The organism is Pseudomonas sp. NBRC 111124 (assembly GCF_001320245.1).
Taxonomy (GTDB): Bacteria; Pseudomonadota; Gammaproteobacteria; order Pseudomonadales; family Pseudomonadaceae; genus Aquipseudomonas.
On record NZ_BCBA01000033.1, the window covers coordinates 1 to 54850 of the forward strand.

The window sequence follows — 54850 nt, forward strand, 5'->3', positions numbered from 1 at the left end:
TTGCTGCTGGTGCAGCCGGGCCAGGTGTTCTCGCGCAAGGTGATGACCACCACCTCCGAGCTGATCACCCGTCGTCTGGGCAACGAAGGCTACACCTTCGCCAACGTCAACGGCGTACCACAGCCGAACGACCAGGATCACACCGTCGACATCATGTTCGTGGTCGACCCGGGCAAGCGTGCCTACGTCAACCGCATCAACTACCGCGGCAACACCAAGACCGAAGACGAAGTGCTGCGCCGCGAAATGCGCCAGATGGAAGGTGGCTGGGCTTCGACCTACCTGATCGACCAGTCCAAGACCCGCCTGGAGCGCCTGGGCTTCTTCAAGGAAGTCAACGTCGAGACCCCGGCGGTGCCCGGCACCGACGACCAGGTCGACGTCAACTACAGCGTCGAAGAGCAGGCTTCCGGCTCGATCACCGCCAGCGTCGGTTTTGCCCAGAGCGCCGGCCTGATTCTCGGCGGTTCGATCAGCCAGAGCAACTTCCTCGGTACCGGCAACAAGGTATCCATCGGCCTGACCCGTTCGGAATACCAGACCCGTTACAACTTCGGCTTTGTGGATCCCTACTTCACTGCCGACGGCGTGAGCCTGGGCTACAACGCCTTCTACCGCAGCACCGACTACAGCGACCTTGACGTCGACGTGGCCAGCTATGCGGTGGACAGCCTGGGTGCCGGTGTAAGCCTCGGCTACCCGATCAGCGAAACCTCGCGCCTGACCTACGGCCTGAGCGTTCAGCAGGACAAGATCAAGACCGGTAAGTACACCGTTGACGAGATCTTCGACTTCCTCAAACAGGAAGGCGACAGCTTTACCAACTTCAAGGCCTCGATCGGCTGGTCCGAATCGACCCTGAACAAAGGTGTGCTGGCGACCCGTGGTCACTCCCAGAGCCTGACGCTCGAGAGCACCATTCCGGGCAGCGACCTGTCGTTCTACAAGCTCGACTACCGCGGCCAGCTGTTCAAGCCGATTACCAACGACTACACCCTGCGCCTGCACACCGAACTGGGCTATGGTGATGGTTTCGGTAGCACGTCGGGTCTGCCGTTCTATGAGAACTATTACGCGGGTGGCTTCAACTCCGTGCGTGGTTTCAAAGACAGCAGCCTGGGCCCGCGCAGTACGCCAAGCAAGGGTACCAACCCAGGCACCATCGCCGACCCGGATCAGGATCCGCTGCCGTTCGGTGGCAACGTGCTGGTACAAGGTGGCGTCGAACTGCTGTTCCCACTGCCGTTCGTCAAGGACCAGCGCTCGCTGCGCACCTCGGTCTTCTGGGACGTGGGTAACGTGTTCGACACCAATTGCGGCAGCAAGCCGGATTGCGAGAAGGTCGGTTTCTCGGGCATGGCCAGTTCGGTCGGCCTGGGCGTCACCTGGATCACGGCCCTGGGCCCGTTGAGCTTCAGCCTGGCAATGCCGGTGAAGAAGCCGAGCGATGCCGATACCCAGGTGTTCCAATTCTCTCTGGGCCAGACCTTCTAAGGTCGGCCCCTGCTTAACGACAACGGTTTTTCCAGGAGTGCATCGTGCGTAAATTGGCTCAACTGGCCGTAGTGGCCGCGGCGCTGGTCGCCACCCCGGCTTTCGCCGAAATGAAGGTCGCCGTGCTGAACTATCAAATGGCCCTGCTCGAATCCGATGCCGCCAAGAAGTACGCGGTCGATGCCGAGAAGAAGTTCGGCCCGCAACTGACCAAGCTGAAAAGCCTGGAAAGCAGCGCCAAGGGCATCCAGGACCGTCTGATCAAGGGCGGCGACAAGATGCAGCAGCAGGAGCGTGAGCGTCTGGAACTCGAATTCAAGCAGAAAGCCCGCGACTTCCAGTTCCAGTCCAAGGAATTGAACGAAGCCAAGGCCGTTGCCGACCGCGACATGCTCAAGCAGCTGAAGCCGAAGCTGGATGGCGCTGTCGAGGAAGTGATCAAGAAGGGCGGTTTCGACCTGGTTCTCGAACGCGGCGCGGTCATCGATGTCAAGCCTCAATACGACATCACCCGCCAAGTCATCGAGCGCATGAACCAAGCGCGTTGATATGACCGTGACCATGACGCTCGGCCAGCTGGCCGAGGCCCTCGGGGCCACACTCAAAGGCCCTGAGGCGCTGCAGATTACCGGGCTGGCTACCTTGCAGGAAGCCGGGCCCGGTCAATTGAGCTTCCTTGCCAACCCGCAATACCGCAAATACCTGGACAACTGCCAGGCTGCCGCGGTGCTGCTCAAGGCTGCGGACGCCGAAGGCTTTGCCGGCAATGCCCTGATCGTGCCCGACCCGTACCTGGCTTATGCGCGCATTTCCCACCTGTTCGACCCTAAACCCAAGGCTGTAGCGGGTATACATCCCAGCGCCGTGGTGGCGGAGGATGCCCAGGTGGATGCCAGCGCCAGTGTCGGGCCGTTCGCGGTCATCGAAAGCGGTGCGCGCATCGGCGCCAACGTCAGTATCGGTGCACATTGCTTCATCGGTGCCCGTTGCGTGGTGGGTGAAGGGGGCTGGTTGGCACCGCGGGTCACGTTGTATCACGACGTCACCATCGGCAAGCGTGTGGTCATCCAGTCGGGCGCCGTGATCGGTGGCGAGGGCTTCGGCTTCGCCAACGAGAAAGGCATCTGGCGCAAGATCGCCCAGATCGGCGGCGTCACTGTCGGTGATGACGTGGAAATCGGCGTCAACACTGCCGTCGACCGTGGCGCGCTGTCCGACACCCGGATCGGCGACGGGGTCAAGCTCGACAACCAGATCCAGATCGCTCACAACGTGCAGATTGGTGATCACACGGCCATGGCCGCCTGCGTCGGGATCTCCGGCAGTGCCCGCATCGGCAAGCATTGCATGCTGGCGGGGGGCGTAGGGCTGGTGGGGCATATCGATATCTGCGATAACGTATTCGTCTCCGGGATGACCATGGTGACCCGCTCGATCACCGAACCCGGCTCCTATTCGTCCGGCACGGCCATGCAGCCCCTGGCAGACTGGCGCAAGAGCGCGGCGCGTATTCGCCAGCTCGATGACATGGCCAAGCGTCTCCAACAGCTGGAAAAACGTGTCGATACCGTGACCTCAGGTGGCCAGCCGGCATCAGAAGGCTGATACCATTTCCTGAGCAAGAGTGAACAGTCGCTAGCTGGCTCCTCTTTGGACTGCAAAAGGAGCGTGTGGTCAGCACCTGCGCTCCCTATTCTTATTACAGGCTTCCCCCCCGAAATGATGGACATCAACGAGATTCGCGAATACCTGCCTCACCGCTACCCGTTCCTGCTGGTAGATCGCGTGACGGATCTGGACTTCGAGGCCCAGAGCATTCGTGCCTACAAGAATGTCAGCATCAACGAGCCGTTCTTCAATGGCCACTTCCCGGCGCACCCGATCATGCCGGGCGTCCTGATCATCGAAGCCATGGCCCAGGCGGCCGGCATCCTCGGTTTCAAGATGCTCGATGCCAAGCCGGCTGATGGCACCCTGTATTACTTCGTTGGTTCCGACAAGCTGCGTTTCCGTCAACCGGTTCTGCCGGGCGACCAGCTGGTACTGGAAGCCAAGTTCCTCAGCCGCAAGAGCATGATCTGGAAGTTCGAGTGCCGTGCCCTGGTCGACGGCAAGCCGGTATGCTCGGCGCAGATCACCTGTGCGGAACGCTCCCTATGAGTTCGATTGATCCGCGGGCGATCATCGACCCTTCGGCCAAGCTGGCCGAAGGTGTCGAGGTTGGCCCGTGGTCGATCGTCGGTCCCGATGTCGAAATCGGCGAGGGCACCGTCATTGGCCCGCACGTTGTGCTCAAAGGGCCGACCCGGATTGGCAAGCACAACCGCATCTACCAGTTTTCCTCGATTGGCGAAGACACCCCTGACCTCAAGTACAAGGGTGAGCCGACGCGTCTGGTGATCGGTGATCACAACGTGATCCGCGAAGGTGTGACCATTCACCGTGGTACGGTCCAGGACCGTGCAGAAACGACATTGGGTGATCACAACCTGATCATGGCCTATGCCCACATCGGCCACGACAGCGTCATCGGCAACCACTGCATCCTGGTCAACAACACCGCGCTGGCCGGGCATGTGCACGTGGGGGACTGGGCGATCCTGTCCGGTTTCACCCTGGTGCATCAGTACTGCCACATCGGCGCCCATGCGTTCTCCGGCATGGGCACGGCGATCGGCAAGGACGTGCCAGCGTTCGTCACGGTGTTCGGCAGCCCTGCCGAAGCCCGCAGCATGAACTTCGAAGGCATGCGCCGGCGTGGTTTCAGCGACGAGGTCATCCATGCCCTGCGCCGTTCCTACAAGATCGTCTACCGACAGGGCCTGACGGTGGAAGAAGCGATCAAGGAACTGGAAGAGCTGGCCGCCAAGCACGAGCAGGTCGAGCTGTTCCGCCAGTCGATCGTGAACTCCGCCCGCGGCATTACCCGCTGATATGGCGCAGCTTTGCGTAGCCCTGGTCGCAGGTGAGGCCAGCGGCGATATTCTCGGTTCTGGTCTGATGCGAGCCCTCAAGGCGCGCCATCCCGATGTGCGGTTCATTGGTGTGGGCGGTCCGTTGATGGAAGCCGAAGGCCTGCAGTCGTACTTTCCCATGGAGCGTCTCGCCGTCATGGGGCTGGTCGAGGTGCTGGGGCGCCTGCGTGAGCTGCTCAAGCGGCGCAAGGCACTGATCCAGACCCTGATCGGTGAGAAGCCCGATGTATTCATTGGCATCGACGCACCCGATTTCACCCTCAATATCGAACTGAAGCTGCGTCAGGCCGGGATAAAGACCGTCCATTACGTTAGTCCTTCGGTTTGGGCGTGGCGGCAGAAGCGCGTACTGAAGATCCGCGAAGGCTGCGACCTGATGCTGACGCTGCTGCCGTTCGAAGCCCGATTCTACGAAGAGCAAGGCGTACCGGTGCGGTTCGTCGGCCACCCGCTGGCCGATACCATTCCGTTAACGGCAGACCGTCAGGCAGCGCGCAGCGAACTGGGCCTGGCTGATGGCCCGGTGGTCGCGTTGATGCCGGGCAGCCGTGGTGGTGAGGTTGGGCGCCTGGGGGTACTGTTCCTCGATGCGGCCCAGCGCCTGCGCGACCTGGTCCCAGACGTGCGTTTCGTGTTGCCATGCGCCAACGCGGCGCGCCGCACCCAGGTTGAACAGATGCTCGAAGGCCGTGACCTGCCGTTGACCTTGCTTGACGGTCAGTCGCACAGGGCGCTGGCCGCCTGTGATGCAGTGCTGATCGCGTCCGGCACCGCCACGCTGGAGGCGCTGCTGTACAAGCGCCCGATGGTCGTGGCCTATCGCCTGGCACCATTGACCTACTGGATTCTCAAGCGCCTGGTAAAAAGCCCCTACGTGTCGCTGCCCAACCTGCTGGCCCAACGCGAGCTGGTGCCTGAGCTGTTGCAGGATGCCGCGACCAGCGAGGCGCTGGCACAGACCTTGGCGCCGCTGGTCACCGACGGTGCACGGCAGACCGAACGCTTCGACGAGATTCACCGTACCCTGCGCCGCGACGCCTCCAACCAGGCGGCCGACGCAGTACTGGCCTTGCTCAAGGACCGCTGACATGCAGATTGGACTGGACTTCAACCTGGTCGAAGACCTGGTCGCTGGCGTCGACGAAGTTGGCCGCGGCCCGCTGTGCGGTGCAGTGGTCACGGCGGCGGTGATCCTCGATCCGGCTCGGCCGATTCTTGGCCTTAACGATTCGAAGAAACTCACCGAAGCCAGGCGCGAAGCGCTGTTCGACGAGATCTGCGAAAAAGCCTTGAGCTTCTGCATCGCCCGCGCCGAAGTCGAGGAAATCGACCGGCTGAACATCCTGCAGGCCACCATGCTGGCCATGCAGCGAGCGGTGGAAGGGTTGCACGTGACGCCGAAGCTGGCTTTGATCGACGGCAACCGTTGCCCGAAACTCGCAGTGCCGGCCGCTCCGGTGGTCAAGGGCGATAGCCAGGTGCCGGCGATTGCCGCGGCATCGATCCTGGCCAAGGTCACCCGCGATCGGGAGATGAGCGCGTTCGAGTTGATCTATCCGGGCTACGGCATCGGCGGGCACAAGGGCTACCCTACGCCTGTGCACCTCGAGGCCTTGGCGCGCCTCGGGCCTACGGCTATTCATCGGCGCTCGTTCGGCCCGGTGCGGGCTGCCTGGGAAGCCCGTGAAGGCATCACCGCCGCGTTGATCTGATGAACTGGGGCCGCTATGCGGCCCCAACTGTTTTAAGCAATTACGCTACAATCCCGCCCTTGTCGTTCAGCACTGCTACAGGACTTTCCATGTCGGTTCCCTTCGTTCACCTGCGCGTCCACTCCGAATTCTCGCTGGTAGACGGCCTGGTGCGGATCAAGCCGCTGGCCAAGGCGCTGGCGGGGATGAACATGCCAGCGGTGGCGATCACCGACCAGAGCAACATGTGCTCGCTGGTCAAGTTCTACAAGACCGCCATGGGTGCCGGCATCAAGCCGATCTGCGGTGCCGACCTGTGGTTGGCCGGTGACGACCCGGAAGCACCGCTGTCGCGCATTTGCTTCCTGGCCATGGACCCCAAGGGCTACCGTAACCTCACCGAGCTGATTTCGCGCGGCTGGACCGACGGCCAGCGCAACGGCTTGGTGATCCTTCAGCGTGAGTGGATCGCCCCCGCCAGCGAAGGGCTGATTGCCCTGTCCGCCGGCAAGGAAGGCGATATCGGCATGGCCCTGATGAGCGGCCGCCAGGATGAAGCCGAAGCATTGCTGCGCGACTGGATGGGCATGTTCCCCGATCGCTTCTACGTCGAAGTGCAGCGTACCAATCGCGCCGGCGACGAGCAGTACGTGCACGCCGCCGTGGCCCTGGCCGATCAGCTCGGCGCGCCGCTGGTCGCGACCAACGACGTACGTTTCATCAAGCAGTCCGACTTCGATGCCCACGAAACCCGCGTGTGCATCGGCGAGGGCTGGACCCTCGACGATCCGCGCCGCCCGCGTGGCTACAGCGACCAGCAGTACCTGAAATCGGCCGAGGAAATGGCCGAGCTGTTCAGCGACTTGCCCGATGCCATCGCCAACACCGTCGAGATCGCCAAGCGTTGCAACATTCAGGTGCAGCTGGGCAAGTACTTCCTGCCCGACTTCCCGACGCCCAACGGCATGGGCATCGACGACTACTTGCGCCATGTTTCCCATGAAGGCCTGGAGGAGCGCCTGGCGGTGCTCTGGCCAAAGGAAACCACGCCCAACTATGAAGAGAAGCGCCAGGTCTACCTGGACCGCCTGAAGTTCGAACTGGACATCATCATCCAGATGGGCTTCCCCGGTTACTTCCTGATCGTTATGGACTTCATCAAGTGGGCCAAGAACAATGACGTGCCGGTTGGCCCGGGCCGGGGGTCGGGTGCCGGCTCGCTGGTAGCCTACGTACTGAAGATCACCGACCTCGATCCGCTGGCCTACGACCTGCTGTTCGAGCGTTTCCTCAACCCTGAACGTGTTTCCATGCCCGACTTCGACGTCGACTTCTGCATGGACGGCCGTGACCGGGTGATCGATTACGTGGCCGAAGCCTATGGCCGCAACGCGGTGAGCCAGATCATCACCTTCGGCACCATGGCCGCCAAGGCGGTGGTGCGCGACGTGGCGCGGGTGCAGGGCAAGTCCTACGGCCTGGCCGACCGACTGTCGAAGATGATTCCGTTCGAAGTGGGCATGACCCTGGAGAAGGCCTACGAACAGGAAGAGATCCTGCGCGACTTCCTCAAGGGCGATGAAGACGCCCGCGAGATCTGGGACATGGCGCTCAAGCTCGAGGGTGTCACCCGGGGTACCGGCAAGCACGCCGGTGGTGTGGTAATTGCCCCGACCAAACTCACCGACTTCTCGCCGATCGCCTGTGACGAAGAGGGCGGCGGCCTGGTGACCCAGTTCGACAAGGATGACGTCGAGGCTGCCGGCCTGGTGAAGTTCGACTTCCTCGGCCTGCGTACCCTGACCATCATCAAGTGGGCGATGGAGATCATCAACCGCGAGCAGGCCAAGAAGAACCTGCCCGACCTCAATATCGACTTCATCCCGCTGGACGACCGCAAGACCTACGAGCTGCTGCAGAAAGCCGAAACCACAGCGGTGTTCCAGCTCGAATCCCGCGGCATGAAGGAGCTGATCAAGAAGCTCAAGCCCGACTGCCTGGAAGACCTCATCGCACTGGTGGCACTGTTCCGCCCGGGCCCGCTGCAGTCGGGCATGGTGGACGACTTCATCAACCGCAAGCACGGCCGCGCCGAGCTGGCTTACCCGCACTCCGACTATCAGTACGAAGGCCTCAAGCCGGTACTGGCGCCGACCTACGGCATCATCCTGTATCAGGAACAGGTGATGCAGATCGCCCAGGTGATGGCGGGTTACACCCTCGGTGGCGCCGACATGCTGCGTCGAGCCATGGGCAAGAAAAAGCCCGAGGAGATGGCCAAGCAGCGCGGCGGCTTCATCGAAGGCTGCGTCGCCAACAACATCGATGCGGATCTGGCCGGTAACATTTTCGACCTGGTAGAGAAGTTCGCCGGCTACGGCTTCAACAAATCCCACTCTGCCGCCTATGGCCTGGTGTCGTACCAGACTGCCTGGCTGAAGACCCACCACCCGGCGCCGTTCATGGCAGCGGTACTCTCGGCGGACATGCACAACACCGACAAGGTGGTGGTGCTGGTCGAGGAAGTGCGCAGCATGAAACTGCGCCTCGATGCGCCGGACGTGAACTTCTCCGACTTCAAGTTCACCGTCAACAACGACGGCCGCATCGTCTACGGCCTGGGTGCGATCAAGGGCGTTGGCGAAGGCCCGGTGGAGGCCATTGTCGAGGCTCGTGCCCAGGGTGGCCCATTCAAGGACCTGTTCGATTTCTGCGAGCGCATCGACCTCAAGCGCGTCAACAAGCGTACCCTCGATGCGTTGGTCCGTAGCGGTGCACTGGACCGCCTTGGCCCGCACTTCCATGACGAGATCAAGGCCTACCACGCCAACATCGACCTCAACCGTGCCACCTTGCTCTCGGCCCTGGGCGAAGCCATCAAGGCCGCCGAGCAGGCGGCGCATACTGCGGACAGTGGTCACGTCGACCTGTTCGGCAGCATGTTCGACGCGGCAGATGTAGACGTCTACGCCAACCACCGCAAGGTGCGTGAACTGACGCTCAAGGAGCGCCTGAAGGGCGAGAAGGACACCTTGGGCCTTTACCTTACCGGCCACCCGATCGACGAATACGAGACCGAGATCCGCCGTTTCGCCCGTCAGCGCATCATCGACCTCAAGCCATCGCGCGAAACCCAGACCATCGCGGGAATGATCATTGCCATGCGGGTGATGAAGAACAAGAAGGGTGACAAGATGGGCTTCGTCACCCTGGATGACCGCTCCGGGCGCATCGAGGCCTCGCTGTTTGCCGATGCCTACATCGCCGCCCAGTCCTTGCTGCAGAACGATGCCATGGTGGTGGTTGAAGGCGAGGTCAGCAACGACGACTTCTCCGGCGGCCTGCGCCTGCGAGTGAAGCAGGTGATGACCATGGAGGACGCGCGCACCAAGCTGGCCGAGAGCCTGCGCCTGAAGGTGGCACACGAGGCGCTCAAGGGCGACCGCCTGAAGTGGCTGGGCGAGTTGATCACCCGCCACCGCGGTGCCTGCCCGATCACGCTGGAGTACACCGGCAGCGATGCCAAGGCCATGCTGCAGTTCGGCGAGCAGTGGTCGATCGACCCGGCCGATGGCCTGATTCAGGCTCTGCGTGACCAGTTCGGGCGTGAGAACGTCTTCCTGCAATATCGTTGAATCGACGAAATTTAATCTCGACCTATATGCGCCTGATCCCTTAAGGTAGGGCGCCAATCGGATCAACCGGCCGGCCGCCTGGCCGTAGACCCAAGACGGATGACTATGAACCCGAATTTTCTCGATTTCGAACAGCCGATTGCCGACCTGCAAGCCAAGATCGAAGGCCTGCGCCTGGTAGGCAACGACAACTCGCTGAACATCAGCGATGAAATTGCCCGTCTGCAAGACAAGAGCAACACCCTGACCGAAAGCATTTTCGGCAACCTGACCAGCTGGCAGATCGCTCGCCTGGCGCGTCACCCACGTCGTCCATACACCCTGGACTACCTGCAGCACATCTTCACCGAATTCGAAGAACTGCACGGCGACCGCCACTTCTCCGATGACGCTGCCATCGTGGGGGGGACCGCGCGCCTGGACGGCAAGCCAGTGATGGTCATCGGCCACCAGAAGGGCCGCGAAGTGCGCGAGAAGGTGCGCCGCAACTTCGGCATGCCACGCCCTGAAGGCTACCGCAAGGCTTGCCGCCTGATGGAAATGGCCGAGCGCTTCAAGATGCCGATCCTGACCTTCATCGACACACCGGGTGCTTACCCCGGCATCGACGCCGAAGAGCGCAACCAGAGCGAGGCGATCGCCTGGAACCTGCGCGTCATGGCGCGCCTGAAGACCCCCATCATCGCCACCGTGATCGGTGAGGGTGGTTCCGGCGGTGCACTGGCCATCGGCGTGTGCGACCAGCTGAACATGCTGCAGTACTCCACCTACTCGGTGATCTCGCCGGAAGGTTGCGCCTCGATTCTGTGGAAGACGGCCGACAAGGCTGCCGACGCTGCTGAAGCCATGGGCATCACCGCCGAGCGCCTGAAAAGCCTGAACATCGTCGACAAGGTCATCCAGGAGCCGCTGGGCGGCGCCCACCGTGACCCGGCCAAGATGTCCGAAAGCATCCGCGCCGACCTGGTGCAGCAGCTGGACATGCTCGGCAAGCTCGACAACGACGCGCTGCTGGCCCGCCGTTACGACCGCCTGATGAGCTACGGCCTCTGATAGAACGCCGGGGCCGCAGTGCGGCCCCGGCAATCTCAAGCCAAGTGAGGCCTGGATGATCAACCTCACCCCTTGGCTCAATGCCCCCACCTGGTACCTCGCCTTCTCCGGCGGCCTCGACTCTACCGTCCTCCTGCACCTGCTGGCCAACCACGCCCGCAATCACCAGGCACCTCCGCTGCGCGCTCTGCATGTCCATCACGGCCTGCAACCTGCCGCCGACGCCTGGCCCGCCCACTGCCAAACCATCTGCGACAAGCTCGGCATCGACCTTCAGGTCATTCACGTTCAGGTCACCCCTGGCGCGAGCCTCGAACAGGCCGCCCGCGACGCGCGTTATGCCGCTTTGGCGAAAGTGCTCGGCCCCGGCGACATCCTGTTCACCGCCCAGCACCGCGACGACCAGGCTGAAACCTTGCTCTTGCGCCTGCTGCGAGGTGCCGGCCTGCGTGGTCTGACGGCGATGCCCGGGCAGCGCCCGCTGGGGCCGGGCAGTCTGGTCCGGCCGTTGCTGGGCACCTCGCGCAAGCAGTTGCACGACTACGCCCGGGCGAATGAGCTGGTGTGGATCGAAGACCCGACGAACGTTGAGACTGCCTTCGACCGCAATTACCTGCGTGCAGAGGTGTTTCCGCCTTTGCAGCAGCGTTGGCCGCAGGCCAGCCAGAACATTGCCCGCTGTGCGGAGCACTTGGGGGAGGCGCTGGGCCTGCTCGACGAACTGGCGCAGGGTGACCTGGCCGAGGCCGGGGAGGGCGCTGCGCCAGGCTGGGCGGCCTTGCCGTCGCTCGATCTGGCGGTGCTCATCCGCTTGTCGCCGGCACGGCAACGCAATGCTCTGCAGTATTGGCTTCGCCAGCGAACCCGCTTGCCCGATACCCGTCATTGGGCCGGCTGGGCTGACCTGCGCGACGCTGCGGCAGGTGCACAGCCGGTCTGGCGGCTAGCCGACGGTCGGTTGCTGCGCAGCCATGGCCGTATCTGGTGGTTGAGTGGTGACTGGCTGCAACAACCCACAGGCGAATACGCCTGGGCCGACCCTGGGGCGACCCTGGCATTGCCGGGCAATGGCAGCGTGCGTCTTGATGCCGCGCCGCTGGGCGAGCTGCGCATCGCCTATCGCCAAGGCGGCGAGGTGCTGGACATCCCCGGCCGTGGCCGACGCGACCTCAAGCGCCTGCTCAACGAGCTGCACGTCCCGCACTTCGTGCGTCCGCGCCTGCCGCTCCTGTATTGCGGCGAGCGCCTGCTGGCGGTGGCCAATCTGCCTGCGCTGGCGCAGGCCGATTGCCAGCTTCACTGGCAGCTGCCGACGAACGCGCAAGGTTTGAGCTGAAGGGTACATTCCGGTAGACTACCCTCCCTTCTTGATACAACTTCTGTGGCTTCCTCGGAAACACAGCAGTTGCCGATTACCAAGCAGTTTTTTGCTGGGCTGATTCTGAAAATGACGAGCGAGCTCCATGCCGGGGATACCCCTGGTCTGTACAGACGCGGCAGTTTTTCGAGATGCACTGTGATTGACGCAGGTGATCGGGGGCTTCGGCCTTCCTTCGCTTTCTCCGGCGGCGCTGGCCGCCTTAACGCAGACTTCTAGGGTTTTTCATGACGCGCTACATATTCGTCACGGGCGGTGTTGTTTCTTCATTGGGGAAAGGCATTGCCTCGGCATCCCTGGCGGCCATCCTGGAAGCGCGGGGCCTGAAGGTCACCATGCTCAAGCTGGATCCGTACATCAACGTCGATCCGGGCACCATGAGCCCGTTCCAGCATGGTGAAGTGTTCGTCACCCACGATGGCGCCGAGACCGACCTCGACCTGGGCCACTACGAGCGGTTCATCCGCACGACCATGACCCAGAACAACAACTTCACCACCGGCCGTATCTACGAGCACGTGCTGCGTAAAGAGCGCCGTGGTGACTACCTGGGCGCCACCATCCAGGTCATCCCGCACATCACCGACGAAATCAAGCGTCGCATCATCAAGGGCGCCGGCGATGCCGACGTGGCCCTGGTGGAAATCGGCGGTACCGTGGGTGATATCGAGTCGCAGCCGTTCCTCGAGGCGATCCGCCAGCTGCGCGTCGAAGTGGGCTCCAAGCGCGCCATGCTGATGCACCTGACCCTGGTCCCGTACATCGCCACCGCTGGCGAGACCAAGACCAAGCCGACCCAGCACTCGGTCAAGGAGCTGCGCTCCATCGGCCTGCAGCCGGACGTGCTGATCTGCCGTTCCGACCACCCGGTCGACGCCTCGTCGCGCCGCAAGATCGCGCTGTTCACCAACGTTGAAGAACGTGCGGTGATTTCGCTGGAAGACGTTGACACCATCTACAAGATCCCAGGTGTTCTGCACGCCCAGGGCCTGGACGACTTCGTCGTCGAGCGCTTCGGCCTGCAGTGCAACAGCGCCGACCTGTCCGAGTGGGACAAGGTGGTCGATGCCAAGCTCAACCCTGAGCAGGAAGTGACCATCGCCATGGTCGGCAAGTACATGGAGCTGCTGGATGCCTACAAGTCGCTGATCGAAGCGATGAGCCACGCCGGTATCACCAACCGCACCAAGGTCAACCTGCGTTACATCGATTCCGAAGACATCGAGAACCAGGGCACCGGCCTGCTCGAAGGCGCCGACGCAATCCTGGTCCCGGGCGGTTTCGGCCTGCGTGGCGTGGAAGGCAAGATCACCGCGGTGCAGTACGCCCGTGAGAACAAGGTCCCGTACCTGGGCATCTGCCTGGGCATGCAGGTGGCCGTGATCGAGTTCGCCCGTAACGTGATGGGCTGGAAAGACGCCAACTCCACCGAGTTCGACCGTAACAGCGGCCATCCGGTGGTCGGCCTGATCACCGAGTGGGCCGATGCCACCGGTGCCGTCGAAACCCGTACCGAAGCCTCCGACCTGGGCGGTACCATGCGCCTCGGCGCACAGGACTGCCAGCTGGCTGCCGGTTCCAAGGTGCACGACTGCTACGGCAAGGACATCATCACCGAGCGTCACCGTCACCGCTACGAGGTCAACAACAACCTGCTGCCTCAGCTGGTCGAGGGTGGCCTGGTGGTTTCCGGCCGCTCCGAAGACGGTGCGCTGGTCGAAGTGGTCGAGGCCAAGGACCACCCATGGTTCGTTGCCTGCCAGTTCCACCCGGAGTTCACCTCCACCCCGCGTGACGGTCACCCGCTGTTCAGCGGCTTCGTCAAGGCGGCGCTGGCCCAGAAGAACAAAGCCTGATTTTTTCAGGTCTTTGGTGAGTTTTCCGACGGTTAAAGCCGCGCGAGGCTCATTTCTCGGGTAAAGTACGCCCCGATCTACCCCTGACCGTTCGGTCAGGGGTCGCTTCTGCCAGGCCTGCCTGCTGCGTCCCCGCCTGGTACAAGGCAAGAATTCCCTAAAGTTGCGTTGTTTTCGTCAATTCTGGAGTGCTTACAACAATGGCAAAAATCGTCGACATCAAAGGTCGTGAAGTTCTCGATTCGCGTGGCAACCCCACCGTGGAAGCCGATGTACTGCTCGACAACGGCATCATCGGCAGCGCTTGCGCGCCGTCCGGTGCTTCCACCGGCTCGCGCGAAGCGCTGGAGCTGCGTGATGGCGACAAGAGCCGTTACCTGGGCAAAGGCGTGCTGAAGGCTGTCGCCAACATCAATGGCCCGATCCGTGACCTGCTGCTGGGCAAGGATCCTTCCGACCAGAAGGCTCTGGACCGCGCCATGATCGAACTGGACGGTACCGAGAACAAGGCCAAGCTGGGCGCCAACGCCATCCTCGCCGTGTCCCTGGCTGCCGCCAAGGCTGCTGCACAGGATCAGGACCTGCCACTGTACGCGCACATCGCCAACCTGAACGGCACCCCGGGCCAGTACTCGATGCCGGTTCCGATGATGAACATCATCAACGGTGGCGAGCACGCCGACAACAACGTCGACATCCAAGAGTTCATGGTTCAGCCGGTTGGCGCCAAGACCTTCTCCGATGGCCTGCGCATGGGTACCGAAATCTTCCACCACCTCAAAGCCGTGCTGAAGGCCCGTGGCCTGAACACTGCCGTAGGTGACGAAGGTGGTTTCGCCCCTAACCTGGCTTCCAACGAAGACGCGCTGGCAGCTATCGCCGAAGCGGTCGAGAAAGCCGGCTATAAGCTGGGCACCGACGTGACCCTGGCCCTGGACTGCGCGGCTTCCGAATTCTACGAAGACGGCAAGTACAACCTGTCCGGTGAAGGCAAGTCGTTCGACGCCGAAGGCTTCGCCGAGTACCTGAAAGGCCTGACCGAGCGCTTCCCGATCATCTCGATCGAAGACGGTCTGGACGAGTCCGACTGGGCTGGCTGGAAGATCCTGACCGACAAGATCGGTAAAAAGGTACAGCTGGTCGGTGACGACCTGTTCGTGACCAACACCAAGATCCTCAAGGAAGGCATCGAGAAGGGTATCGGTAACTCGATCCTGATCAAGTTCAACCAGATCGGCTCGCTGACCGAAACCCTGGAAGCCATCCAGATGGCCAAGGCTGCCGGCTACACCGCGGTGATCTCGCACCGTTCCGGTGAAACCGAAGACTCGACCATCGCCGACCTGGCCGTGGGTACTGCTGCTGGCCAGATCAAGACTGGCTCGCTGTGCCGCTCCGATCGCGTCTCGAAGTACAACCAGCTGCTGCGCATCGAAGAGCAACTGGGCGCCAAAGCGGTTTACCGCGGTCGTGCCGAGTTTCGCGGTTAAGCAAGAGATGGTAAAAAGACAGCTGCCGAGGCCGTAGGAAGTTTCGTACCGAAATTTCCGACGCTTCATGCGGGTTTCTGTCAACGAAGCCTGGCCTCGGCCAGGCTTCGTGCTATATGACGCCCGTGTGCGATCTTTAACCTGGATACCTTGATGCGCAGTCCCTATTGGTTGTTCCTTGTCCTGCTCCTGCTGCTCGGTGGCCTGCAATACCGCCTTTGGGTGGGTAACGGCAGCCTGGCGCAAGTGGCCGAGCTCAAGCAGCAGATCGACGATCAGCACGCCGAGAACGAACGGTTGCTGGAGCGTAACCGCGTGCTCGATGCCGAGGTGTTGGAGTTGAAGAAGGGTATGGAGACCGTCGAAGAACGGGCTCGTCATGAACTGGGAATGGTTAAAGAGGGCGAAACCCTCTTCCAGCTGCCGCAAAAATGATTGAACCACTACCGGCCTTCTGGGCCGTGATTCCTGCTGCGGGCGTCGGTGCCCGCATGGCTGCCGACCGCCCCAAGCAATACCTGGAGCTGGCCGGGCAGACCCTTCTCGAGCACAGCCTCGACTGTTTCCTTGGCCACCCCTCGCTCAAAGGTGTGGTGGTCAGCATTGCCGATGACGACCCTTACTGGCCTCGCCTGCGTTGCGCCAACGACCCGCGCATACAGTGTGCGCCGGGCGGTGACGAACGTGCCGACTCGGTGCTCAATGCCTTGCTGCTGTTGCATGCCCAAGGGGCGTCGGACAACGACTGGGTGCTGGTGCACGATGCGGCGCGGCCAAACCTGGCGCGCAGTGACCTGGACAAATTGCTGTTGGAGCTGGCCGATGATCCGGTAGGCGGGCTGCTGGCGGTGCCGGCGCGCGATACCCTCAAGCGCGCCGATGCCAATGGGCGGGTCGCTGCGACGGTGGACCGCAGCACCATCTGGCAGGCCTATACCCCGCAGATGTTCCGCCTGGGGACGCTGCATCGGGCTCTGGCCGAGAGCCTGGTTTCCGATGTAGCGGTGACTGATGAGGCGTCGGCCATTGAATGGTCGGGGCAGGCGCCACGGCTGATCGAAGGGCGCAGCGACAATATCAAGGTCACCCGGCCCGAAGACCTTGAATGGCTGCGCCAGCGCTGGGCCGGGCGGCGCTGATCGGCGTATTCCTACGCAGGCCTCTTCGCGGGGCAAGCCCGCTCCTACAGGAGATTGCGAAACCCTGTAGGAGCGGGCTGCCCCGCGAAAGAGCCGGCAAAGCCAGTACATCAGCCCTGCCGATACTCCGGCAACCCTGCCAACCCCTCCTTCAGATAATCCACCAGCCGGCGGACCTTCGGCGACAAGTGCCGCTGCTGCGGGTACAACGCCCATACCGCCGTATTAGGCGGCTGATGCCCCTCCAGCAGTGACACCAACGCCCCACTGTTCAGATGCTCGAGCACGTAATAATCCGGCAACTGGCACAACCCCATCCCCAGCAGCGCTGCATCCAGCACCGCCTGGCCACTGTTGCAGCGCCAGTTGCCCTGTACCCGTTGGCTGATCTCGCGGCCATCCTGCTGCAGTGCCCACAGGTCGGAGCTGCCAATCAGGCAATTGTGCCGGGCCAGTTCCGACAGACTGTGCGGCCGTCCATAACGCTCCAGGTAAGCCGGCGAGGCGCACAGGTACATGCGCCGCGGCGCAAGGCGCGTGGCCACCAGTCGGGAGTCGGCCAGGCGGCCCAGGCGTATCGCCAGGTCCATGCCTTCGTGCAGCAGGTCGAGGGTGCGGTTGCTCAGCTCAACCTCTACCCGCAATTGCGGATACAGCGTCATGAAGCGCGTCACCAGCGGCACGATGAAGCGCTCACCGTAGGCCACCGCGCAGGTCATGCGCAGCAGGCCTTTGGGTTCGCTGGCCAGGTCGCCCATGGCGCGCAGTGCCTCCTCGCGGCCGTCCTGCAGGCGCTGACAGTGCTGTAGGAAGGTCTGCCCGGCTTCACTCAGGGCCACCCGGCGGGTGCTGCGGTACAGCAACCGGGTCTGCAAGCGCTCTTCCAGGCGGGCGATCTGTCGGCTGATATGGGACGACGATACACCCAGGCGTTCGGCTGCAGCCGTGAACTGACCAGACTCGGCCACGGCGACGAATTCGTCGATGCCTTCCCAGCGGCTGCTCATGGATTATCCCTGTATGGCAATAATGTTTTGGCTTTGATCGGATTATTCCTTAAAAGCGCCTGCATTACACTGCTGGACTGAACCGAACCTCTGTCTGGAGACCCTGTGATGATCAAGTCCCGTGCTGCCGTTGCCTTCGAGGCCAAGAAACCGCTGGAAATCGTCGAAGTTGACGTGGCCATGCCCAAGGCCGGCGAAGTGCTGCTGCGCGTGGTCGCCAGCGGTGTCTGCCATACCGACGCCTACACGCTGTCCGGTGCCGACCCGGAAGGGATCTTCCCGTCGATCCTCGGCCATGAAGGCGGTGCGATCGTCGAAGCCATCGGCGAGGGTGTGACCTCGGTCGCGGTGGGCGACCACGTGATCCCGCTGTACACCCCCGAATGCGGCAAGTGCAAGTTCTGCCTCTCAGGCAAGACCAACCTGTGCCAGGCCATCCGCGCCACCCAGGGCAAGGGCCTGATGCCTGACGGCACCACCCGCTTCTCGTACAAAGGCCAGCCGCTGTTCCACTACATGGGCACCTCGACTTTCTCCGAGTACACCGTGCTGCCGGAAATCTCCGTGGCCAAGATCCAGAAGGAAGCACCGCTGGAGAAGGTCTGCCTGCTCGGCTGCGGCGTCACCACCGGTATTGGCGCGGTGCTCAACACCGCCAAGGTCAAGCCGGGTGACACCGTGGCCATCTTTGGCCTCGGCGGCATTGGCCTGTCGGCAGTGATCGGTGCGGTCAAGGCCAAGGCGTCGCGCATCATCGCCATCGACATCAACCCGGCCAAGTTCGAAATCGCCCGCCAGCTGGGTGCCACCGACTGCATCAACCCGAAAGACTACGACCGCCCGATCCAGGAAGTGATCGTCGACCTCACCGACGGCGGCGTGGACTTCTCCTTCGAGTGCATCGGTAACGTGCAGCTGATGCGCGCGGCCCTTGAGTGCTGCCACAAAGGCTGGGGCGAGTCGGTGATCATCGGTGTTGCCGGTGCCGGCCAGGAAATCGCCACCCGTCCATTCCAGTTGGTGACAGGTCGCGTCTGGCGTGGTTCGGCATTCGGGGGGGTGCGGGGCCGCAGCGAGCTGCCAAGCTACGTGGACATGGCCGAGAAGGGCGAGATCCCGCTGGATACCTTCATCACCCACACCATGGGCCTTGAAGACATCAACAAGGCCTTCGACCTGATGCACGAAGGCAAAAGCATCCGCAGCGTGATCCACTTCTGAGGTCAGCCATGAGCCTGGATAACATCTCCTGCCAGAAGAGCTTCGGCGGCTGGCACAAGCGTTACCGGCATCACTCCAAGGTGCTGGGCTGCGACATGGTGTTCGCCGTCTACCTGCCACCGCAGGCCGAGCAGGGTGAAAAGCTGCCGGTGCTGTACTGGCTCAGCGGCCTCACCTGCACCGACGAGAACTTCATGCAGAAGGCCGGCGCCCAGCGCCTGGCCGCCGAACTCGGGCTGATCATCGTCGCCCCCGACACCAGCCCGCGTGGCGAGCAGGTGCCTGGCGACCCCGACGGTGCCTGGGACTTCGGTCTCGGCGCCGGGTTCTACCTCAACGCCACCCAGCAGCCCTGGGCGCAGCACTACCGCATGCACGACTATGTGGTGCAGGAGCTGCCGGCACTGATCGAGGCGCACTTCCCGGCGTCCGACCAGCGCAGCATCAGCGGCCACTCCATGGGGGGACATGGCGCGTTGGTATGCGCCTTGCGCAACCCGGGACGCTACCGTTCGGTGTCGGCGTTCTCGCCGATCAGCAACCCGATGGATTGCCCATGGGGCGAGAAGGCCTTCAGCCGCTACCTGGGTGAAGACCGTGCGCGCTGGCGCGAGTGGGATGCCAGCGTGCTGCTGGCGGAAACGCCTGCTGGCGAGTGCCCGCCGCTGTTGGTGGACCAGGGCGACCGGGATGACTTCCTAGAGAAGCAGCTCAAGCCAGAAGCGCTGGAGCAGGCTGCGCGCAAAGGGGGGCATGAACTGACCCTGCGGCTGCAGCCTGGCTATGATCACAGCTACTACTTCATCGCCAGCTTCATCGACGAGCACCTGCGCCATCACGCGATGGCACTCGGACGGGTGTAACAGCCCGGTCCAAAAGCCGCCCAACCACCTGCAAAGCAGGTAGAATCACGCCCTGACTCAATCAGGGCGTTTTTCTATGCGTATTGGCCACGGCTACGATGTGCACCGTTTCTGCGACGGTGATTTCATTACCCTGGGTGGGGTGCGTATCCCCCACAAATACGGCCTCCTGGCCCATTCCGACGGTGACGTGCTGCTGCACGCCCTGAGCGATGCCTTGCTCGGCGCTGCCGCGCTGGGTGATATCGGCAAGCATTTCCCCGACACCGACCCGCAGTTCAAGGGCGCCGACAGCCGCGTGCTGCTGCGTCACGTGGTCGCTATCGTCAAGGCCAAAGGCTGGCAGGTCGGCAACGTCGACGCCACCATCGTCGCCCAGGCACCGAAAATGGCCCCGCATATCGAAACCATGCGCCAGCTGATTGCCGAAGACCTGCAAGTCGAACTCGATCAGGTCAACGTCAAGGCCACCACCACTGAAAAGCTCGGTTTCACCGGCCGCGAGGAGGGCATCGCCGTGCATGCGGTCGCCCTGCTGCTGCCAGCATGACCGAACTGGACCTGCTGGGCCCGCGCGCGTCGGGCGAATCGTTGGGCAGTGCCGTACTCAAGGCCGTGGCTGAGGACTTCCAGGTCGACGAGGTGCTGGACATCCCGCTGTCCGGCCAGGGCGAGCACTTGTGGCTGTGGGTCGAGAAACGTGACCTCAATACCGAAGAAGCCGCCCGTCGCCTGGCCCGCGCCGCCGGTGTGCCGGTGCGCGCCATCAGCTATGCCGGCCTCAAGGACCGCCAGGCCTTGACCCGGCAGTGGTTCAGCCTGCACCTGCCAGGCAAGGCCGACCCTGACCTGTCGCGTGCCGAAGACGATACCCTGCGCGTGCTCAAGCAGGTACGCCACCAGCGCAAGCTGCAGCGCGGCGCCCATTCGGCGAACGGCTTCACCCTGCGCCTGACCGCCCTGGCGGCTGACCGCCAGGCCCTTGATGCGCGCCTTGAGCTACTCAAGCAGCAGGGCGTGCCGAACTACTTCGGCAGCCAGCGTTTCGGACACGGCGGTGGCAACGTCCACGACGCCCAGGACTGGGCCGTGCGCAAGGCCCTGCCGGAACAGCGCAACGTGCGTTCGCGCCTGCTTTCGGCGGCGCGCAGCTACGTGTTCAACCAGGTGCTGGCGGCGCGTGTTGCCGATGGCAGCTGGCAGCGCGCCCAGGTAGGCGATCTGTTGGCGTTCACCGATAGCCGTAGTTTTTTTCCAGCTGGCGAGCAGGAATGTTCTGATCCTCGCTTGGGAATTCTAGATTTGCATCCAACCGGCCCGATGTGGGGTGAAGGCCCTTCGCCCACGGCTGACGCGACCTACGAGCTGGAAACGGCAATCGGTGAGCGGCATCTGGCACTCTGCCAATGGCTCGCGTATGCGGGCATGAGTCACGAACGGCGCATCCTGCGGCTCCCTATTGGCGGCCTGACGTGGCATTATCCCGAGCCTGATATCCTGCAACTGGAATTCGTCCTTCCGGCCGGATGCTTCGCCACCGTGGTGGTGCGCGAACTCGTCGATCTGGTGCCGGCAGGGCAGACGGACAGCCCATGCGTATTCTGATTTCGAATGACGACGGTGTTACGGCACCGGGCCTCGCCGCGCTACACGGTGCGCTGGCGGATTATGCCGAGTGCGTGGTAATCGCCCCGGATCAAGACAAGAGCGGCGCCGGCAGTTCGCTGACGCTGGACCGGCCGCTGCACCCGCAGACCCTGGCCAACGGCTTCATCAGCCTCAACGGCACGCCTACCGATTGCGTGCACCTGGGGCTCAACGGCCTGTTGCCGGAGCCTGTGGACCTGGTCGTCTCGGGCATCAACCTGGGGGCCAACCTGGGTGATGACGTGATCTATTCCGGCACGGTTGCGGCCGCACTGGAGGGCCGTTTCCTGGGCGGTACCTCGCTGGCGTTCTCGCTACTGTCGCGGCTGCCCGACAACCTGCCGACGGCCGCCCATATCGCCCGTCGCCTGGTGGAGGCGCTGCCGCGCCTGCAACTGCCGCCGCGAACCGTGCTCAACGTCAACATCCCCAATCTGCCGCTGGAGCATATCCGTGGCATCCAGCTTACCCGCCTCGGTCACCGGGCGCGGGCCGCAGCGCCGACCAAAGTGGTCAACCCGCGCGGCAAGGAAGGCTACTGGATCGCCGTGGCCGGCGATGCCGAGGATGGCGGGCCCGGCACCGATTTCCATGCGGTGATGCAAGGCTATGTGTCGATCACGCCATTGCAACTGGACCGCACGTTCAACGATGCCTTCGAACAGCTCGACGGCTGGCTGGAGGGCCTGCTCTGATGCGTGAACAGGACGATCTGCAGCGCCGTGGCGGTATCGGCATGACCTCGCAGCGCACCCGCGAGCGGCTGATCCAGCGCCTTTACGAGGAAGGCGTGTCGAACGCCAAGGTGCTCGATGTGATTCGTCGTACGCCGCGCCACCTGTTCGTCGACGAGGCGCTTGCGCACCGGGCATACGAAGACACGGCGTTGCCGATCGGGCACAACCAGACCATTTCCCAGCCGTTCATGGTGGCACACATGAGCGAGCTGCTGCTGGAGGCGGGGCCGCTGGACAAGGTACTGGAAATCGGCACCGGTTCCGGCTATCAGACCGCGATCCTGGCCCAGCTGGTCGAGCGGGTATTCTCGGTGGAGCGAATCAAGGTGCTGCAGGATCGGGCCAAGGAACGCTTGGTCGAGCTCAACCTGCGCAATGTGGTTTTCCGCTGGGGCGACGGCTGTGATGGCTGGCAGGCGTTGGCGCCCTACAATGGCATCATCGTCACAGCCGTGGCACCTGAAGTACCGCAGGCGTTGCTCGACCAGCTGGCGCCGGGAGGGCGGATGGTGATTCCGGTCGGCCCGGCTGGCGAAGTGCAACAGCTGATGCTGATCGTGCGCGAAGAGCACGGCTTCTCCCGTCGCGTACTGGGGGCTGTGCGTTTCGTGCCGCTGCTCAACGGTCCGCTGGCCTGAACCGTCAGGAATATTTGCAGCAGCAACGAATTCTTGCACCATGGCTCTGTCTATCTGGCGGGGCCTGGGCCCTGCCAATGCCGCTTGGCTTGGTTATAATTGCAACAATATTGCATTTCATATCGTCTTATCGATTTTCGGCACCATGAGGGGAGCGCGGGTGGGGCACACAGTCATTCGGCAGCGCAAGGATCGGTCGGTTTTCAAGCTTCTGGTGATTGCTCTGGCCATGGGCACCCTGCTGACAGGCTGCTCCAGCACAGGCTCCAGCGGTGCACGTGTGGTCGACCGCAACTCGGCTGCGCCCAAGCGCCCGGCAGTGACCTCGGGGCAGTACGTCGTCAAGCCTGGCGATACGCTGTTCTCCATCGCGTTCCGCTATGGCTGGGACTACAAGGAGCTGGCTGCGCGCAACGGTATTGCCGCCCCGTACACCATCCGCCCTGGCCAGGCGATCCGTTTCAACAGTGGTTCCACCAGCAGCACCGTGGTCTCCAGCCCGTCCTCGTCGAGCAAGACAACGGTCATTCGTCGCCCTGCCGGAACACCTGTCACTCCTGCGCAAAACGGCGGAAAGTCGACGCCAACAACGCCCGCCACGCCTGGCCCGGTGGTTACCACGGTGCCCGCCGCAGAGCGGGCGGTGGGTAACTGGGCGTGGCCCGCCAACGGCGTGCTGATTGGAAAATTCGCTTCAAACGGTAGTTTGAATAAAGGCATTGATATCGCCGGTGATTTGGGACAGCCTGTTTTTGCTGCGTCTGATGGTGCGGTGGTCTACGCCGGGAGTGGCTTGAGGGGCTACGGCGAACTGATCATCATCAAGCACAGCGACACCTACGTCAGTGCCTACGGTCACAACCGCAGGCTGTTGGTTCGGGAGGGGCAGCAGGTCAAGGCAGGGCAGTCGATTGCTGAAATGGGGTCTACGGGCACTGATCGGGTGAAGCTGCATTTCGAGATTCGCCGCCAGGGCAAACCCGTCGATCCGCTCCAGTTCCTGCCACGCCGTTGATCGTTGTACCCCGGCCTGTTCCTTGGATGTAGAGGGGACAGGCTCCTGCGTTGCCAGGGAGACAGGCGCCGCAAGAGTCTGAGTTCGAACTCAGCAAAGGACTATAACAATGGCTCTCAGTAAAGAAGCGCCGGAGTTTGACATCGACGATGACGTCCTCCTCATGGAGACGGGCATCGTTTTGGAAACGGATGTGGTGTCAGACGAACCTGCTGTACCTTCGGTTCGGACCAGAGCGAAGTCGGGCTCTTCGCTCAAGCAACACAAGTACATCGATTACAGCCGGGCGCTCGATGCCACCCAGCTGTATCTCAACGAGATCGGATTTTCGCCTCTGCTCTCGCCGGAAGAGGAAGTCCACTTTGCGCGCCTGTCGCAAAAGGGTGACCCTGCCGGTCGCAAGCGCATGATCGAAAGCAACCTGCGCTTGGTGGTGAAAATCGCTCGCCGTTACGTCAACCGTGGCCTGTCGCTGCTCGACTTGATCGAGGAGGGCAACCTGGGGTTGATCCGCGCAGTGGAGAAGTTCGATCCGGAGCGTGGTTTCCGCTTCTCGACCTACGCGACCTGGTGGATCCGCCAGACCATCGAGCGGGCGATCATGAACCAGACCCGCACTATTCGTCTGCCAATCCACGTGGTCAAGGAACTCAACGTCTACCTGCGTGCCGCGCGGGAACTGACCCAGAAGCTCGACCACGAACCGTCGCCTGAAGAAATCGCCACCCTGCTGGAAAAACCGGTCGCCGAGGTCAAGCGCATGCTGGGCCTGAACGAACGTGTTTCTTCGGTGGACGTGTCGCTCGGCCCGGACTCGGACAAGACTCTGCTTGACACCCTGACCGACGATCGCCCGACCGATCCTTGCGAACTGCTGCAGGATGACGACTTGTCGCTGAGCATCGATCAGTGGCTGGGTGAGCTGACCGACAAGCAGCGGGAGGTAGTGGTTCGCCGCTTTGGCCTGCGTGGGCATGAAAGCAGCACCTTGGAAGATGTTGGCCTGGAGATCGGCCTGACCCGCGAACGCGTGCGGCAGATCCAGGTGGAGGGGCTCAAGCGCCTGCGCGAGATCCTCGAGAAGAACGGGCTTTCCAGCGAGTCGCTGTTCCAGTAAGCCTGGCTTTACCGTATGCAAACGCCCCGATGACCTCGGGGCGTTTTTGTTTCCGGAATGCAGACGGTTCCGGCCTCGTCGCCAATAAAATTCTGGAGCCGAGGAATGTGTACGGCGCTACCCCTGATGCATAGCGTGTAAGCCTTTGCTTACTCTTTCTGTAAGCCATCTGTGTAACTACCAGTAAATCAAAGTCGTTTTCAGGTATGGTTTTTTCGCAACTATCTGAAAAATAAGTATTTTTTAGCTGTGTGGAAATATGTCCCCAGTAACATGCTGAGAGATCTCGCAGTTGCCTGGCTCAGGGAACTCGCTAGTATTCGAACTGTGCACACGGACATGCACAGGCTTTCAGGGAGAAGGCCAAGGACATCGCAAGATGCGATTTCATCAGGATGATGTTTGGGACAAGCAGGGACTACGGAAAAAATGTGGGCGGGTCAAACCGCCCCTTTTTTTTGCCCGTAGAAAATGAAAAAGGCCCGTTGCGGGCCTTTTTCGTGTCTGGGCGCTTAGCGCTCCAGGTCGGCGATCTTGCCGGGCTTGCCGTCCCACTCTTCAGCGTCGGGCAGGGCGTCCTTACGCTCGGTGATGTTCGGCCAGACTTCCGCCAGCTCGGCGTTGAGCTCGATGAAGTTTTCCATGCCAGCGGGAATCTCGTCTTCCGAGAAGATCGCCTGGGCCGGGCACTCTGGCTCGCACAGTGCACAGTCGATGCACTCGTCCGGGTGAATCACCAGGAAGTTCGGGCCTTCGTAGAAGCAGTCCACCGGACAGACTTCCACGCAGTCGGTGTATTTGCATTTGATGCAGTTGTCGGTGACGACGAAGGTCATTTCTAGTTCTCTCCTCAGGCAACGGCGGCGGCCCTTCCTCTCAGGGCCGCGCGGCTTACGGGCATGTGGCTGCAGGCCAGGCTAATAACCTGCAGCACCAGCAAACCGCGGCGGATTCTACCAGCTTGTAGTGGGCGCCGTTATAACAGGTTCTTTAGTTGATATAGCATTTCGATAGCTTGACGCGGGGTCATGTCATCCAGGTCCAGCTTGCCCAGCTTCTCGATGGCAGGGTGTGGCAGGCTGGCGAACAGGTCGCTCTGGTGCGGGACATGCGGCTCGTCCTTGGCCTTTTGCATCGCCGGTGCTTCATGGGGCAGGCTGGTGGTTTCCAGCCGGCCCAGGTGCTCGCGTGCGCGCAGGATCACTGGCGCTGGCACGCCCGCCAGCTGCGCCACGGCCAGGCCGTAGCTTTGGCTTGCCGGGCCAGGCAGCACGTGGTGCAGGAAAACGATACGTTCATTGTGCTCGGTGGCGTTCAGGTGCACGTTGGCCACCAGCGGTTCACTCTCCGGCAGCACGGTCAGCTCGAAGTAGTGGGTGGCGAAGAGGGTGTAGGCACGCAGCTGGGCCAGGCGCTCGGCGGCGGCCCAGGCCAGCGACAGACCGTCGAAGGTGCTGGTGCCGCGGCCGACTTCGTCCATCAGCACCAGGCTGCGGTCGGTGGCGTTGTGCAGGATATTGGCGGTTTCGCTCATCTCGACCATGAAGGTCGAACGCCCGCCGGCCAGATCGTCGCTGGAACCGATACGGGTGAAGATGCGGTCGACCAGCGACAGTTCGCAGCTGGCGGCCGGGACGAAGCTGCCGATGTGCGCCATCAGCACGATCAGGGCGGTCTGACGCATGTAGGTAGACTTACCACCCATGTTCGGGCCGGTGATGATCAGCATGCGCGTGCTGTTGTCCAGGCCCAGGTCGTTGGCCACGAACGGCGTGGTCAGTACCTGCTCGACCACCGGGTGGCGGCCTTGCTCGATGCGCAGGCACGGCTCGTCGGTGAAGCGCGGGCAGTTCAGGTCGAGGTTCAGCGCGCGCTCGGTAAGGTTGCTGAGCACGTCGATTTCGGCCAGCGCGGCGGCGCTGTCCTGCAGCGGAGCCAGGTGGCTGATGAGGGTTTCCAGCAGCGCGTCATAGAGCATCTTCTCGCGCGCCAGGGCGCGGCTCTTGGCCGACAGCGCTTTGTCCTCGAAAGCCTTGAGTTCGGGCGTGATGAAGCGCTCGGCACCCTTGAGGGTCTGGCGGCGGATGTAGTCGCCCGGTGCCTGCTCGGCCTGCTTGGTCGGCAGCTCGATGAAGTAGCCGTGCACACGGTTGTAACCGACCTTGAGGTTGGCAAGGCCGGTACGGGCCTTCTCGCGGGTTTCGAGGTCGATGAGGAACTGGCCGGCGTTCTCACTGATCGCCAGCAGCTCGTCCAGCTCGCTGTCGTAACCGGCCTTAAGCACACCGCCATCGCGAATCACCGCCGGCGGGTTGTCGATGACGGCACGTTCCAGCAGGCTCGCCAGCTCCGGGTAGGTACCGGTGATGGCCGCCAGGCGTGCCAGGTGCGGCGCCTCCAGCTCGCTCATGGCGTTCTGCAGCTCGGGCAGGGCGCCAAGGGCGTCGCGCAGGCGCGCCAGGTCACGCGGGCGGGCATTGCGCAGGCCGATACGGGCGAGGATCCGCTCGATATCGCCGATTTCCTTGAGCTGCGGTTGCAGCTTTTCGAAGCGGTAGCCGTCGAGCAGGCAGCGTATCGAGTCTTGGCGTGCCTGCAGCACCTTGGGGTCGCGCAGCGGGCGGTTCAGCCAACGGGTCAACAGGCGGCTGGCCATGGCGGTCTGGCAGCGGTCGATTACCGATTGCAGCGTGTTGTCGCGACCGCCGGCCAGGTTGACGTCCAGTTCCAGGTTACGGCGGCTGGCGCCGTCAAGGATGACCGTGTCGTCCAGACGTTCGTGGCGCAGGCTGCGCAGGTGCGGCAGGGCCGTGCGCTGGGTTTCCTTGGCGTAAGTCAGCAGGCAGCCGGCGGCACCGATGGCCAGGGTCAGCTTGTCGCAGCCAAAGCCCTTGAGGTCCTTGGTTGCGAACTGCTGGCACAGGGCCTTGCGCGCCGAATCGCGGTCGAAGTCCCACGGCGCGCGGCGACGTGCACCGGGGCGCTTCTCGGCCGGCAGGTCACGCGGCCAGTCGTCGGGGATCAGCAGCTCCACCGGGTTCAGGCGCTCGAGTTCGGCCAGCAGGTTTTCCCAGCCTTTGATCTCTTGCACGCTGAAGTTGCCGCTGGTGATGTCCAGCACCGCCAGGCCGAACAGGCGTTCGTCACCGAGCAGGGCGGCGATCAGGTTGTCGCGGCGCTCGTCGAGCAGGGCCTCGTCACTGACCGTGCCGGGGGTGATGATGCGCACCACCTGGCGTTCCACCGGACCCTTGCTGGTGGCCGGGTCGCCGATCTGTTCGCAGATCACCACTGACTCACCAAGCTTGACCAGCTTGGCCAGGTAGCCCTCCAACGAATGGAACGGAATGCCGCACATGGGGATCGACTGGCCGGCCGACTGACCGCGCGCGGTCAGGGTGATGTCCAGCAGTTTTGCGGCTTTCTTCGCATCTTCGTAGAAGATCTCGTAGAAGTCGCCCATGCGGTAGAACATCAGCTGGTCCGGGTGCTGGTTTTTCAGCTTCCAGTACTGCTGCATCATTGGTGTGTGTGCGGAAAGATCAGACATTCAGGGCCTTACAGCGGGTGATCTGGTTGGCGATTATCAAACCGGCAATGGTACAGGCTTTTTCAACCAGATGCAGGCGCAGGCCATGGGGCGTGAGCGCGCAGTCAGGCGCATTGCATTTGCCGGCGCATGGCTGCATTATGCACGCTATGCAAAAACGCAACGTAGCCACCGTACTCAGAGAACTGCTCGACCGCCACGGCCTGTCCCCGACGGAGCTGCACCGGCGCACGGGCGTCCCTCAATCCACCTTGTCGCGAATTCTCAGCGGCAAGATCGTCGACCCTTCCGATAAGCACGTGTCGAAGATAGCCGACTACTTCGGTGTGAGCACCGAGCAGTTGCGCGGGCGTGCCGAGCTTGGCGAGTCGCGCGAAGCGGCGCTGCCGGCCCACGGCCATGCCGACCTCAGCGACATCAGCCTGTGGGACGATGAAACCCCCGTCGAGGATGACGAGGTGTCGGTACCTTTCCTTCGCGAGGTCGAATTGGCAGCTGGATCAGGAAGATTCGTCATCGAAGAGAGCGAGCGTGCGCGCCTGCGTTTCGGCAAGCGCAGCCTGCGCCACAATGGCGTGCAGTTCGACCAGGCCAAGTGTGTGACCGTGCGCGGCAATAGCATGCTGCCGGTATTGCGCGATGGTGCGACGGTGGGTGTGAACACCGGCAAATGCTCGATCGGCGACATCATTGATGGCGACCTCTATGCCATCAACCATAACGGCCAGCTGCGCGTGAAGCAGGTCTACCGCCTGCCTACCGGCATCCGCCTGCGCAGCTTCAACCGCGATGAACACCCCGATGAGGACTACAGCTTCCAGCAGATGCAGGACGAGCAGATCAGCCTGCTCGGGCATGTGTTCTGGTGGGGCATGTACGCTCGCTGACGATCTCTCTCCAAGAAACCCGCTTCGGCGGGTTTTTTTTTGCTTGCAGAAAATACCTACAAGCCAGGTAGTGCATGGCCTGCATGCATATAAGTAAAAATAAACGCATAGAAATTTGAAGAAATGCATTGACTGCATATGCATGAATGCATAGCCTGTGTCTCAAGCCGGACGGAAACCGGTTGTTACACAGGCAGCGATGGACAGGCCTCAACTGTCCAGAGGGTTGGCAACTGGCCCGGGTGTGCAGCGTAAAGCACCGCGAACAGTTATCCGGCGGGCAGGCGGCCGCGGTCGGAGTCACCAATTTGTAGCGGAACCGCACGGCGTCACCAGTCGTGGCCGGCGGTTCGACAACGCATTACTGAAAAGCCTGGCGAGCCGGGCTTTTTGGAATGCCGAGGCTTTTGAAATATGCAGAGTACCCACAACCCGTCTGTTGGCCCCGCCAACAGGCATTACACAGGAGACAGGACAGTGACGAACGAGCAACAAGCGTTACTGGAGATGCCGCTCTGGCTGGTAATCGTCCTGGCATTGCTGGGCGGCCTGAGCGGCGAGATGTGGCGGGCCGACAAGGCCGGGGCCACGGGCTGGTCGCTGCTGCGACGGCTGGCGCTGCGCTCCGGGGCCTGCATGGTCTGCGGCGTGTCGACGGTGATGCTGCTGTATGCCGGCGGCCTGTCGATCTGGGCGGCCAGTGCATTGGGCTGCATGACTGCAGTTGGCGGCGCCGATGTCGCCATGCGCCTTTACGAACGTTGGGCGATCCGGCGCCTGGGCTTGCGCGAAACCACGGAAGCGGACGAGCGATAAGGAGAATATGCATGAGCGAATTGGCCACCTTGCATGCGGCCGTGACCGCAACCATTCGTGAGGCGATGCCGGAACTGGCCTCGGTCGATGCCTATACAGCTGTAGGAAATGCCCCGGAGCGACCGGCGCTGCGCCATGGCATCGTGCAGATGACGGCAGATGCAGCTCCGCGCGATGGTCGCTCGGTGTTGATCGCCACCTTCGAGGCGGACATCACCGCCGACAGCGCCAACCCCGAAGCGCGGCTGCAGGGCAGCCTGCTCGCTGCACAACTGATGGACCTGCTGCGTCAGCAGCATTGGGCACTGGATTTCGTCGAAGCCAGCCGCAACGTGCAGGCGCAGTTCGAAGGCAGCGCATGGACCGTGCGTTGGGACCAGCCGGTGCTGCTTGGCGAGGCCCGATGGAACTGGCCGGACCAGCCACCCGGTAGCCTGGTGCTGGGCTTCGCACCCGATACCGGCTTGGGCAACGAAGCGCATTACATCGCCCCGGAGGACTTGGCATGAGCTACGTGAGCGCCATGCACGACCGCATGCTCGCATGCCTGATCATTCCTTGCAGGGTGGTGGCAGTGGACCTTGCCGCCGCCCGGGTGCGAGTGTCCGACGGCAGTGGCTGGACCAGCGCCTGGTTGCGCTGGCACGCCCAGGCTGCTGGCCAGGCCCGGCACTGGCGTGCACCGAGCTTGGGCGAGCAGGGCGTGCTGCTCAGCCCCAGTGGCGAGCCGGCCCAGGGCACCTTCCTGCCAGGTCTCTATGGCAACGCCGGCAGTGCGGCGGATAACCGCGAGCATGCCGAGGTCTGGCGTTTCGCCGATGGCGGTTCGCTCAGCTATGACTGGCAGGCCAGCCACTACGACATCCAGCTGCCTGGCGGCAGCGCGACGATTCAGGTCGGCGCCAGCACCGTGCAGGTCAACGAGGGCGCAATCAACCTCAAGGCGGTAGCGATCAACCTCACTGGCAAGGTCACGGTCGACGGCCCACTGCAAGTCAGCGGCGACATCAACGGCGGTGGGCGGATCATCGATACCGCCGGCAACACGGCCAACCACAAACATTGAATGAAGCCCGCCGATGCGGGCTTCTTCATATCAGGAGAGTGCCATGCATACCCATGAACAGGGCGGTGCACCATGATCGGCATGGACCGCCGCAGCGGCCAGCCGCTTACCGGCATCGATCATGTGCGCCAGTCCATCGAAGACATCCTCACCACACCGCTGGGCAGCCGGCGCATGCGCCCGGACTACGGCAGCCAGTTGCGGCGCTTCGTCGATTTGCCGGTCAACGAAGGCTGGAAGAGTGCCGTGCAGGCCGAAGTGGCTCGCGCACTGGGCCGCTGGGAACCACGTTTGCAACTAGAGCGGGTCAAGGTCGTCGCCGTGCTCGACGGCCAGGTCAGCCTGGCCTTGAGTGGTCGCTACCTGGGCGATGAAGCGTTGCTGGAGGTGAGTGTATGAGCCAGGTCGACCTGTCGAAACTGCCAGCTCCCCAGCTGTTGGAGGACCTCGACTATGAAGCCCTGTATCAGGCCGATCTGGGCACCTTCCGCGAATACCTGGGCGACGCCTGGAATGCAAATCTGGAGAGTGACCCGGTCACCAAACTGCTTGAGGTCGGTGCCTACCGCAAGCTGCTCAACCGGGCGCGTATCAATGACGCCGCCAAGGCGCTGCTGCTGGCCTACGCGCAGGGCAGTGACCTGGACCAACTGGCCGCCAACGTCAGCCTGCAGCGCCTGGTGATCCAGGCCGAGGACCTGGCCAGCGTCCCGCCCGTCGAGGCCTTGCTGGAGTCGGACGATGCCCTGCGTGAGCGGGTACAACTGGTCTATGAAGGGCTGACCACAGCTGGTCCACGCAACAGTTACATCCTGCATGCCCGCAACGCTTCGGGGCAAGTGGCTGACGCCACCGCCGAGAGCCCGTCGCCGGCTGTGGTGGATGTCACCGTGCTGGGCCTGGAGGGCGATGGCCAGGCCAGCGCCGAGCTGCTGGCGCAGGTGGCCGCGTACCTCAATGACGACGACATCCGCCCGGTGGCCGACCGGGTCAATGTGCGCAGTGCCGAAATCCTGCCCTATCGCATCGAGGCCGTGCTGTACCTGGCCGACAGCGGTCCTGAGTACGAGGCGATCCTCGCCGAATGCCAGCGTCGTCTAGAAGCCTGGATCAATCCACGGCGTCGGCTGGGCGTGGAAGTGGCCCGCTCGGGCATCGATGCCCAGCTGCATATCGATGGTGTCAGCCGGGTCGAGTTGAGCGGCTGGGCCGACATTCGCCCGAGCAAGGCGCAGGCGGCCTGGTGCAGCGGCTTCACCTTGAAGCGGGGTGGCTGACATGCAGAGCTTGTTGCCGCTCAACCGTACAGCGCTGGAGCGGGCCATCGAAGTGGCGGCTGACGAGGACCTGAAAGTCAGCCTGCGCCGGCTCTACAGCCCCGACAGCTGCCCGGCGCACCTGCTTTATCACCTGGCCTGGGCCTGGTCGGTGGACCGCTGGGAAGACAGCTGGAGCGACGAGATCAAGCGTTCGGTGATCCGCTCGGCGTTCTTCGTTCACGCCCACAAAGGCACTCTCGGTGCGCTCAGGCGGGTGGTGGAACCGTTCGGCTACCTGATCGAGGTGCAGGAATGGTGGCAAGCCACACCGCCCGCACCGGCGGGCACCTTCGCTTTGAAGATCGGCGTCTCCGATGCCGGTATCAGTGAAAGCACCTATCAGGAACTGTCATCGCTGATCGACGACGCCCGGCCAGTCAGCCGCCACCTGACCGGCCTGGTGATCAGCCTGGAAAGCCGTGGCGCCCTTCATGTCGGCTGCGCGATCCAGGACGGCGACGAACTGGACATCTACCCGCTGACGCCCCGTGACATCGAGGTCATGGGCGTCATAGGCCGCGGTGGCCGCGAACATACAATCGATACCTTGGACATTGCACATGGTTGACCAGACTTCTCAGTTCTACGCCATCCTCACCAATGTGGGGGCGGCGAAACAGGCCAATGCCGATGCCTTGGGCATTGCCTGGAAAATCACCCAGATGGGGGTTGGCGATGCCAACGGCAGCGACCCCACCCCCAATGCCACCCAGACCAGCCTGATCAACGAATGGCGCCGCGCGCCGTTGAACCAGCTGAAGGTGGATGACAAGAACAGCGCGATCATCATTGCCGAGCAGGTCATTCCGGCGGATGTCGGCGGTAAGTGGATCCGCGAGATCGCGCTTTATGACGCCGACGGTGACATGGTGGCTGTGGCCAACTGTGCGCCGACCTATAAACCGTTGTTGAGCCAGGGCTCGGGACGTACCCAGGTGGTGCGGATGAACCTGGTGGTCAGTAGTGCCAGTAACGTGCAGCTGAAGATTGATCCGGCGGTGGTGCTGGCCACGCGTGAGTACGTCGACAGCCGGCTTATTGAGGAAATCAGCAAGCTGGACAACAAGGAGTCGGTACGCGCGGCCACCACGGCCAATATCACCCTGTCGGGGCTGCGGACGGTCGACGGTGTTGTGCTTGCGGCGGGGGATCGGGTCCTGGTCAAGAACCAAACCGAAGGTAAGGAAAACGGTTTGTATGTCGTGGCAGCTGGTGCTTGGTCGCGTACTTCCGATGCGGACACCAGCGCCGAGGTAACGCCAGGGTTGGTGGTGGCGGTTGAGCAGGGCGCGATCCAAGCCGATACGATCTGGCAGTTGATTACCGATGCCCCGATTGTATTGGGCACCACGGCGCTGACCTTCCGTGACATTACCGACGGTTTCGCCCGTCTTATGTCGCCGGCCTTCACAGGCACGCCGACGGCGCCTACGCCGCCGCAGTTCGACTCGACGCAGAAAGTGGTCAACGCCGAGTTTCTCAAGCGGATGGGGGTGGAGTACGGCGGTTACGTGAACTACCCCGTATCGACGACCCTGACCCCGGCAGATTGCGGCAAGTTGGTCGCTTTCGGACATCCGACTAATCCGCTGGTCGCAACACTTCCGACAGGCGGAGACATCACGCCGGGCGTAACCGTAACGGTCCTTTGCTCCCAGGGCACGCTCACTGTGACTGCGGCAAGCGGTGACTCGATTGGCGCGATCAGTGCGCCGGGCAATATCGCTCTGGCTCAGGGTGACACCGCTGAGTTCATCCGCAATGGCACCAACTTGTGGTACCTGATCGGCGGGTCAGTACTGCTCAAATACTCCTACGTGATGCGTGGCGCGAACTGGACTACCCAGGCGCAGTTCGATGCCCGCGGTGCACTGGCAACCACAGAGTTTGTTCAGCGGGCGCTGGGTAGCTTCAGCGGCCAGCGAGGCATAAATGCGGCCTATACGGTGGTTCCAGCAGATGCCGGTAAGTTGTTGAGTCTCAGTGGCTCGGGCTACGCAATAACTCTGCCCGCGACAGCAGCATTCGCCGTCGGTGCCTCGGTTCGGTTCGTGAACTACGGTACCGGTGTTATCACGGTGAGCGGCCCAGGTCTGACCGCCTCGGTGCCTATTGGCATAGGCGATGCGCTGGAGGTTATGGCGACTTCCAGCGGCTGGATGCTGATCGGCGGCAGCGCCTTGCTTAATTCCAGTTCTGGCTTTGCCAGTGCCTTGACGGCGGGTGGTCATCAAAAACTACCTACCGGATACATCGAGCAATGGGGGACGGCGCAAGTGCCTGCTAACGGAACCCTGGACATCACCTTGCCGACTACTTTCCCCACGCAATGTTATGGCGTGGTTTGCCAGTATTCCATCGGCCTTGGCGGTAAAGCGGGCCGGCTCGGGGGGGCGCCTATTACCACCTCGGTTATTCGTATCGAGTGTGCATTGCCCGGAGAAGGTGGTTCGCAGAACGTGTATTGGAAGGCTTGGGGGAAATAAGGAGAAACCATGTATTTTTATTCAGCGACAACCCGTGGTTTTTACGATCGGGCGACTCACGGGGCTGATATGCCGCCCGATGTTTGCGAGGTCAGTACCGATGAATATGGCCGGCTGATGGAAGCTCCTAGTCAAGGGCGCGTCATCGTTCCTGATCACAAGGGCCGTCCGGTGGTTGCTGATGCGCCTGGCTTGGGTTTCGAACAGCAATGCGCGGTCGAGCGTGCTTGGCGTGATGACATGTTGTTAAAGGCCTGCGCCGTGCGTGACCGGCACCGTGACGAGCAAGAGCTGTCCCGGCCTACCACCTTGACCCAGGAGCGATTTGTGGAGCTGATGCGGTATATCCAGAAACTGCGCGACTGGCCCCAGTCCCCCGGCTTCCCCATTGAAGGGCAGCGACCCGTAGACCCGGCCTGGCTCGCTGAACAACCCTGAAACGCCCCGCACTGACGGGGCGTTTTCTTTTTCCGCTGTACCACATAGCCCTGCACCGCGGGGCCTTTTCATATCTGGAGTAAACCTACATGAGTGGATTCTTCCACGGCGTCACCGTAACCAACGTCGACACCGGTGCCCGCAGCATCGCGCTGCCTTCTTCCTCGATCATCGGCCTGGTCGACACCTTCACCGAAGGCGCTGGCGTCACGGCCAAGGCCAACGACCTTGTTCTGATCACCAGCGAGCGCGAAGCCGTCGCCGCCTTCGGCGAAAACGCCGCCATCACCAAGGCCTGCCGGGCCATCTACACCCGCGCCAAGGCGGTCATCGTAGCCTGCGGTGTAGCCAAGCTCGAAGATGCCGCCGAGCAAACCGCCGCGATCATCGGCAGCGTTCAGGCCGATGGCAAACGCACCGGCCTGCAGGCGCTGCTCGACGGCAAGAGCCGTTTCAATGCCCAACCGCGCCTGCTGGCCGCACCACGTCACAGCGCCACCCAAGCAGTGGGCACCGCACTGGTAGCCCTGGCCGACAAACTGCGCGGCATTGCCATTATCGACGGCCCAAATACCACCGACGAGGCGGCCCTCGACTACGCCAAGAACTTCGGTGCCAAGCGCGCCTTCCTGGTCGATCCGGGTGTGCAGTACTGGGACAACGGCGAGGAGGCCACCGTCGATGCGCCGGGCTCGGCCTGGGTCGCCGGCCTGTTCGCCTGGACCGACAGCGAATACGGCTTCTGGGCCTCGCCGTCGAACAAGGAATTCGTCGGCATCACCGGCACCACCCGCCCGGTTGAGTTCCTCGACGGCGACGACAGCTGCCGCGCCAACCTGCTGAACAACGCCAACATCGCCACCATCATCCGCGACGACGGCTTCCGCCTGTGGGGCAACCGCACTCTGTCCAGTGACCCGAAATGGGCCTTCGTCACCCGCGTGCGGACCATGGACATCGTCATGGACGCGATCCTCTACGGCCACAAGTGGGCTGTCGACCGCGCCATCACCGCCACCTACGTCAAGGACGTCACCGAAGGCTTGCAAGCCTTCATGCGCGACCTGAAGAACCAGGGCGCGATCATCAACTTCGAGGTCTTCGCCGACCCGGATCTGAACACGGCCAGCCAGCTCGAGCAGGGCAAGGTGTACTGGAACATCCGCTTCACCGACGTACCGCCTGCCGAAAACCCTAATTTCCGCGTTGAAGTCACTAACCAGTGGCTGACCGAAGTCCTCGATTCCGCCGCTTAAGGAGCGCATCTACATGGCAATGATTCCCGAAACCCTGGCCAACCTGAACCTGTTCGTCGACGGCGTCAGCTTCCAGGGCGATGTGCCCAGCCTGACCCTGCCCAAACTCACCCTGAAGATGGAAGAACACCGCCCCGGCGGCATGGACATGCCGGTCGAGATGGACCTGGGTATGGAGAAACAGGAAGCGGCCTTTACCACCACAGGCGTGCGCCGTGAAGCGCTGAAATTCTTCGGCCTGGCCGATGGCACCGGTTTCAACGGCACCTTCCGCGGCGCCTTCAAGGGCCTCAAGGGCAAGATCAACCCGGTGGTGGTCACCCTGCGTGGCACCCTGAAGGAAATCGACATGGGCGACTGGAAGTCCGGCGACAAGGCCGAGATCAAGCACAGCGTTGGCCTGACCTACTACAAGCTCGAAGTCGATGGCCGCCTGATCTATGAAATCGACGCCCTGGGCATGAAGCGCGTGATCGACGGCGTCGACCAACTGGCCGCCCAGCGTGCTGCGCTTGGCCTGTAAGGAGGCGATCATGGCTCAAGCGAAAAAGCAGCCGCAATGGCTGACCCTCAGTGCCGACCGCGTCACCGTGCGCCTGTCGCGCCCCAGCGAAGCCAATGGCGTGCAGGTCGACAGCCTGTCACTGCGGACGCCGACAGTGCGCGATATACGCAATGCCCAGGCCGGCGGCGCGGCAAATGACGAGCAGCGCGAGCTGAACCTGTTCGCGTCGCTGGCCGAAGTCGGCATCAAGGACCTCGAAGGCCTCGCCTTGAAAGATTATGGCCGCCTGCAAAGCGGCTATTTTCGCCTGGTGCAGGACGACGAACTTTGACCCGGTCCGGCAGAAGGCCGCCGCCAAGCGGTTGGCCAAGGAGCTGAATTTTTCCGCGAGCGAAATCATGACCATGTCGTACAGCGACATGGTCTGGTGGCTCGCGCCGTGACAAGGAGGAACCTATGGCGAACACACAAGTGTTCACCCTCGGGCTCGGCGTCACCGTCATCAACCCCCTGGGCCTTGCCATCGAGCAGTTGCGCCGGGATGTCGAACGTCTGCGCAGGCAGGCCGACGGCACCCGGCTGGGCCGGCTGATCGGCGAAGTGATCAGACTGGGGTCGGAGCTTGACAAGTTACGCCAGGTCGAACGCCAGCTGGCGCTTGATCAGGAGCAGCAACACGAAGTCCAGATCGCCCGGGTGGGAGATGAGGCCGAGGCTGTCGAGCGTTTGCGTCAGCACTACCAGATGCTCGACCGCGTAATCGCCGGGTTGGCACGGTTGCAGCCGTTCAAGGCAGGATTGGAGCTCAAGACTTTCCGCACTTCGAACTCTGTGACAACGGAGCAGCACAGCACTGCGGCAAATCAGCAACCAGACGCTGGCGTGCCGGCCAAGGCAGCTTCGCCTGAGTTCAAGGTCTCTCTGGCCAGAGGCGCGCTGGTGGCTGCAGGGCTGGGACTGACCGCGTTGGTGGGCCGCCGTGTCGGCCGTTCAGTCGTGCAGCGCCAACCTCGCAACACCCAGCGAAGGATCGCCAGGGTAGCCGGCAAGGAATGGCAGGCGCATCGCGTCGATGCCATTGGCAAGCTCGGCAAGGCGCTGGTCGAAGGCGAGACGGGTGAGGAAAAGGCGCAAGGCGCTGGCGCTGCGGTCGGAGAAATCGGCGGCCGTGTGCTGGGGTCGGTACTCACCAGGCTGACCACCAGCCGGATGGCCAGACAGCATGGCGGCAAGGCCGGTGCCTACCTCGGTGAGGTGTTCGGCAAGCTCGTCGCAGGCAAGCTGTATGGCTGGGTGGCCCAGGACGCCAGCGCCCACTCGGAGGCGGAGGCGACGCCTGGCGGTACCACTGCGTCAGGCGCTGGCCAGCCCGACGCGCCAGCGCAGGTGTCACCGCAACGGGCTTTGACCAGAGGCGCGGCGGCCGCCGCCGTGCTTGGATTGACTGCATTGGCTGGCCGCCGTGTCGCTCGCGCAATCGTGCGGCGCCAACCCCACAACACTCAGCGAAGGATCGCCAGGGTCGCCGGCAAGGATTGGCAGGCGCGCCGCGTCGATGCTCTGGGCAAGGTGGGCAAGGCGCTGGTCGAGGGCGCGACAGGTGAGGAAAAGGCCCAAGGCGTCGGTGCTGCGCTCGGCGAGGTCGGTGGGCGAGTGCTGGGCGGTGTACTGCCCAAGCTGACCAAGAGCAGATTCGCCAGAAAGCACGGCGCTGCAGGCGGTGCTTACCTAGGGGAGGCCTTGGGACAAATGGCAGGCGGTGGTCTGTTCAATTGGGCAACCCAGCCAGTTAATCCACAGCCTCGGAGTACGCCTGCTGCCACAAAGCAGGGTGATGCAGTGACTGCGCCGTCATCTATAGGGCAGATGCCTGAAACGGCGCTGCTCGAAGCTCAAGGCTTGTCTTCGCTGCTTCCTGAAGGTGCAGGCACGCTGTTACCCGGTATTGGCAAATTGCTTAAGAAAGTGCCGGGTGCTGCGTTGCTCGATGCATCCGTGCAGATGGTGGACACCTACAACAGCGCTGGCACATCCGCCCAGAAGCTGGAGGGCTACAGCAGCGCTGCTGGGGGGCTGGGCGGGACATTGGCAGGTGCCGCAGCCGGTGCTGCGATCGGTTCGGTGGTGCCCGTGATCGGTACTGCCATCGGTGGCCTGATCGGTGGCGTGCTGGGCGGCATGGGCGGCGAGTCTGCGGGTGGTTGGCTGGGGCACACGGTGGCCGCCATTACCGGCAACGATGAACCTGGTTCGAACAGGGAGGCTGCCAGTCAGCCCGCGCCGCCGCCCTCTGTATCAGCGCATCCCTCGCAGGCAGTCACAACGCCCACTTTCGACCAGCAGTTCACCTTCACCGCCAACATGCCGGTGACCTTCAACAACAGCTTCGACGACCCGACCACCCTGCAACAACTGGAAGCCATCGCCCGCCGCGTGCTCGACGACCTGATGCGTCAAGCGCGCTCGGTGCAGATGGCCGATCAACCACAGCCATGAGGAGGACCCATGACCTACCTGGAACAGTTGCAAGGCGGCTTGCATGCACTGGTCAAGGCGGGCGAGGAGGGGCGTCGGCGTGCCGACGCCATGCTCGACCCGATGAACCAGGCGGTCGGCCATGCCAGGGAGGCGGCCAGCGAGCTCGAAGCCCTGCCATGGATCGGCCCGGAAATCGGCAGGCGCCTGCAACGCACGATGCGCGCCATTGACTCGGCGACGCAGCGCGTCGACAAGGTGATTGCCAAGTACGACCAGACCCTCGACGTGGTGCGTAAGGTGCGCGACCGCGTCGATGCTTTCGCCGAGCACCTGGGCAAGGCCGGGGCGGCCATTCGGCGGGTGATCGGCGATGTGCGTTCGGTCGCCAGCGGTGTGCTCTCGACCTTCGGCTTCGCACCGCAGGTCACCCCAGCGGCAGAAGCGATCAAGCCCTTCCCGCACCTGCTGGTACTGCAGCCACTGAAGGCCAATGCTGCGCCCTATTACTTCAACCTCGACACCGCTGCCTTCGACCAGCTGCGCCGGCAAACGCGTTTTCGCTGGGCCGGGCAAGAACGCTTGAACCGCGCAAACGCCCAGCAGGCGGTGAGCCTGGGCGAAGAAAGCATCAGCATCCGTGGCGCCATCTTCCCAGGTTTCAAGGGCGGATTGGGCCAATTGCAGGCGCTACGCGGCATCGGCCGGCAGCTGCTGCCGCTGTCGCTGACCACAGGTTACGGCGAAGTGCTCGGCACCTGGTGCCTGACCAGCATCGAGGAAGAGCAGGGCGCCTTGCTGGCCGGCGGCATTCCCCGAAAACAAGGGTTCTCACTGGAGTTCGTCAGCTATGGACAAGACCTGCAAAACGTCTGAGGGGGATGTGCTCGATACTCTCTGCCATCACTATTACGGGCACCTCGACGGCAGCGTCGAGGCGGTGTTGCAAGCCAATCAGGGGCTGGCCGACGAGGCCCAGCCGTTTCGCACGGGGGTGACGATCCGCTTGCCGACGCTGGCGCTGGTCACGGCCAACGTCGTGCAATTGTGGGGCTGATGCCATGCAACCCGTATTTCGCATCCAGGCCGATGGCAAGGACATCACTGCGCTGATCAACGACCGCCTTTTGCTGCTGCGTACCACCGACAAACCCGGCATGGAATCGGATGACTTCGAGCTGCGCATCGACGCCCGTGACGGTGCTGTGGCGTTGCCAGCGCGCGGTGCGCTGATCGAGCTGCATCTGGGTTACGCCGACCAGCCGCTGACCCGGCTGGGGCGTTACACCGTTGATGAGGTCGAACTGTCCGGCCCTCCCGATACCCTGGTGATTCGCGGCAAGGCCAGTGATCTGCGTGGCAGTGGCCGGACCATTCGCAGTGGCAGTTGGGAGGCTGTGCCTTTGCAGCGCATCGTCGCCGAAATCGGTGCGCGCAATGGCTGGCAGGTGGTCTGCCCGGTATTCGTCCAGATACCGCGGGTCGATCAGTACAACGAATCGGATTTCAATTTCATCACACGTCTGGCCCGCCAATACGATTGCACCGCCAAGCTCGCCGATGGGCAGCTGCTGGTGCTCCCGCGTCAGGCCGGGCAGAGCGCCAGCGGCAAGCCCCTGGGCGTGGTTGGTACCGGCCGCAACGAGGTCAGCCAGTGGCATTTCCGGCTGGATGACAAAGCTGCGCGCAAATCCGTGCGCACCCGTCATCAAGACGCTGCCAGTGGTGAGTCGAAGATTGTCGAGTTGGTTAACGAGGAGGCTGTTGACGGCCAGCGGCCGGTGCATACCGACCGTCATCTCTACCCCAACCGCGCGGCTGCCGAGCAGGCGGCCAAGGCGCGTCTGGCCAGCTTCAACCGCGATACCGCCCAGGTGCGCCTGGACTTACCGGGGCGTACCGACCTGTTTGCCGAACGCAGCATCGACCTGCAGGGCTTTGTCGATGGCCTCGACGGGCAGTACCAGATCGATTCGGTGGAGCAGGTGTTCACCGCATCGGGCTGGCGCACCACGGTGCAGGGCAATGGCGGCAAGGCTGGCAAGGTACAGGCGAAGGGGGCAGTGCCCCGCCGTCAGGCCGCGATCAAAGCTTGAGGGACGATACAGGGAAGGAGCCAGATATGCTCACTGAAACGCAATTGCTACAGATTCTGCCGAACGCCCGCCCTGTTGCGGGCGTTTTTCTTTCGGCACTCAATGCCAGCCTGCCGCGCTGGGAAATCGACAACCCCAAGCGGGTGGCGGCGTTCATCGCCCAGGTCGGTCATGAGTCCGGCCAGTTTCGCTACGTGAAGGAACTGGGCAGTGACCGCTACCTGGCGCGCTACGACACCGGCAGCCTGGCCTTGCGCCTGGGCAATACGCCGCAGGCCGATGGCGATGGCCAGTTGTACTGCGGGCGCGGCCTGATCCAGGTCACCGGGCGCAACAACTATCAGGCCTGCAGCCGCGCGCTGTTCGGTGACGAACGCCTGCTGGCGCAACCTCAGTTGCTCGAGCAGCCGCGCTGGGCCTGCGAGTCGGCGGCGTGGTTCTGGCATTCGCGTGGGCTCAATGCCCTGGCGGATCGCGGCGAGTTCAACCGCATTACGCGCCATATCAATGGTGGGCTCAATGGCTTGGAGGACCGTCTCAAGCTCTGGGCTCGGGCGCGTGAGGTGTTGTGTTGAACCGACTGCGCGTTGGCCTTGGCGCATTGCTATTGATGCTGTTCGCAGCACTCGCCTGGCAGGTACAGGGCTGGCGCTACGGGCGGCAACTGGCGCAGCTTGCGCAAGCACAGGCTGATGCCGAGGCTGCCCGGCTGCTCGCCGAACGCGGCCAGCGCCGGGCAGTTGAGCAACGCCTGGAAGAAAGTGAAACCCGTCATTTCAAGGAGCTTGATGATGCGCAACAGTCTCAGGCTCGCCTGCGTGATCGCCTTGCTACTGCCGATCTGCGCTTGTCGGTCCTGGTCGAACGCGGCGCCGTCTGCAGCGCAGTGCCAGCCACCGCCGGCGCCAGCGGCGTGGATCATGCAACCGTACGCGCCGGACTTGAGCCGGCGCATGCTCGACGAATTATCGCCATTACCGATGAAGGGGACCGGGGGTTGATTGCGTTGCGGGCTTGTCAGGATTATGTGCGCAAGCTGTATGCCGATTGATTTTCAAAGTTTGCTCATTTGGTGGAACATGGCGCTTCATGCGGCTCTGGGTAAGGGGCGCAAAAAACCGTCGCAGGGAGTGAGCGATAAGGCATGCGAACAAGCAAGACGTTTTCCCGTTTATCAGCACCGGCGCGTATCACGCTGGTGAGTTTGTTGCCCATATTCATCATTGCGGCGTTTATGTTTCTTTTGCCTGTAGGTGAGTTTTCGTCTCGGCTTGAAAGCTTTATCGATCTGCACCTCTTGGGCAGGGTCGGGCCCTGGTCTTCACGCTTTCCACTCGACTCGAAGGTGATAGCCAACTACATAGCGGTTGCTGCTCCGATTGTTTCCCTGGTGTTGATACTGCATTGGCGCCAGCATCGCCCCCGACCGGCGGAACCCCTGCTGGCCATGAATCGGCACCGCTTCGTGCTGTTGTGCTGCTCGATCTTATCGATCGCTGCGGTGATGCTTTACTACAGCTATTTCAGTTACCTGGATGCCTCCCAAGGCCGCACCAAATACCGCATATTTGGTGAAAGCCGTGTGCTCTTTCCGGTTTTCGCGGCCCTGTACATGGTGGTGTTCGAGTACCTGCTGCTGGCGGCCTACGTGTTGTTCGTTCACTACCCGTTGTGGTTGCTGGTGCAGCGCCGCTCCGGCAATTGATCGTACATTCAGGGTCCTGATAGGGTGATGACCTGTTTCTGCACGGAGCCTGTCATGGACCCGATCACCGTTCTATCGACCCGTCTCGGCGAACACCTGCGCCGTTTCAATGCCCAGGTAACCACTGCCGAATCCTGCACCGGCGGCGGTATCGCTGAAGCCATCACCCGTGTGCCCGGCAGCTCGGCCTGGTTCGAGGCCGGTTACGTGACCTATTCCAACGCCCAGAAAACCCGCCAGCTGAACGTGCCCGAGGCGCTGTTCGCCGAGGTTGGCGCGGTCAGCCAGGAGGTAGTCGAGGCCATGGCCCGCGGTGCCCAGGCCGCCAGCGGTGCGCGCTTTGCCGTGGCCGTCAGTGGCGTGGCCGGGCCTGACGGCGGTTCGCCGGCCAAACCGGTCGGCACTGTGTGGCTCGCCTGGGCCGATGGTGGGCACATCAGCAGCGAACGTCGGCACTTCGACGGTGACCGCGAAGCGGTGCGCCGACAGACGGTGATCGCCGCGTTAGACGGCTTGTTACAGCTTGGTGCCGAGTAAATCGTCGACAGGGGTTTGCTCGCGCGCTTGCCTGTGGAATAATACTGGCTACTTATACAGGTATTCCGGCCGTCAGGGCCAAGTCGAACACGTGAGGATTTCAATGGACGACAACAAGAAGCGCGCCTTGGCTGCGGCCCTGGGTCAAATCGAACGCCAATTCGGCAAGGGCGCGGTCATGCGCATGGGCGACCACGAGCGCCAGGGCATCCCGGCCATTTCCACCGGTTCCCTGGGCCTGGACATCGCGCTCGGCATCGGTGGTCTGCCAAAAGGCCGTATCGTCGAAATCTACGGCCCGGAATCCTCGGGTAAAACCACACTGACCCTGTCGGTCATCGCCGAAGCCCAGAAGAACGGCGCTACTTGCGCGTTCGTCGACGCCGAACACGCCCTCGACCCTGAATACGCCGGCAAGCTGGGCGTCAACGTCGACGACCTGCTGGTCTCGCAGCCGGACACCGGCGAGCAGGCCCTGGAAATCACCGACATGCTGGTGCGTTCCAACGCCGTTGACGTGATCATCGTCGACTCCGTGGCTGCACTGGTGCCGAAGGCCGAGATCGAAGGCGAGATGGGCGACATGCACGTCGGCCTGCAGGCCCGTCTGATGTCCCAGGCGCTGCGCAAGATCACCGGTAACATCAAGAACGCCAACTGCCTGGTCATCTTCATCAACCAGATCCGTATGAAGATTGGCGTGATGTTCGGCAGCCCGGAAACCACCACCGGTGGTAACGCCCTGAAGTTCTACGCTTCGGTGCGCCTGGACATCCGTCGTACCGGCGCGGTCAAGGAAGGCGACGAAGTGGTCGGCAGCGAAACCCGCGTCAAGATCGTCAAGAACAAGGTCTCGCCTCCCTTCCGTCAGGCCGAGTTCCAGATCCTCTACGGCAAGGGTATCTACCGCAACGGTGAAATCATCGACCTGGGTGTTTCCCAAGGCCTGGTGGAGAAGTCCGGTGCCTGGTACGCCTACCAAGGCAACAAGATCGGCCAGGGCAAGGCCAACGCGGCCAAGTACCTGCAAGAGAACCCGGCCATTGGCGCCGAGATCGAGAAGCAGATCCGCGAAAAACTGCTCAAGGCCGGTGCTGTAGCCGAAGCCGGCAAGGCCGCTGCTGCTGACGCCAACGCTGACGACGTGGCTGACGCCGACGCCGGTTACTGATAGCTGCTGGCATGTCCGCCGTACTCGACACCCCCGTTGCCGTCAGGCGGACAGCCATGGACCTGCTCGCGCGCCGCGAGCATGGTCGCGTCGAGCTGACGCGCAAGTTGCGTCAGCGCGGTGCCACGGATGAACTGATCGAGCCTGCGCTCGATCGGCTCGCAGAGGAAGGTCTGCTTAGCGAAGCCCGCTATCTTGAGAGTTTCATTCGATACCGTTCCGGTGCCGGCTATGGTCCTGCGCGTATTCGCGAGGAGCTGGGCCAGCGCGGGCTGAACCGAAGTGATATCGAGCAGGCTCTGCGTGAAAGCGAAGTGGATTGGGCGGTACTGTTGCGGGATACCTGGCAGCGCAAATTCGCCGGGCAACGTCCTCAGGATCCACGAAGTCGCGCCCAGCAGACCCGCTTCCTTGCCTATCGCGGTTTCCCCATGGACATGATCGGGCGACTGCTCAGTGGCCGGGACCTGGATGATTTCTAATCAAATGGCCTCATCGTCGGTTGCCGGCGATGAGGCCATTTGCTTAATCACTCAACTGACCTTCATAGCCTCCCGCGCCCGCTGGGTGGTATGCATCGGCTCCGGCTTGGCCCAGTTTTCCGGCAGGTTGATGAAATCGACCAATTCACGCAGTCGCCCCTGATCTCGGCCATTGAAGGCAAAGGTCAGCCGCGTCAGATGGCTGAAGTTGCCCACCTCGTGTTCGGCACCGCTGTCGGCTTGCTGGTGATATCGGCCACTCAGGCGCAAGTCGGCAAACCCCTCCTGGATGTCGTGCAGCGCGGCCTCGCTGAGCCGATGGTGCATACGGATTACGAACTGGTTCTTCAGCCAGCGGCTGGAGTGGTAGTTGCTGTAGAACTGATTGATTTCCTCCACGGCCTCATCGGCGCTGTAGACCAGGCGAAGTAGCTTCAGATCGCTGGGCAGGATATAGCGGTTTTCTTCGAGCTGGCGGCTGATGAACGCCAGGCAGTCGCGCCAGAACGTGCCTCCTGGTGAGTCCAGCAGTACCACCGGCACCAGTGGGCTCTTGCCGGTCTGGATCAGCGTCAGCACTTCAAGCGCCTCATCCAGGGTGCCGAAGCCGCCGGGGCAGAGCACCAGTGCATCGGCCTCCTTGACGAAGAACAGCTTGCGAATGAAGAAGAAGTGGAAGGGCAGCAGCTTGTCGGTGCCATCCACCGTGGCGTTGGCGTGCTGCTCGAAGGGCAGGGTGATGTTGAAGCCCAGGCTATGGTCACTGCCGGCACCTTCGTGGGCCGCCGCCATGATGCCGCCGCCGGCCCCGGTAATGACCATCAGTTCGGAGCGGGCCAAGGTTGCCCCCAGCTCGCGAGCCAGGGCGTACATCGGGTGCTCCACCGGCGTGCGTGCCGAGCCGAACACGGTGACTTTGCGCCGCCCCCGATAGCGCTGGAGCATGCGGAAAGAGTGATCCAGTTCGCGCAAGGCCTGCAAGGTGATCTTGGCGCTCCAGCGGTCGCTGTCGTCATGGGCCATGCGCAAGACCGTGAGCATCATGTCGCGGTACAGCGGAAGGTTCGGGCTGTTCGCCGCGACCTGTTGCAGTTGCTGGTCGATCTTGCTCAGGTCGATGCCGTGGTCCCTGAAGTGATTGAACAGCTGTTCATTCGATTGGTAAGGCATTCAACGTCTCCTTCTGCAGCAAAACCTCTGACCGGGCCGATGGCGTGGCTCGGCCGCGACACTGCGTGTGTCGCTGGCTGCCGTGACTCGAGTGTGCATCCCGAGCATTGCAGTAGGCCTTCAAGGCCGTGGTGCAGGGGTGTCAGTCCATCTTGTCGTTTTGGGGGCTTCGTTATCAATCTAGACCCTTGCGCCTGATCATGCAGGCGGCATGCTCGCGGCCATTCGTCGGTCTGCGGCCAGAGCGGGCGAGGGTTTGGTTAACTGGAGAAGCGAAACGTGTCGATGCGGGAGGTGGCGGTATGCATCGCTTGGTCATCGAGGTAGATCGGCAGCTGTATCAGCAGCTGGAACATGCTGCCCAGGATCACCATGTGAGTCTGGAGGCCGAGTGCCGCCGCCGGCTGGCAGCACTGGAGTGCCAGTCCCGCTACCTGCAGGCGCTGCTGGCCGAGATGCGCGCCGACGAAGAGCCGCAGCGCGCCGAGGGGGAGCGGGTTATCTAGTTACTTCTTCTTGTTGCCAGCAGTGCAGCTGGCAGCATCGAATGCCTGGTCCATGACTGGCTGGTTGGTCTTGTATACGGTAAAGCGATAGACCATCACCGCACCTTTGGACATCAGGTTACGGAAACCACTGTTGCGGCACACGCTGTCGCCCAACTGGCTGCGCACTTGCGCCGGGTTTTGCTGCATGCGTGCGGCATGCTCGGCGCGTACGCTCAGGTGGTTGACCAGCGCCTTGCCTTCAACGGTATAGCCCTGATCGAGAATGTCTTCGTTGATGGCGCGCGGGGTGCCGACACTGCTTTCCGTGGCGACCTTCTGCAGCAGCTTGTTGAGCTCGAACTCCTGCTTGGAGGCAGCCTGGGCTGCCAGTGGCAGGGTGAGCAACAGGCTCAGGGCCGGGACGATAAAACGCAGCATGAATCTCTCCTGGTTCGATGACTGGCGCTTTGACATGCGCCGACGGCGGGCGTTCCATGAAACCCGCTGCATCGCAGGCAAGTTCAGGGTGGCCAATCACGCCGATTATAAGGGACCGATTGGCTCCGCTGCACGGCCAAATGGTGTCTGCTCTGGTAGACTGGCGCTTTGCGTCTTTCCGAGTCCCTGCAGTGTCCAGTCACAACCCGTCCACAGGCTTGCCAGCATGAGCCACGCGGTAGCACGCCTGCGTGCCGAGCGCCTGGCGCGCAGTAACAAGCCTTTCATCGCCCGTGGTTCACGCGCCGAACGGTGCCCCGACTGCCGGGTGATCGCCACCCACTGCCTGTGTGCGTGGAAGCCCAAGGTGCAGGCCGACTCTGGCGTATGTCTGATCATGCATGACACCGAGCCATTGAAGCCGACCAATACCGGCTGGTTGATCGCCGACCTGATCGAAGACACCTGCGCTTTCGGCTGGTTGCGCACCTCGGTGGACGAGCGCCTGCTGGCCCTGCTCGACGACCCGCAGTGGCAGCCCTATATCGTCTTCCCCGGCGAATTCGTCGCCCAGGAGCGGGTGGTCAGCGAGGTGGCGCGCGAACCCGGCAAGCGCCCGTTGTTCATCCTGCTCGATGCCACCTGGACCGAAGCGCGCAAGATGTTCCGCAAAAGCCCGTATCTGGATCGCTTCCCGGTGCTGAGCCTGCAAGCCGAGCAGATGTCGCGCTATCGCCTGCGCCGGTCCAAGCGCGACGATCATTTCTGCACGGCCGAAGTGGCTGCCATGTGCCTGGACCTGGCCGGTGACACTCAGGCGTCCCAGGCGCTGGATGCCTACCTGGACGTGTTCAGCCTGCATTACCTGAGCGGCAAGCGTCGCCTGCCGCTGGATGATCAGGATGACACCCACCAGCGTCTGCATACCTTCCTATAGTCCAAGGGGCATACGTCTCACTTTGGTTCATAATGACGGGGCTGGCAGCCAGGGTGGGCGAGACGGCAGGGTAGATGGCTTGACCACCTCCGGCCGTGCTCGGCACCCTTCGCGCCGATTCCCCGCCAGGCGCTCTACTACCCGACATGCGCTTGGCACAGAACAGGATCCATAGATCGATGGCCACATACGAAATCCTGATAGCCGATGACCACCCGCTGTTTCGTAGCGCGCTGCGCCAGGCCGTTACCCTCGGCCTGGGCGCCGATGTGCGCCTGGTTGAAGTGGCGAGCATTGCCGAACTGGAAACCCGCCTGAGCGAAAAAGCCGACTGGGACCTGGTCCTGCTGGACCTGAACATGCCGGGTGCCTATGGCTTCTCCGGGCTGGTCCTGCTACGCGGCCAGTACCCGCAGATTCCGGTGGTGATGGTCTCGGCGCAGGAAGAGGCCGCCGTGGTGGTCAAGTCCCGCGAGTTCGGTGCCAGCGGCTTCATTCCAAAATCCAGCGGCCTTGAAGTCATTCAGGATGCCGTGAGAAAAGTGCTCGATGGCGAGGTATGGTGGCCACCGCAAGCCTTCGAAAAGGTCGATGTATCGGCCGAAGCCAAGGCCGCGAGCGAAGGGCTGGCCAGCCTCACCCCGCAGCAATTCCGCGTGCTGACCATGGTCTGCGAAGGCTTGCTGAACAAGCAGATCGCCTATGAATTGAGTGTGTCGGAAGCGACCATCAAGGCCCATGTGACGGCTATCTTCCGCAAGCTGGGTGTGCGCACCCGCACTCAGGCCGCGCTGTTGCTGCAACAACTTGAATCGGTTGCCAGCAACTGACAACGCCTGGATTCACGCTTTTTTGACCCGCGCCGCACTAGTCTGCTGGCCTTTCTGTTGTGAAGTGACTCACATGACATCGCCATTCAAAGGCCAGACCGGCCTGAAACGCATCTTCAATGCCGCCGGCTACTCGCTGGACGGCCTGCGCGCCGCCTTCAAGGGTGAGGCCGCCTTTCGCCAGCTGGTGCTGCTCAACGTGCTGCTGATTCCGATCGCCTTCTGGCTGCCGGTCAGCCGTGCCGAGCGGGCAATCATGATTGCCGTGTGCCTGCTCGGCCTGATCGTCGAACTGTTCAACTCGGCAGTGGAAGCAGCCATCGACCGCATTTCGCTGGAGCGCCACCCGCTGTCGAAGAACGCCAAGGACATGGGCAGCGCCGCGCAGCTGGTGGCGCTTAGCATGGTTGCGCTGGTGTGGGGTGTGATCCTGCTTTAAGCGATCGGCGGCAAGACGATCTCGTCACTGCGGGTAAAGCCCGCAGTGAAGTTGCGGCACAATTCCAGGAATTCACGCATCGTCGAGGTCTGGTATTTCTGCTTGTGCCAGATGAAATAGAACTGGCGCATCAGGTCCAGCTCCGGCGTCTCCACCGGCACCAGGCTGCCACGGCGGAAGGCATCACGCAGGGCCAGCCGGGAAATGCAACCGATCCCCAGGCCCGATTCCACGGCGCGCTTGATTGCCTCGGTATGTTCCAGCTCCAGGCGGATGTTCAGGCTGGTGCGGTGATGGCGCATGGCCTGGTCGAAGGTCAGGCGTGTGCCGGAACCCTGCTCGCGCAGGATCCAGGCCTCCCGCGACAGGGCTTCGACATCGGCGCGCCCTGCCTTGGCCAGGGGGTGTTGCGGTGCACAGAACACTACCAGTTCGTCCTCCACCCAGGGCTGCACCTCCAGGTCCGGGTGGTTGCAATCACCTTCGATCAGACCTAGATCAATTTCGTATTGCGCAACCTGGTGCACGATATGCGCAGTGTTCTGCACATGCAGTTTCACCTGGCTCTCGGGGTGTATCTGCATGAAACTGCCAATCAGCAGCGTCGCCAGGTAGTTGCCGATGGTCAGCGTGGCGCCGACCGCCAGCGAACCGAAGCCGGACTTGCCATTGAGCAGGTCTTCGATTTCCTTGGCCTGGTCGAGCAGTGCGACGGCCTGAGGCAGCAACTGATGGCCCAAGGCATTGAGGGCCAGGCGCTTGCCGGCACGGTCGAACAGTTGGCAGCTCGACTGGCGCTCTAGTTCGGTGATGGAAGTGCTCGCCGCCGATTGTGAAAGCGCGAGCACGTTGGCCGCCCGCGACACACTCTGGTGCTGGGCCACGGCGACGAATACCTGAAGCTGACGAAGTGTAAATCGCATATCTATATAACCGATAACACATATCTTGATAATTCAGTTAACAGATATTGTCGCTGCCCCTAAACTATCGCGCAACTGCGCGTCTTGCGCGCTGCGTTTTCTTCAGGAGCCCCATCGATGAGCAACATGAACCACGAACGTGTCCTCAGTGTGCACCACTGGAACGACACCCTGTTCAGCTTCAAGTGCACCCGCGACCCGGGCCTGCGCTTCGAGAACGGTCAGTTCGTGATGATCGGCCTGCAGCAGGAAAGCGGCCGTCCGCTCATGCGCGCCTATTCCATCGCTTCGCCGAACTGGGAAGAGCACCTGGAGTTCTTCAGCATCAAGGTCCCGGACGGCCCGCTGACCTCGCAGCTGCAGCATCTGAAGGAAGGCGACGAGATCATCATCAGCAAGAAGCCAACCGGTACTCTGGTTCTCGACGACCTGAAGCCGGGCAAGCACCTGTACCTGCTGAGCACCGGCACCGGCCTGGCGCCGTTCATGAGCGTCATCCAGGACCCGGAAACTTACGAGCGCTTTGAAAAAGTGATCCTGGTTCACGGTGTACGTTACGTCAACGAAGTGGCCTACAGAGAATTCATCACCGAGCACCTGCCGCAGAACGAGTTCTTCGGTGAGTCGGTCCGTGACAAGCTGATCTACTACCCGACCGTGACCCGCGAGCCATTCGAAAACCAGGGCCGCCTGACCGACCTGATGCGCAGCGGCAAACTGTTCAGCGATATCGGCCTGCCACCGATCAACCCAGAGGACGACCGCGCGATGATCTGCGGCAGCCCAAGCATGCTCGACGAGACCAGCGAAGTGCTCGACAGCTTCGGCCTGAAGGTCTCCCCACGCATGCGCGAGCCGGGTGACTACTTGATCGAGCGTGCCTTCGTCGAAAAATAAGACGAACGCAGCAGCGAAAAAACGCAGACCGTGGTCTGCGTTTTTTTATGCCTGCAAGAGGTAATCTTCAAACGTCCCGAACGACTTCCAGCACCTGGATCTGTTCCGGTTGCGGGTAATGCCAGCGCACCTGCACGTCCCAGAACTTCACCCCATACACCCGCTCCGGCGGTGGTACCTGATAGGCCGGGCGCGGATCTTGAGCCAGGCATTGTTCGATCAGTTCCACCAACGGCTCACCAAGGCGCAGCCCATGCGCGTGGGCCTGGGGCAGGGCAGTGTCGCTCCAGGCAACGGCAATCGCGTCTGGCGCATCACTGGCAATCAGGTTGCTCGCTCCGGCAACACTGTCGGCGTATGGCACATAGGGTTTGATATCCAGTACCGGCGTACCGTCCAACAGGTCGATCCCGGACAGCAGCAGGCGCCCTGGTTCTATTCCCTCCAGGCGCACCACCGACTGGCCGATGCCGTTGGGGCGGTGAGTGGCGCGGGTGGCGAACACACCCATGCTCTTGTTGCCTCCGAGGCGCGGAGGGCGCACCTTCAGGCGTGGCTTGTCCTCCAGTGCCTGGTGGAACAGGAACAACAACCAGACGTGGCTGACTTGCTCCAGCCCGGCCACCGCATCACCCTGATCGAACGGCGGCAGCAGTTCCAGCACCCCGCGGGCGGCTGGCGCCAGCTGCGGCTGGCGCGGGATGGCGAACTTCTCCTTGAAGCAGGAGCGGACGATGCCGACCGGTGCAACCGTGTGTTGCATGGCCACTCAGCCGCGCACGCGCAGGGTCAGGCCCTTGAGGAAGTTGCGCAGCAGCTGGTCGCCACACGGGCGGTAGTTGTCATGCCCGACCTTGCGGAACAGCGCGCTGAGTTCAGGCTTGGACACCGGGAAATTGACCGACTTGAGGATGGCGTGCAGGTCTTCTTCCTTGAGCTCGAAGGCCACACGCAGCTTTTTCAGGATGGTGTTGTTGGTCACTGGCAGTTCGACCGGTTGTGGCGGGCGGCTGTCGTCCTTGCCACGGCGGTGGGTCACCAGGCCGTCAAGGAAGTGCGCCATGACCCGCTCCGGGCAGCGCACGAAGCCGGCTTCGTCCTCCTTCTTCAAGTAAGTGGCGAGCACGATCGGGTTAACGTCGAGGCCGGACAGCGCGATGATTTCGGCCATCTTGGCGTCGTTCACCTTGAGCATGTAGCGCAGGCTGCGCAGGACATCGTTGTGGTTCATTGCTGCAAAATCCTGTTCAGTAGCCACGCCGCGGCGTGGCGCATTGCTTAGAAACGTTCGGTGGCTGCCAGGTAACGCCACTGCCCTACGGGCAGCTTGCCCATCGACACACCCCCCAGGCGAATGCGGCGCATACCCAGCACTTCCAGGCGCAGGTAGGCGCACAGCTCGGAGATTTGCCCAGGCTGCGGGTTTTTCACGACCAGGCGCAGGTGGGTCTCGTTCTGCCAGCTGGCCTTGGCCTTGGGCAGTTCCCGGTCATTGCGCGTTGCACCGCGCGCCAGGCGTTCCAAGGCCTGTGGCGTAGTCTCGCCGCGCACTTCGACGATGTACTCCTGCTCCATGCGGCGAAGGTCGGCGTCGATCTTGCGGGTAACCCGCCAGTCCTGGGTGAACACCTGCAGGCCACTGGCACCACGCTGCAACGGAGCCAGGCAGGTCAGCCGGGCAAAATGCCCATGCAACGGCCGTACGCCTTCGCGGTGGGCCTCGCTGAGGTTATTCATGCCCATGCTGGCGCGTGCGGTTTCGCTGTCGACACCTGCCGCCTGATGCATCAGCAGGGTGACGGGCTCCAATGCCTCGGCGCGTGCTCCTGGCAGCAGTTCGACGTGCTGGCCGTCGACTTTGAACTGGGGTTGCTCGACCACCACGCCATCGACTGTGACCCAGCCTCCTTCGATGTACAGCTCGGCCTCGCGGCGGGAGCAACCAAGCTGCTCGATGAGGCGTTTGGACAGGCGGACGGGTTCAGACATGGGGCAATTCGCAAGGCAGGGAAAGACCTACATTGTACCTGCCTGTACACGGTTGATGATGGGAATCTGTGTCAGATGCGCCATTTTGGACGTGGACCACGGCATATTCGGACGCCGCCTTAGGACACTGTAGGAATCAGCCTCATGTGCAGCAGTGGATATGGCTGCCCCAAGCCATCCGTTTCCGAGCGACCGACCACTTCGAAGCCTTCATGCAAATAGAAACCCAGGGCTTGTGGGTTCTGTTCGTTGACGTCCAGGCGTTCGGCATTCAGTTCGTCGATCGCATAGCGCAGCAGGCGCTTGCCAACCCCCTGGCCACGGCAGTCAGGTGCGACGAACAGCATATGCACGCAGCCGTTTGCGACACCGGTAAAGCCGCAGATACGTTGGCGATCCTTGCAGCACACCAGCATCACTGCGTCCAGGTAGCGGCGCAGCACCTGATCGCGCAACAACAGGATGTAGGCATCGGGCAGGAAGTCATGGGTCGCGCGCACGGATTCTTCCCAGACCTGCACCAGTTCGCCGTAGTCGCTGTAGCGCGGGGTTTGCAGCGTCAACGCGTGATGCATGCCGAGGCTCCTCCAGAACGATAGAGAAAACATAGCAGGCCAGCCACTGGTCGGCTTTTGCCTGCAGCGCTTGCTGGCGTGTTCGCAGAAGTCTATTAATTAGGCGTGGGAAAAATTCCCACGAATAAAAATGTAAAAACTGACAACAGATTCCCGGATTGATTTGGCGTTCTCATGGCGAAGACCTGGAGACGGAAAATGCACATTCACATGCTGTTCAAAAGGGCTCTACTGGCAGTTGCCGTCGCAGGCGTGCTGTCGACAGCCATCGTATTGGTTCCTGACTCGATTTCTCATGGCTCCAGCGCCTACGCCAAGGATGGCGGTGGTGGCGGTGGTGGCGGTGGTCACGGAGGCGGTGGCGGAAGCGGTGGTGGTGGTGGTCACGGCGGCGGCGGTGGTGGTGGCGGAAGCGGCGG

At 62.5% G+C, this 54850-nt stretch carries 60 protein-coding genes (1 of these 60 cut by a window edge); 50 read left to right on the forward strand and 10 right to left on the reverse strand.

What is annotated here, in order from left to right; all coding sequences use genetic code 11:
* The 14 genes from bamA to ispD form a co-directional block, all read left to right on the forward strand.
* A partial coding sequence (bamA, locus tag APH28_RS13395; RefSeq protein WP_156340883.1) for an outer membrane protein assembly factor BamA occupies window positions 1-1494 on the forward strand: 1494 nt, incomplete at its 5' end.
* A gap of 44 nt (window positions 1495-1538) precedes the next feature.
* The gene (locus tag APH28_RS13400) at window positions 1539-2042 is read left to right on the forward strand and encodes an OmpH family outer membrane protein (protein WP_012270843.1); all 504 of its coding nucleotides are present in this window, start codon (window positions 1539-1541) and stop codon (window positions 2040-2042) included.
* A gap of 1 nt (window position 2043) precedes the next feature.
* On the forward strand, window positions 2044-3099 hold the full coding sequence (gene lpxD, locus APH28_RS13405) for a UDP-3-O-(3-hydroxymyristoyl)glucosamine N-acyltransferase (protein WP_060510051.1): 1056 nt from the start codon (window positions 2044-2046) through the stop codon (window positions 3097-3099).
* Window positions 3100-3213: 114 nt separating this feature from the next.
* Window positions 3214-3654, forward strand: coding sequence for a 3-hydroxyacyl-ACP dehydratase FabZ (gene fabZ, locus APH28_RS13410; RefSeq protein WP_008094893.1), 441 nt, complete (start codon window positions 3214-3216; stop codon window positions 3652-3654).
* Complete coding sequence (gene lpxA / locus APH28_RS13415; protein WP_060510053.1) at window positions 3651-4427, forward strand: acyl-ACP--UDP-N-acetylglucosamine O-acyltransferase; 777 nt, start codon at window positions 3651-3653, stop codon at window positions 4425-4427. Before fabZ ends, lpxA begins: the two co-directional genes overlap by 4 nt.
* Before the next feature lies 1 nt (window position 4428).
* On the forward strand, window positions 4429-5556 hold the full coding sequence (gene lpxB / locus APH28_RS13420) for a lipid-A-disaccharide synthase (RefSeq protein WP_060510055.1): 1128 nt from the start codon (window positions 4429-4431) through the stop codon (window positions 5554-5556).
* Window position 5557: 1 nt separating this feature from the next.
* The gene (rnhB, locus tag APH28_RS13425) at window positions 5558-6181 is read left to right on the forward strand and encodes a ribonuclease HII (protein ID WP_060510057.1); all 624 of its coding nucleotides are present in this window, start codon (window positions 5558-5560) and stop codon (window positions 6179-6181) included.
* Between the two features lie 89 nt (window positions 6182-6270).
* A complete protein-coding gene (dnaE, locus tag APH28_RS13430) occupies window positions 6271-9795 on the forward strand; it encodes a DNA polymerase III subunit alpha (RefSeq protein WP_060510059.1) in 3525 nt (1174 codons plus the stop codon).
* Window positions 9796-9900: 105 nt separating this feature from the next.
* Entirely contained in the window at window positions 9901-10848 is a 948-nt protein-coding gene (accA, locus tag APH28_RS13435; RefSeq protein WP_060510060.1) for an acetyl-CoA carboxylase carboxyl transferase subunit alpha, read from the forward strand.
* 55 nt (window positions 10849-10903) lie between these two features.
* Window positions 10904-12184: a tRNA lysidine(34) synthetase TilS gene (gene tilS, locus APH28_RS13440; RefSeq protein ID WP_060510062.1), complete on the forward strand. Its 1281-nt coding sequence runs from the start codon at window positions 10904-10906 to the stop codon at window positions 12182-12184.
* Between the two features lie 269 nt (window positions 12185-12453).
* Window positions 12454-14082: a CTP synthase gene (locus APH28_RS13445; protein WP_060510064.1), complete on the forward strand. Its 1629-nt coding sequence runs from the start codon at window positions 12454-12456 to the stop codon at window positions 14080-14082.
* Between the two features lie 200 nt (window positions 14083-14282).
* Window positions 14283-15572: a phosphopyruvate hydratase gene (gene eno / locus APH28_RS13450; protein WP_060510066.1), complete on the forward strand. Its 1290-nt coding sequence runs from the start codon at window positions 14283-14285 to the stop codon at window positions 15570-15572.
* Window positions 15573-15725: 153 nt separating this feature from the next.
* A complete protein-coding gene (gene ftsB / locus APH28_RS13455; RefSeq protein WP_060510068.1) occupies window positions 15726-16007 on the forward strand; it encodes a cell division protein FtsB in 282 nt (93 codons plus the stop codon).
* Complete coding sequence (gene ispD, locus APH28_RS13460) at window positions 16004-16711, forward strand: 2-C-methyl-D-erythritol 4-phosphate cytidylyltransferase (protein ID WP_060510070.1); 708 nt, start codon at window positions 16004-16006, stop codon at window positions 16709-16711. The genes ftsB and ispD overlap by 4 nt, the downstream gene beginning before the upstream one ends.
* Before the next feature lie 110 nt (window positions 16712-16821).
* Here ispD and APH28_RS13465 read toward each other — a convergent pair whose 3' ends face one another.
* Complete coding sequence (locus APH28_RS13465) at window positions 16822-17718, reverse strand: LysR substrate-binding domain-containing protein (RefSeq protein WP_060510072.1); 897 nt, start codon at window positions 17716-17718, stop codon at window positions 16822-16824.
* Between the two features lie 108 nt (window positions 17719-17826).
* Here APH28_RS13465 and APH28_RS13470 point away from each other — a divergent pair, with 108 nt between their 5' ends.
* From APH28_RS13470 to rpoS, 8 genes are all read left to right on the forward strand, one after another.
* Entirely contained in the window at window positions 17827-18939 is a 1113-nt protein-coding gene (locus tag APH28_RS13470) for an S-(hydroxymethyl)glutathione dehydrogenase/class III alcohol dehydrogenase (protein WP_060510074.1), read from the forward strand.
* 8 nt (window positions 18940-18947) lie between these two features.
* Window positions 18948-19802: an S-formylglutathione hydrolase gene (gene fghA, locus APH28_RS13475; protein ID WP_060510076.1), complete on the forward strand. Its 855-nt coding sequence runs from the start codon at window positions 18948-18950 to the stop codon at window positions 19800-19802.
* 76 nt (window positions 19803-19878) lie between these two features.
* Entirely contained in the window at window positions 19879-20352 is a 474-nt protein-coding gene (gene ispF / locus APH28_RS13480; RefSeq protein WP_027920015.1) for a 2-C-methyl-D-erythritol 2,4-cyclodiphosphate synthase, read from the forward strand.
* Window positions 20349-21407: a tRNA pseudouridine(13) synthase TruD gene (truD, locus tag APH28_RS13485; protein WP_060510078.1), complete on the forward strand. Its 1059-nt coding sequence runs from the start codon at window positions 20349-20351 to the stop codon at window positions 21405-21407. The genes ispF and truD overlap by 4 nt, the downstream gene beginning before the upstream one ends.
* The gene (surE, locus tag APH28_RS13490; protein ID WP_060510080.1) at window positions 21395-22144 is read left to right on the forward strand and encodes a 5'/3'-nucleotidase SurE; all 750 of its coding nucleotides are present in this window, start codon (window positions 21395-21397) and stop codon (window positions 22142-22144) included. Before truD ends, surE begins: the two co-directional genes overlap by 13 nt.
* A gap of 41 nt (window positions 22145-22185) precedes the next feature.
* Window positions 22186-22824, forward strand: a complete 639-nt coding sequence (locus APH28_RS13495) for a protein-L-isoaspartate(D-aspartate) O-methyltransferase (RefSeq protein WP_177326721.1) — start codon at window positions 22186-22188, stop codon at window positions 22822-22824.
* A 160-nt stretch (window positions 22825-22984) separates the two neighbouring features.
* Complete coding sequence (locus APH28_RS13500) at window positions 22985-23839, forward strand: peptidoglycan DD-metalloendopeptidase family protein (RefSeq protein ID WP_060510292.1); 855 nt, start codon at window positions 22985-22987, stop codon at window positions 23837-23839.
* 109 nt (window positions 23840-23948) lie between these two features.
* The gene (gene rpoS / locus APH28_RS13505; RefSeq protein WP_060510082.1) at window positions 23949-24956 is read left to right on the forward strand and encodes an RNA polymerase sigma factor RpoS; all 1008 of its coding nucleotides are present in this window, start codon (window positions 23949-23951) and stop codon (window positions 24954-24956) included.
* A gap of 512 nt (window positions 24957-25468) precedes the next feature.
* Here the strand turns inward: rpoS and fdxA are convergent.
* Together fdxA and mutS are read right to left on the reverse strand one after the other, a co-directional pair.
* Window positions 25469-25792 carry a ferredoxin FdxA gene (gene fdxA / locus APH28_RS13510; protein WP_060510084.1) on the reverse strand — a complete coding sequence of 108 codons (324 nt, stop codon included), beginning with the start codon at window positions 25790-25792 and terminating at the stop codon, window positions 25469-25471.
* A gap of 140 nt (window positions 25793-25932) precedes the next feature.
* On the reverse strand, window positions 25933-28506 hold the full coding sequence (mutS, locus tag APH28_RS13515) for a DNA mismatch repair protein MutS (RefSeq protein ID WP_060510086.1): 2574 nt from the start codon (window positions 28504-28506) through the stop codon (window positions 25933-25935).
* Between the two features lie 149 nt (window positions 28507-28655).
* On the opposite strand from mutS, the gene APH28_RS13520 reads away from it, so the two are divergent.
* From APH28_RS13520 to recX, 22 genes are all read left to right on the forward strand, one after another.
* Window positions 28656-29393: an XRE family transcriptional regulator gene (locus APH28_RS13520; RefSeq protein ID WP_060510294.1), complete on the forward strand. Its 738-nt coding sequence runs from the start codon at window positions 28656-28658 to the stop codon at window positions 29391-29393.
* A gap of 477 nt (window positions 29394-29870) precedes the next feature.
* Entirely contained in the window at window positions 29871-30209 is a 339-nt protein-coding gene (locus APH28_RS13525) for a phage holin family protein (protein WP_060510088.1), read from the forward strand.
* Between the two features lie 11 nt (window positions 30210-30220).
* Entirely contained in the window at window positions 30221-30718 is a 498-nt protein-coding gene (locus APH28_RS13530; protein WP_060510090.1) for a hypothetical protein, read from the forward strand.
* Complete coding sequence (locus tag APH28_RS13535) at window positions 30715-31275, forward strand: phage baseplate assembly protein V (RefSeq protein WP_060510093.1); 561 nt, start codon at window positions 30715-30717, stop codon at window positions 31273-31275. Before APH28_RS13530 ends, APH28_RS13535 begins: the two co-directional genes overlap by 4 nt.
* 72 nt (window positions 31276-31347) lie before the next feature.
* The gene (locus APH28_RS13540; RefSeq protein WP_060510095.1) at window positions 31348-31674 is read left to right on the forward strand and encodes a GPW/gp25 family protein; all 327 of its coding nucleotides are present in this window, start codon (window positions 31348-31350) and stop codon (window positions 31672-31674) included.
* A complete protein-coding gene (locus APH28_RS13545; RefSeq protein ID WP_060510097.1) occupies window positions 31671-32552 on the forward strand; it encodes a baseplate J/gp47 family protein in 882 nt (293 codons plus the stop codon). The genes APH28_RS13540 and APH28_RS13545 overlap by 4 nt, the downstream gene beginning before the upstream one ends.
* Before the next feature lies 1 nt (window position 32553).
* A complete protein-coding gene (locus APH28_RS13550) occupies window positions 32554-33162 on the forward strand; it encodes a phage tail protein I (protein WP_060510099.1) in 609 nt (202 codons plus the stop codon).
* Entirely contained in the window at window positions 33155-35080 is a 1926-nt protein-coding gene (locus tag APH28_RS13555) for a phage tail protein (RefSeq protein WP_060510101.1), read from the forward strand. The genes APH28_RS13550 and APH28_RS13555 overlap by 8 nt, the downstream gene beginning before the upstream one ends.
* A 9-nt stretch (window positions 35081-35089) precedes the next feature.
* A complete protein-coding gene (locus APH28_RS13560) occupies window positions 35090-35518 on the forward strand; it encodes a phage tail assembly chaperone (RefSeq protein ID WP_060510103.1) in 429 nt (142 codons plus the stop codon).
* 89 nt (window positions 35519-35607) lie between these two features.
* Window positions 35608-36774, forward strand: coding sequence for a phage tail sheath family protein (locus APH28_RS13565; RefSeq protein WP_060510105.1), 1167 nt, complete (start codon window positions 35608-35610; stop codon window positions 36772-36774).
* 13 nt (window positions 36775-36787) lie between these two features.
* Window positions 36788-37297 carry a phage major tail tube protein gene (locus APH28_RS13570; protein ID WP_060510107.1) on the forward strand — a complete coding sequence of 170 codons (510 nt, stop codon included), beginning with the start codon at window positions 36788-36790 and terminating at the stop codon, window positions 37295-37297.
* Between the two features lie 10 nt (window positions 37298-37307).
* Window positions 37308-37610, forward strand: a complete 303-nt coding sequence (locus APH28_RS13575) for a phage tail assembly protein (protein ID WP_060510109.1) — start codon at window positions 37308-37310, stop codon at window positions 37608-37610.
* Between the two features lie 125 nt (window positions 37611-37735).
* A complete protein-coding gene (locus APH28_RS13580; RefSeq protein ID WP_060510111.1) occupies window positions 37736-39775 on the forward strand; it encodes a hypothetical protein in 2040 nt (679 codons plus the stop codon).
* Between the two features lie 9 nt (window positions 39776-39784).
* Entirely contained in the window at window positions 39785-40630 is an 846-nt protein-coding gene (locus tag APH28_RS13585) for a phage tail protein (protein ID WP_060510114.1), read from the forward strand.
* A complete protein-coding gene (locus tag APH28_RS13590; RefSeq protein ID WP_060510116.1) occupies window positions 40605-40811 on the forward strand; it encodes a tail protein X in 207 nt (68 codons plus the stop codon). Before APH28_RS13585 ends, APH28_RS13590 begins: the two co-directional genes overlap by 26 nt.
* Before the next feature lie 4 nt (window positions 40812-40815).
* On the forward strand, window positions 40816-41850 hold the full coding sequence (locus APH28_RS13595) for a phage late control D family protein (RefSeq protein WP_060510117.1): 1035 nt from the start codon (window positions 40816-40818) through the stop codon (window positions 41848-41850).
* Window positions 41851-41876: 26 nt separating this feature from the next.
* Complete coding sequence (locus APH28_RS13600; RefSeq protein ID WP_060510119.1) at window positions 41877-42425, forward strand: glycoside hydrolase family 19 protein; 549 nt, start codon at window positions 41877-41879, stop codon at window positions 42423-42425.
* Window positions 42422-42901 carry a lysis system i-spanin subunit Rz gene (locus APH28_RS28085; RefSeq protein ID WP_256249364.1) on the forward strand — a complete coding sequence of 160 codons (480 nt, stop codon included), beginning with the start codon at window positions 42422-42424 and terminating at the stop codon, window positions 42899-42901. The genes APH28_RS13600 and APH28_RS28085 overlap by 4 nt, the downstream gene beginning before the upstream one ends.
* 93 nt (window positions 42902-42994) lie before the next feature.
* Entirely contained in the window at window positions 42995-43555 is a 561-nt protein-coding gene (locus APH28_RS28600) for a hypothetical protein (RefSeq protein ID WP_156340884.1), read from the forward strand.
* Window positions 43556-43609: 54 nt separating this feature from the next.
* Window positions 43610-44092, forward strand: a complete 483-nt coding sequence (locus tag APH28_RS13615) for a CinA family protein (RefSeq protein WP_060510125.1) — start codon at window positions 43610-43612, stop codon at window positions 44090-44092.
* Between the two features lie 103 nt (window positions 44093-44195).
* Window positions 44196-45263, forward strand: a complete 1068-nt coding sequence (gene recA / locus APH28_RS13620) for a recombinase RecA (protein ID WP_027919991.1) — start codon at window positions 44196-44198, stop codon at window positions 45261-45263.
* Window positions 45264-45274: 11 nt separating this feature from the next.
* Window positions 45275-45745, forward strand: coding sequence for a recombination regulator RecX (recX, locus tag APH28_RS13625; RefSeq protein ID WP_060510127.1), 471 nt, complete (start codon window positions 45275-45277; stop codon window positions 45743-45745).
* 51 nt (window positions 45746-45796) lie between these two features.
* Here the strand turns inward: recX and APH28_RS13630 are convergent, their stop codons facing one another.
* On the reverse strand, window positions 45797-46915 hold the full coding sequence (locus tag APH28_RS13630) for an LOG family protein (protein ID WP_060510129.1): 1119 nt from the start codon (window positions 46913-46915) through the stop codon (window positions 45797-45799).
* A 302-nt stretch (window positions 46916-47217) separates the two neighbouring features.
* On the opposite strand from APH28_RS13630, the gene APH28_RS13635 reads away from it, so the two are divergent.
* Window positions 47218-47421, forward strand: a complete 204-nt coding sequence (locus APH28_RS13635; protein WP_060510130.1) for a hypothetical protein — start codon at window positions 47218-47220, stop codon at window positions 47419-47421.
* On the opposite strand, the gene APH28_RS13640 is transcribed toward APH28_RS13635, so the two are convergent.
* A complete protein-coding gene (locus APH28_RS13640; protein WP_060510132.1) occupies window positions 47422-47841 on the reverse strand; it encodes a quorum-sensing-regulated virulence factor family protein in 420 nt (139 codons plus the stop codon).
* Between the two features lie 226 nt (window positions 47842-48067).
* Here APH28_RS13640 and APH28_RS13645 point away from each other — a divergent pair, with 226 nt between their 5' ends.
* From APH28_RS13645 to APH28_RS13655, 3 genes are all read left to right on the forward strand, one after another.
* Window positions 48068-48778, forward strand: coding sequence for a tRNA-uridine aminocarboxypropyltransferase (locus APH28_RS13645; protein ID WP_060510134.1), 711 nt, complete (start codon window positions 48068-48070; stop codon window positions 48776-48778).
* Between the two features lie 179 nt (window positions 48779-48957).
* Window positions 48958-49608, forward strand: a complete 651-nt coding sequence (gene erdR / locus APH28_RS13650; protein ID WP_054883428.1) for a response regulator transcription factor ErdR — start codon at window positions 48958-48960, stop codon at window positions 49606-49608.
* A 73-nt stretch (window positions 49609-49681) separates the two neighbouring features.
* Window positions 49682-50047, forward strand: a complete 366-nt coding sequence (locus APH28_RS13655) for a diacylglycerol kinase (RefSeq protein ID WP_060484470.1) — start codon at window positions 49682-49684, stop codon at window positions 50045-50047.
* Here the strand turns inward: APH28_RS13655 and finR are convergent.
* Window positions 50044-50970: a LysR family transcriptional regulator FinR gene (finR, locus tag APH28_RS13660; RefSeq protein WP_060510137.1), complete on the reverse strand. Its 927-nt coding sequence runs from the start codon at window positions 50968-50970 to the stop codon at window positions 50044-50046. The two genes, APH28_RS13655 and finR, sit on opposite strands and share 4 nt — an antisense overlap.
* 117 nt (window positions 50971-51087) lie before the next feature.
* On the opposite strand from finR, the gene fpr reads away from it, so the two are divergent.
* A complete protein-coding gene (gene fpr / locus APH28_RS13665) occupies window positions 51088-51867 on the forward strand; it encodes a ferredoxin-NADP reductase (RefSeq protein WP_060510139.1) in 780 nt (259 codons plus the stop codon).
* A gap of 67 nt (window positions 51868-51934) precedes the next feature.
* On the opposite strand, the gene tsaA is transcribed toward fpr, so the two are convergent.
* The 4 genes from tsaA to APH28_RS13685 all read right to left on the reverse strand — a co-directional run bounded on the left by tsaA (window position 51935) and on the right by APH28_RS13685 (window position 54431).
* Window positions 51935-52630 carry a tRNA (N6-threonylcarbamoyladenosine(37)-N6)-methyltransferase TrmO gene (gene tsaA, locus APH28_RS13670; RefSeq protein WP_060510141.1) on the reverse strand — a complete coding sequence of 232 codons (696 nt, stop codon included), beginning with the start codon at window positions 52628-52630 and terminating at the stop codon, window positions 51935-51937.
* A 6-nt stretch (window positions 52631-52636) separates the two neighbouring features.
* On the reverse strand, window positions 52637-53098 hold the full coding sequence (locus tag APH28_RS13675) for a DUF1456 family protein (RefSeq protein WP_060510143.1): 462 nt from the start codon (window positions 53096-53098) through the stop codon (window positions 52637-52639).
* 47 nt (window positions 53099-53145) lie between these two features.
* Window positions 53146-53856, reverse strand: coding sequence for an rRNA pseudouridine synthase (locus tag APH28_RS13680; RefSeq protein ID WP_060510146.1), 711 nt, complete (start codon window positions 53854-53856; stop codon window positions 53146-53148).
* 119 nt (window positions 53857-53975) lie between these two features.
* Window positions 53976-54431 carry a GNAT family N-acetyltransferase gene (locus APH28_RS13685; RefSeq protein ID WP_060510147.1) on the reverse strand — a complete coding sequence of 152 codons (456 nt, stop codon included), beginning with the start codon at window positions 54429-54431 and terminating at the stop codon, window positions 53976-53978.
* A gap of 198 nt (window positions 54432-54629) precedes the next feature.
* On the opposite strand from APH28_RS13685, the gene APH28_RS29160 reads away from it, so the two are divergent.
* Window positions 54630-54850, forward strand: partial view of a hypothetical protein gene (locus tag APH28_RS29160; protein ID WP_082432297.1) — the 5' portion only. Its footprint extends 496 nt past the window's final position; only the first 221 of its 717 coding nucleotides appear in the window; it begins with the start codon at window positions 54630-54632; its stop codon lies beyond the right edge, outside the window.

What these genes read in the sequence shown, in the direction of transcription:
- lpxD (WP_060510051.1), top strand. Translation starts at nt 2,044, where the DNA reads ATGACCGTGACCATGACGCTCGGCCAGCTGGCCGAGGCCCTCGGGGCC.
- fabZ (WP_008094893.1), top strand. Translation starts at nt 3,214, where the DNA reads ATGATGGACATCAACGAGATTCGCGAATACCTGCCTCACCGCTACCCG.
- lpxA (WP_060510053.1), top strand. Translation starts at nt 3,651, where the DNA reads ATGAGTTCGATTGATCCGCGGGCGATCATCGACCCTTCGGCCAAGCTG.
- lpxB (WP_060510055.1), top strand. Translation starts at nt 4,429, where the DNA reads ATGGCGCAGCTTTGCGTAGCCCTGGTCGCAGGTGAGGCCAGCGGCGAT.
- rnhB (WP_060510057.1), top strand. Translation starts at nt 5,558, where the DNA reads ATGCAGATTGGACTGGACTTCAACCTGGTCGAAGACCTGGTCGCTGGC.
- dnaE (WP_060510059.1), top strand. Translation starts at nt 6,271, where the DNA reads ATGTCGGTTCCCTTCGTTCACCTGCGCGTCCACTCCGAATTCTCGCTG.
- accA (WP_060510060.1), top strand. Translation starts at nt 9,901, where the DNA reads ATGAACCCGAATTTTCTCGATTTCGAACAGCCGATTGCCGACCTGCAA.
- tilS (WP_060510062.1), top strand. Translation starts at nt 10,904, where the DNA reads ATGATCAACCTCACCCCTTGGCTCAATGCCCCCACCTGGTACCTCGCC.
- APH28_RS13445 (WP_060510064.1), top strand. Translation starts at nt 12,454, where the DNA reads ATGACGCGCTACATATTCGTCACGGGCGGTGTTGTTTCTTCATTGGGG.
- eno (WP_060510066.1), top strand. Translation starts at nt 14,283, where the DNA reads ATGGCAAAAATCGTCGACATCAAAGGTCGTGAAGTTCTCGATTCGCGT.
- ftsB (WP_060510068.1), top strand. Translation starts at nt 15,726, where the DNA reads ATGCGCAGTCCCTATTGGTTGTTCCTTGTCCTGCTCCTGCTGCTCGGT.
- ispD (WP_060510070.1), top strand. Translation starts at nt 16,004, where the DNA reads ATGATTGAACCACTACCGGCCTTCTGGGCCGTGATTCCTGCTGCGGGC.
- APH28_RS13465 (WP_060510072.1), bottom strand. Translation starts at nt 17,718, where the DNA reads ATGAGCAGCCGCTGGGAAGGCATCGACGAATTCGTCGCCGTGGCCGAG.
- APH28_RS13470 (WP_060510074.1), top strand. Translation starts at nt 17,827, where the DNA reads ATGATCAAGTCCCGTGCTGCCGTTGCCTTCGAGGCCAAGAAACCGCTG.
- fghA (WP_060510076.1), top strand. Translation starts at nt 18,948, where the DNA reads ATGAGCCTGGATAACATCTCCTGCCAGAAGAGCTTCGGCGGCTGGCAC.
- ispF (WP_027920015.1), top strand. Translation starts at nt 19,879, where the DNA reads ATGCGTATTGGCCACGGCTACGATGTGCACCGTTTCTGCGACGGTGAT.
- truD (WP_060510078.1), top strand. Translation starts at nt 20,349, where the DNA reads ATGACCGAACTGGACCTGCTGGGCCCGCGCGCGTCGGGCGAATCGTTG.
- surE (WP_060510080.1), top strand. Translation starts at nt 21,395, where the DNA reads ATGCGTATTCTGATTTCGAATGACGACGGTGTTACGGCACCGGGCCTC.
- APH28_RS13495 (WP_177326721.1), top strand. Translation starts at nt 22,186, where the DNA reads ATGACCTCGCAGCGCACCCGCGAGCGGCTGATCCAGCGCCTTTACGAG.
- rpoS (WP_060510082.1), top strand. Translation starts at nt 23,949, where the DNA reads ATGGCTCTCAGTAAAGAAGCGCCGGAGTTTGACATCGACGATGACGTC.
- fdxA (WP_060510084.1), bottom strand. Translation starts at nt 25,792, where the DNA reads ATGACCTTCGTCGTCACCGACAACTGCATCAAATGCAAATACACCGAC.
- mutS (WP_060510086.1), bottom strand. Translation starts at nt 28,506, where the DNA reads ATGTCTGATCTTTCCGCACACACACCAATGATGCAGCAGTACTGGAAG.
- APH28_RS13520 (WP_060510294.1), top strand. Translation starts at nt 28,656, where the DNA reads ATGCAAAAACGCAACGTAGCCACCGTACTCAGAGAACTGCTCGACCGC.
- APH28_RS13530 (WP_060510090.1), top strand. Translation starts at nt 30,221, where the DNA reads ATGAGCGAATTGGCCACCTTGCATGCGGCCGTGACCGCAACCATTCGT.
- APH28_RS13535 (WP_060510093.1), top strand. Translation starts at nt 30,715, where the DNA reads ATGAGCTACGTGAGCGCCATGCACGACCGCATGCTCGCATGCCTGATC.
- APH28_RS13540 (WP_060510095.1), top strand. Translation starts at nt 31,348, where the DNA reads ATGATCGGCATGGACCGCCGCAGCGGCCAGCCGCTTACCGGCATCGAT.
- APH28_RS13545 (WP_060510097.1), top strand. Translation starts at nt 31,671, where the DNA reads ATGAGCCAGGTCGACCTGTCGAAACTGCCAGCTCCCCAGCTGTTGGAG.
- APH28_RS13550 (WP_060510099.1), top strand. Translation starts at nt 32,554, where the DNA reads ATGCAGAGCTTGTTGCCGCTCAACCGTACAGCGCTGGAGCGGGCCATC.
- APH28_RS13555 (WP_060510101.1), top strand. Translation starts at nt 33,155, where the DNA reads ATGGTTGACCAGACTTCTCAGTTCTACGCCATCCTCACCAATGTGGGG.
- APH28_RS13560 (WP_060510103.1), top strand. Translation starts at nt 35,090, where the DNA reads ATGTATTTTTATTCAGCGACAACCCGTGGTTTTTACGATCGGGCGACT.
- APH28_RS13565 (WP_060510105.1), top strand. Translation starts at nt 35,608, where the DNA reads ATGAGTGGATTCTTCCACGGCGTCACCGTAACCAACGTCGACACCGGT.
- APH28_RS13570 (WP_060510107.1), top strand. Translation starts at nt 36,788, where the DNA reads ATGGCAATGATTCCCGAAACCCTGGCCAACCTGAACCTGTTCGTCGAC.
- APH28_RS13575 (WP_060510109.1), top strand. Translation starts at nt 37,308, where the DNA reads ATGGCTCAAGCGAAAAAGCAGCCGCAATGGCTGACCCTCAGTGCCGAC.
- APH28_RS13580 (WP_060510111.1), top strand. Translation starts at nt 37,736, where the DNA reads ATGGCGAACACACAAGTGTTCACCCTCGGGCTCGGCGTCACCGTCATC.
- APH28_RS13585 (WP_060510114.1), top strand. Translation starts at nt 39,785, where the DNA reads ATGACCTACCTGGAACAGTTGCAAGGCGGCTTGCATGCACTGGTCAAG.
- APH28_RS13590 (WP_060510116.1), top strand. Translation starts at nt 40,605, where the DNA reads ATGGACAAGACCTGCAAAACGTCTGAGGGGGATGTGCTCGATACTCTC.
- APH28_RS13595 (WP_060510117.1), top strand. Translation starts at nt 40,816, where the DNA reads ATGCAACCCGTATTTCGCATCCAGGCCGATGGCAAGGACATCACTGCG.
- APH28_RS13600 (WP_060510119.1), top strand. Translation starts at nt 41,877, where the DNA reads ATGCTCACTGAAACGCAATTGCTACAGATTCTGCCGAACGCCCGCCCT.
- APH28_RS28600 (WP_156340884.1), top strand. Translation starts at nt 42,995, where the DNA reads ATGCGAACAAGCAAGACGTTTTCCCGTTTATCAGCACCGGCGCGTATC.
- APH28_RS13615 (WP_060510125.1), top strand. Translation starts at nt 43,610, where the DNA reads ATGGACCCGATCACCGTTCTATCGACCCGTCTCGGCGAACACCTGCGC.
- recA (WP_027919991.1), top strand. Translation starts at nt 44,196, where the DNA reads ATGGACGACAACAAGAAGCGCGCCTTGGCTGCGGCCCTGGGTCAAATC.
- recX (WP_060510127.1), top strand. Translation starts at nt 45,275, where the DNA reads ATGTCCGCCGTACTCGACACCCCCGTTGCCGTCAGGCGGACAGCCATG.
- APH28_RS13630 (WP_060510129.1), bottom strand. Translation starts at nt 46,915, where the DNA reads ATGCCTTACCAATCGAATGAACAGCTGTTCAATCACTTCAGGGACCAC.
- APH28_RS13635 (WP_060510130.1), top strand. Translation starts at nt 47,218, where the DNA reads ATGCATCGCTTGGTCATCGAGGTAGATCGGCAGCTGTATCAGCAGCTG.
- APH28_RS13640 (WP_060510132.1), bottom strand. Translation starts at nt 47,841, where the DNA reads ATGCTGCGTTTTATCGTCCCGGCCCTGAGCCTGTTGCTCACCCTGCCA.
- APH28_RS13645 (WP_060510134.1), top strand. Translation starts at nt 48,068, where the DNA reads ATGAGCCACGCGGTAGCACGCCTGCGTGCCGAGCGCCTGGCGCGCAGT.
- erdR (WP_054883428.1), top strand. Translation starts at nt 48,958, where the DNA reads ATGGCCACATACGAAATCCTGATAGCCGATGACCACCCGCTGTTTCGT.
- APH28_RS13655 (WP_060484470.1), top strand. Translation starts at nt 49,682, where the DNA reads ATGACATCGCCATTCAAAGGCCAGACCGGCCTGAAACGCATCTTCAAT.
- finR (WP_060510137.1), bottom strand. Translation starts at nt 50,970, where the DNA reads ATGCGATTTACACTTCGTCAGCTTCAGGTATTCGTCGCCGTGGCCCAG.
- fpr (WP_060510139.1), top strand. Translation starts at nt 51,088, where the DNA reads ATGAGCAACATGAACCACGAACGTGTCCTCAGTGTGCACCACTGGAAC.
- tsaA (WP_060510141.1), bottom strand. Translation starts at nt 52,630, where the DNA reads ATGCAACACACGGTTGCACCGGTCGGCATCGTCCGCTCCTGCTTCAAG.
- APH28_RS13675 (WP_060510143.1), bottom strand. Translation starts at nt 53,098, where the DNA reads ATGAACCACAACGATGTCCTGCGCAGCCTGCGCTACATGCTCAAGGTG.
- APH28_RS13680 (WP_060510146.1), bottom strand. Translation starts at nt 53,856, where the DNA reads ATGTCTGAACCCGTCCGCCTGTCCAAACGCCTCATCGAGCAGCTTGGT.
- APH28_RS13685 (WP_060510147.1), bottom strand. Translation starts at nt 54,431, where the DNA reads ATGCATCACGCGTTGACGCTGCAAACCCCGCGCTACAGCGACTACGGC.